Source organism: Micromonospora sp. NPDC050187 (assembly GCF_044459745.1).
Lineage (GTDB): Bacteria > Actinomycetota > Actinomycetes > Mycobacteriales > Micromonosporaceae > Micromonospora.
This window is the reverse complement of sequence record NZ_JBITJH010000027.1, coordinates 1-57,671: the sequence shown is the minus strand read 5'-3', so window position 1 is coordinate 57,671 and position 57,671 is coordinate 1. Positions and strand designations below refer to the sequence as shown.

Here is a 57,671-nt window from a genome sequence, read left to right as displayed (position 1 = left end):
GCCGTGCTCGACCACGGGCGGATCGTCGAGTCCGGTAGCCACGACGGCCTGCTGGAGCGCGCTGGTCGCTACGCCGCCCTCGCCGCCTGACGACGCGACGGACGTGGACATGCAACGATCAGCCATGGCCACCATCGAAGTCGTGCTCGGCGACATCACTCGCCAGGACGTCGACGCCATCGTGACCGCCGCGAACGAATCACTGCTCGGCGGAGGTGGGGTCGACGGCGCGATACACCGAGCGGCCGGGCCCCGGCTGGCGCAGGCGGGCTCGGCGATCGCGCCATGCGATCCGGGCGACGCGAAGGCGACTCAGGCCTTCGATCTCGACCCGCCGGTACGGCACGTCATCCACACCGTCGGTCCGGTCTGGGAGGGCGGCGCCTACGGCGAGGCGGAGGTCCTGGCCTCCTGCTACCGACGCAGCCTGCAGGTGGCCGACGAGCTCAGGGCACGGACGGTCGCTTTCCCGGCCATCGCCACCGGTGTCTACGGTTTCCCGCCCGGTGAAGCCGCCCGCATCGCCGTCAGTACGGTCCGCCGCACCCCTACGGCCGTCACCACGATTCGTCTGGTCGCCTTCGACGAAGCCACCCACGAGCTGTACACCGCCGCCCTGCACGACGAAATCGGAGGTGATGGGCCCTGCTGATGAGAGGTTGTGCGCGATAACACTCGACTGCCCCGACCCGCTGGCTCTGGCGGCGTTCTGCCAGCAGGCCACCGGTCTCCCGGTCAACCCGAAGTCCGACGCCGACGTCGCCGGTCTGGACGGCGCGGACAGTCTCTTCATCGGCTTCCAACGGGTCGACGACTACCGCGCCCCCTGCTGGCCCGACCAGACCGTGCCCCAGCAGTTCCACCTCGACCTCGCGGTCGAGAACCTGGACGAGGCCGAGGCCCGGCTCCTGGAGCTTGGCGCGGGCAGACCGGCCCACCAGCCGAACGAGGACAGGTGGCGCGTCCTCACAGATCCGGCCGGGCACCCCTTCTGCCTGGTCGTCAAAGGCTGACCGCGTCGGCGCGGGCAGCGGCCGGGTGCCCCCGGAGCGTCAGCTCCGCCCGTGAGGACTCCGCACGCCGATCGCGCTGCGGAGTGAACTGCCTCACGCGCTGTCACAACGGTCGGTCGCACGGTGTCTTGAGGTCGAACCCTCGAACGAAGGAGACACCATGGCGAGGAACACCGACGTGGTCGTGGTTGGCGGCGGATACGCCGGCGTGATGGCGGCCAATCGCCTGACGCGGCGCGACGACGTGACCGTGACTCTGATCAACCCGCGTCCGAGCTTCGTCGAACGGATCCGCCTGCACGAACTGGTGGGCGGGTCCGACGACGCGGTGGTCGACTACGGAGATGTCCTGGGCGAGGGCATCCGTCTGGTGGTCGACACCGTGACCCGGGTCGACGCGGCAGAGCGCAGCGTGACGTTGGCGACCGGCGGCCAACTCGGCTACGACTACCTCATCTACGCGGTGGGCAGTGGCAGCGCCGATCCGCGGGTGCCCGGAGCGGCCGAGTTCGCCTATCCGATCGCCAGCCTGGAGGAGGCACAGCGGCTGCGGCAGGTCGCCGACGCCGCGCCCGCAAGAGCCGCGCTGACGGTTGTCGGAGCCGGACCGACCGGCATCGAGACCGCCTCGGAGCTGGCGGAGTTGGGCCGCACCGTGACCCTGGTCTGCGGCGAGGTGCTCGGCCCGTACCTGCACCCTCGGGGGCGACGCGCGGTGTCCAAGCGGCTCGCCGAACTCGGCGTGACCGTGATCGAAGGCCCCGGCGCGACGGTGACGGCGGTGACTCGCGATGCCGTGCGGCTCGGCGACGGCCGCGAGCTGCCGAGCAGGGTGACCATCTGGACCGCCGGGTTCGGCGTGCCGGATCTGGCCCGCCGCAGCGGGCTGAGCACCGATGCCCTGGGCCGCCTGCGCACGGACGAGACCTTGACGAGCGTGGACGACGCGCGCATCGTCGCGGCCGGGGATTCGGCGGCACCGTCGGATCTGCCGTTCCGGATGAGCTGCCAGTCCGCAGTACAGCTGGGTCCGCAGGCCGCCGAGACGGTGCTCAGCCGGATCGCGGGTGAGCAGCCCGCGCCTGTCGACGTGGGGTTCGCCGGCCAGTGCATCAGCCTGGGACGCCGGGCCGGCATCTTCCAGTTCGCCCACAGGAACGACACGGCGACGAGGCTCCACCTCGGTGGCCGTCCGGGCGCGAAGCTCAAGGAGTTCGTGGTCAGGCACACCATCAAGCAGTTGGCGTACGAGGCACGCAAGCCCGGTTCCCGCAACTGGTGGATCAAGGATGACCAGCGCCAACAGCTGTTGCGGGCCAAGCGCGGCGAGGCCCTGACGACCGTTGAACGGTAGGCCTGGCCCGACATCCGTGGCCGGTCCGGCCGACCGTCTGTGCCACCGGTGTCGCGGTAGCAGAGACGGGGCAGCTCGACAGCGTACGGATCGCACCGCATGTCGTGCGGCGACGCCCTCGTCGCGGGACGCCGCCGCACGCATGCGTTCGTCCGGAACCAGGGGTAGGCGGCCACGACGGAGAGGGCCGGGACATGAGCGAGCACGAAGGAGGGGGCTCGGGACATGAGCGACCACGCCACTGACACGGCGACCGAGGTCTTCGTCGCCCACCGCAACCTGCTCTTCACCGTCGCGTACGAGCTGCTCGGGTCGGCGGCCGACGCCGAGGATGTCCTTCAGGAAACCTGGCTGCGGTGGATCAGGGTCGACCTGGGGCAGGTGCGCGACCAGCGCGGCTATCTGGTCCGGATCACGACCCGGCAGTCGCTCAACCGGCTGCGCGCCATGAGACGCCGCAAGGAGGCGTACGTCGGCCCCTGGCTGCCCGAGCCGCTGCTCACCGCGCCGGACGTGGCGGAGGAGGTCGAGTTCGCCGAGAGTGTGTCGATGGCGCTGATGCTCGTCCTCGAGACGCTGTCGCCGACCGAGCGCGTCGTGTTCGTGCTGCGTGAGGTCTTCGACGTCAGCTACGACGAGATCGCGGCGGCTGTCGGCAGGAGCCCCGCAGCCGTCCGCCAGATCGCGTACCGCGCCCGCCAGCACGTCGATGCCCGCCGCCCGCGCGGCGTGGTGTCCCCGACCGAGACCCGGGCGGCTCTGGAGTCGTTCCGGCGTGCGGTCGAAAGCAGGGACCTACGGGGTCTCCTCGAGGTGCTTGCCCCTGAGGTCGTCCTGGTCGGCGACGGCGGCGGTGTCAAGCACGCCCCGCTGCGGCCGGTCGTCGGCGCCGACAAGGTGGCCCGCCTCATCGCCGCTGGTCTTGACCGGAACGAAGGCACGCTCACCGCTGCTCCCACCGTGGCCAACGGCAGCCCGGCACTCGTCGTACGCCTGAACGGCGAGATCGACGGCGTCATGGCGGTCCGTGTCGAGGACGCCCGCATCACCGGCCTCTACTACATCCGCAACCCCGAGAAGCTGACCCGCGTCGGAACCGAGACCCCGCTCGTCCGACGATGAACGCGGGGGAGGTGCCGACCCTTCACAAAGCGCGGGATCTCCGACAGGATGAGAGAGCGCTCTCTCGGAGGATCGATCCACCGAGTGCACCCACCGCCTCGTCGATAGGACGAACCCCATGACGATCCCGCCCACCCGCCTGCGGGTACGGCTCGGCCGGACGCTCACGCTCGGGCTCGCGCTGGCCCTCGCCGCCTCCACGGCGGGCAGTCCCGCCACTGCCGGCCCGCCCCGACCCGACGCCCCGAACCTCGGATCGAATGTCACGGTCTTCGACCCGAGCATGCCGGTCAGCGAGATCCAGGCGAAGCTCGACGCGACGCACGCCGCGCAGGTCGACGACGAGATGGGCACCCGGCGGTTCGCCTACCTGTTCAGGCCGGGCGTCTACGGCACCGCCGAGCAGCCACTGCAGATCAAGGTCGGCTACTACACCGAGATCTCCGGCCTGGGCGCCTCGCCCACCGACGTCGTCATCAACGGCAAGATCGAGGCGTACAACCGCTGCCTCACCGAGGGCGGCACCGCCAACTGCATCGCGTTGGTCAACTTCTGGCGCACCGTGTCCAACCTGTCACTCCGCATCAACGCGACGGGCCAGGACGGCTGCCGCTCCACGGCGAACTTCTGGGCGGTGTCCCAGGCGGTGTCGATGCGGCGGCTCGACATCAGTGGCGGCGGACTGTCGCTGATGGACTACTGCACCGCCGGCCCGCAGTTCGCCAGCGGCGGCTTCATCGCCGACTCGCGGCTGCCCGCCACCACGAACGGGTCGCAGCAGCAGTGGCTGACCCGCAACAGCGAGGTCGAGAGCTGGTCCAACGGGGTGTGGAACCAGGTCTTCGCGGGTGTCGTCGGTGCGCCGGACGACGCCGGTTTCCCCGACCCGCCCTACACCACGCTCGACACCACCCCGCTGAGCCGCGAGAAGCCGTACCTGTTCGTCGACGGGAAGGGCCGGTACCAGGTCCGCGTGCCCGCCGCACGGCGCGACACCCGTGGCGTCACCTGGGCGGACGGCCTAACCCCCGGCCGGACCATCCCGATCGGCGACTTCTTCGTCGCCCGACCGTCCGACCCGGTCCACGTGATCAACCGTGAGTTGGCCCGTGGCCGGCACCTGCTGCTCACCCCGGGCGTGTACGACATCGCCCGCAGCATCCAGGTCCGGCGGCCCGACACGGTGGTCCTCGGCATCGGGCACGCCACGCTGACCGCCGTGGACGGCGCGATCCCCCTGGACGTCGCCGGCGTTCCCGGCGTGGTCGTGGCCGGCGTGACGATCGACGCCGGGCTCACCGAGTCGCCGGTCCTGCTGCGGGTGGGCCGCAAGCACGGATCCGACCGCAGCACCCCGCGTAACCCGACGACGCTCTCCGACGTCTACTTCCGCGTCGGCGGCCCGCACATCGGCAAGACGCACATCGCGTTGGAGGTCAACAGCGACCACGTCCTCATCGACCACACCTGGGTGTGGCGCGGTGACCACGGTGTCGAGGGGTTCACCGAGGGCGTGAACGGCGACACCGACCGGTGGCGGACCAACACCGGCCGGTACGGGGCCGTCATCAACGGCGACCACGTGACCGCCACCGGTCTGTTCGTCGAGCACTTCCAGCGGTACAACACCGTCTGGAACGGCGAGCACGGCACCACGGTGCTCTACCAGAACGAGCTGCCGTACGACCCGCCGACGCAGGCCGACTGGATGAACGGCGACGTCCAGGGCTGGGCGGGCTACAAGGTCGGGGACCGGGTACGCCACCACACGCTCCACGGCGGCGGCGTCTACGTCTTCAACCAGAACAATCCCTCGATCCACACGGAGAACGGCTTCGAGGTCCCGGTGACGCCCGGCGTCCGGCTGCACCACGTGATGACCGTGAACCTCAGCGCCGGCACGATCGACCACGTGGTCAACGGCGTGGGCGAACCGGCCGACACGACCCGGACCGGCGCACCGGTCTACCTTCCCCGGTATCCGGTGAACTGACGGAGGTTCACGACGAGGGCCGGCCCCTGACCCACCGGGACATCGCGGGAACGCAGGGGGCCGGCCCGGATCGGCCGGGCGAACCAACTGCCGCCCGCCGGGGTCAGCGGCGGCTCCCCGTCCTGTCCGGACATGCGCGTCCGGGCTCCCCAACGCCGGACGCGGCGGTACGACCGGCCCCGCTGGAGCTGGCCGCAGTGCGGGGCAGGTCGCCGCCGCACGCGTGGCGACGCCGCGTCAGCTGCTCTCCCGCAGGTCGACGAGGGGCCCGTCGTGGCGGCTGAGGGCCAGGAGCAGTTGTCGGGCGTGTCGCAGGTCCTCGGGATCGTTGCCGCCCTCGTACAGGCCGGCAATGGCCACGCCGTCCGCGGCACGGACGATGAGCAGGGCTCGTTGGGGATGCAGCCCGTCGGCATCGAACGCCTCCCGCCACCGTTGCTTGTCGCGTTGCAGCACCTCGGCGACGCCCGGGACGGTGGACAGGGTGGCGGCCAGCACGGCCTGCTCGGGGACGGTGGATCCGTCGAGCAGGTCGTCGAAGGTGGCGTTGACGTAGCCGCGCACCAGGCGTCCGGGAGCGTGGTCGCGGGGATCGACCGCCGCGTACACGGCGGCGGTGAACTGCTCGGCGAGATCCTCGGCCAGGGTGAGCAGCAACTGGTCACGGGAACGGAAGTGGTGCAGCAGACCGCTCTTCGACACCCCGGCCTGCCGAGCGATCGCGTCCACGCTGGCGCCCGAGCCGTGTGTGCCGACCACCTTCGCGGCGGCGTCCAGCACCACCCGGCGGGTTCTCGCCGTATCGCGTTCCCGACCCTGCATCACAGCCTCCGGCTCGTTCCGCGCGGCGAGACTGGCTTCACCGCTGCGTCGATCCTAAGAGCCGACCATATGGTTTGCACAGCCGACCGTATGGTCGGTAGCTTGGGGGAATGACGTCCGCGATGCCCTCCCCGTCGGCCGGTGCCACGCCCGACACACCCCACCGCCCGGTCCGGGCCGGAGCCCGGCAGTGGGCCGCGTTGGGGGCGCTCACTCTGGCGGTGACCCTGTTGGCCGTGGACGGCACCGTGCTGGCGTTGGCGATGCCGGCCCTGACCGCCGATCTCGGGGCCACCTCCACCGAGGTGCTGTGGATCGGTGACGCCTACTCCTTCGCCCTGGCCGGGCTGCTGATCAGCATGGGAACGCTGGCCGACCGCATCGGCCGCAAGCGGCTGCTGCTGATCGGCGTCGCCGGGTTCGGTTTCGCCTCGCTGGTGGCGGCCTTCGCACCGACCGCCGACTGGCTGATCGCCGCCCGGGTCCTGCTGGGCGTAGCCGGGGCGACGTTGATGCCCTCGACGCTGTCGATCGTGCGCAACGTGTTCACCGATCCGGCCCAACGCACCCGCGCCATCGCGGTGTGGTCGGCCGGCGCCTCCGGCGGCGCGGCGCTGGGGCCGCTGGTCGGCGGTGCCCTGCTCGAGCACTACTGGTGGGGATCGGTCTTCGTCATCAACCTCCCGATCATGCTGCTGGTGCTGATCAGCGTCGCGCTGCTGGTGCCCGAGTCGCGCAACCCCGCTGCCGCCCGCTTCGACCTGGTCAGCGCCGTGCTGTCGGTGGCCGCGGTCGTGCCGCTGGTGTGGGCGGTCAAGCACACCGTCAAGACCGGCGTCGACCCGGCCGGCCTGCTGGCCGCCGCGCTCAGCGTGGGTGCCGCGCTGGTGTTCGTGCGCCGTCAGCGCACGCTGCGGACGCCCCTGGTGGACATCACCCTCTTCGCCCGCCCGGCGTTCACCGGCACCATCCTCGTCTCGCTGATCACCATCTTCGCCTTCAGCGGGCTGTTGTTCTTCTTCTCCCAGTACCTGCAGTTGGTCCGTGGTCACTCGCCGCTGGAAGCCGGCCTGCGGGAGCTGCCCGCCACCCTGGCGTCCATCGCCGTGGTCGTCGTCGCCGTCCGGGTCATCGTCCGGCTCGGTGTCGGCCGGGCCCTGGCCGCGGCGCTGCTGGTGGCCGCGGCGGGGCTGGGCGTGCTGGCGTTGGCCGAGGGCGCCACCGGGTACGCCGGTCTGGCCGCCGGCCTGATCCTGGTCGGGCTGGGGATCGGGATGGCGTTCACCGCCTCCACCGACGCGATCCTGAGTACGGTGCCCCGCGAACGGGCCGGAGCCGCCTCGGCGATCTCCGAGATGTCCTACGAGCTGGGCGTCGCACTGGGCATCGCCCTGCTCGGAACCCTGCACATGGCGCTGTACCGCGCTGGTCTGCCCGACCTGTCCGGCCTGACCGGCCCCGCCCGCGACGCGGTCACCGACTCGCTGGCCGCCGGCACCCAGGCCCTGGCCGGCACCGGCGAGCAGGGCTCCCAGATCCTGGCCGCCGCCCGCGACGCGTTCGCCCACGGCATGCAGGTCACCTCGGTCATCGCCGCGGTCCTGCTGGTGGTGTCCGCGCTGATCGCGTGGAAGGTCATTCCCTCCGTCCGGCGCTCCTGACCTCGCTCACTCGGACTCCCTGATCCGGGCACTGCGGCCCGACGAGACCGAGCGCGCACGCCTGTTCGATCTGGCGGCGGTGCCGGACGCCGGCCGGTCGGGGCACCCGGGCGAATGAACCGACGCCGCCGGGGAAGCCGGCACTCCAGAAGCCGATTGATGGGAATGGCGGCATGAACATCCTGAACAAGCAGCCGACTGTCAAGGCGCCGGCGGAGACGTTCACCGGCGACGCCTGGTACGACGTGATCGTGAAAGGTGAGACACCGTCGCGCATGCGGGTCAACGTGGTCCGCTTCGCTCCTGGCGCCCGCAACGCGTGGCACCGGCACGCGGTCGGCCAGACCCTGCACGTGACCGAGGGGCGCGGGCTCGTACAGTCCCGGGGCGGCAGGGTCGTCGAGATCGGTCCGGGCGACACGATCTGGACACCGCCGGGGGAGTGGCACTGGCACGGTGCCGCCGCGGACCACTTCATGACTCAGCTGGCCGTGTGGGAGACCCCCGAGGAGGGGAGCGGCCAGGAGACCGAATGGGGCGACCTGGTCACCGACGAGGAATACGGCAGCCGCTGAACCGTCCCGGCCACCTCCAAGGTGAATCTTGGACACCTTCCGTCACCAGGGAACGGAGAGTGTCCAGGATTGCGCGACGGTGACGGCAGTCCGGCCCGCTGCGGGGTGATCTTCGCCTGACGACCTCGCCCCCGTGACGGTACGCGCGCCCGCCCTGCGCGGGTCACGCGCCGGCGTGGAGGAACGCCGCCCAGAGGTAGGGGTTGGCGACCCGGTCGTATCGGCCCGGGAGGTCGGTGCCGTCGCGCAGACCGCGCACGGCGTGGTGGAGGGACACCGCGCTCCGGTCAATGTCCAGCTCACCGGAGCCAGTACGAAGGCCCGCGTAGAACGCGTCGGCCAGGATTACCGCCACCCGGTCGTCGATCTCCCACAGGGAGCCCACCACCTGGGGATAGCCGGCGATCTGGAAGGCGGTCGCCAGGTGGATGGCCTCGTCGGCCAGAGCGCCGACCGGGCCGGACGCGGTGCGGCAGGCCGACAGGTACGCCAGCCGGTTGCCGTCCAGGGCGACGGGTACCAGGTCGGCGACGGTCAGCGGGGTCCGGGTGTGGTCCTGGAGCAGGAGCCGGCTCAGGGACGGGTCGGTGTCGTCAGCGACGCCGTGGCAGGCGAAGTGCGCCACCGCCGTGGTGGACAGCCGCGCCAGGACCTCCGCCCGGGTGGGCGGACCGGCGGCGGCCGGCGCGGCCCCGGACGCGCACAGCACCGTCGTGTCCCGGAAGTGCCGCCGGACGCGTTCCACCTCACCCAGGGCGTGGTGCAGCGGGGCGCCGCCGGGCAGGTCCGGTGTGGTGGGCATGGCCACCAGCAGCGCCTCCGCCGCATGCGGAGTGGCACCGGCGGCTCGGGCCTGCTCACGGGCGTGCCGCAGGGCGCGCACGCTCGGCGTGTAGGAGCTGACCACGCGATCCATCACGGTGCGGCGACCGGGGTCGGTGGCGGGGTCGGTGTGGTAGCCGGCGGCGTGCAGGGGAAGCGCGTTCAAAGCCCCGCCCGGCATCCACCACAGGCGGGGCCAGGGTTGGTCATCCTCGTGCTGGCGGTGGTGACCGAGGGCGGTGAGCACCGGCTCGGCGACACCGTCCCAGAGCCATCGGAGGGTGGCGGTCAGGACGTCCTGGGCAGCCAGCCTGTCGTCCAGGTCGTCCGCGGTCGCGGCCTGCAGAGCGGCCCGGAACGCGTGCACCTGGTCGGTGACCGCCTGCCGGGTCAGGGCCGGCAGCTCGACGGCGACGACGCCGTCGGCGGTCAACAGGAGAGCGTCGCTGCCCAGGGGGGTGACGTTGAGCGCCACGATGGCGCCCTCCTGCGCCTGCGCGCGCATCTCGGTCGCGGTCGGTGGCGTCCCGAAGGCGATGCTGCGCGTCCGGACCTGCTCGGTGAGTTCGGACAGCTCGGCGCTGCGCCGGCGTTGTGCCCGCGCGGCACGTTCCCGCTGGTTGGCGCCGGCGGCGACCTCGTCCGTACCGGTCGGCGGTAGCCCGTCGCCCTTCTCGTCCTCCACCTGGCGGCGTATGGCGAGGAACCGGCGGACCAGCTCCGGTTCGGTGCGCGCCAGTTCGGACAGGTCGCCGCGAACCCCCAGGGCATGCCCGAGGAACACCGCCCGTCCGTTCTCCAGCACCTGCAGGGCCCGTGCCGCCCGCTGGGCCGGGGTGCCGGCGTTGGCGCGGGTCACCAGCCGGGCTCCGATGCCGGCCGAGCCCGCGAGGCTGGACAACATGTGCAGCCGGTCCGCCCGGTACGGGTACGACGAGGCGATCCGGGGCAGCTCGCGGACGGCCGCCTCGGCGAGGTCGGCGGCGCGGTCGGGATCGCGGGACGCCAACATCCGGGCGGTGACGAGCGCGGCGACGACCCTCGTGTCGCTGTCCGCGGTCAATGTCTCCCACGCCTCGACGCCCCGGCTCACAGCCTCCTCCCGGTCGGCCTCCGAATCGGTGAGAAGTGACCGTTCCTGCAGGATGGCGGCCAGGGACGACGCGGCGCTGCCCCGGAACGGGTGTGCCGGGGGGAGACCGTCGAGTGCGGTGCGCAGACAGTCGACGGCCCGGTCGAGGTCGGCCATGGTGGTGTCGTCGAGGCGGGCGACGGCGCGCGCGGAGAGCGTGATCGCCAGGTTCGCGAGCGCTTGCCGGTGCGACAGGCTGTTCGGCGTGGAGCCGGTCACCACGGCCTCGAACTGCTCCACGGCGGCGTCCAGGTCGGCCGGGTCACGGCGCGCGTCGTACCGGCGGCGTAACGCGATGCCCAGGGAGCTGCGGTGCGCGGAGGATCCCGGAGCGGCCGCCACCGCGCTGGCGACGAGTTCCAGCCCGGCGTCGAGGTATTCCACCCGGTGGGTCCGGTCGTGGTAGATCCGCAGTGCGTTCCCCAGCTCGGCGGCGCGGGCCGGCCATGACGGGTGGGAGGTGGGGGTCAGCGTGAAGGCGGTGTAGTGGTGACCGCATGCCGCTTCCAGGTCGGGTGTCTCCGCAGTGCGGCCGAACCGGTACAGGAGCGCTTCGGCGAGCTCGGCGAGGAACGAGCCGTGCTGGGCGTCGGCGTCCTGATGATGGTGTGCGGCCTCGGCGAGGCGATCGATCGCAGCGTTGAGGTCCGCGAGCTCACCGTTGGATTCGTAGCGGGTCAGCAGCGCGGCGCCGAGGGCGTTCAGTCGAGCGGGGTGTGTGGGATCTCCGACGGGTGTGGCGGCGACCGCCCGTCCGAGACGCGTCACGGCCTCCTCGGCCGTGCCGTCGTCGAAGCGTCGCGCCCACAGATCCAACAGCGTCCCCAGGTGCGCCTCTTCGTCGGGGTCGTCGGGATCCGCGTCGAGGGCCTGCCGGGCGCGGTCGATCGCCGCCGCCAGGTCGGCCTGCTCGTTCCGGGCGTTGTACCTGCGGTGCAGCACCCTGGTCAACAGGGAAAACCGTCCGGCGCGGCCGGGGTCGTCGGGGGCGGTGGCTCTCACCAGCTCGGTCAGGAGGTCGACCGCCCGGTCGAGGTCGTCGCGCCGCTCGCCACCGTGGTCGTCGACGGGGGACGGCGTCCCGCCGGGCTCCGGGGCCACCGCCGTGGCGGTCCTGCCCGCTGCGTGGTCTGCGGCACCGTTTCCCGGGCGGCCCACGCCTCGCGCGCTCAACGCCGCCCCGAGTAGACCGAGGACGTCCGCGCGGCGGGGATGGTCGGGCCCGGCCGACCCGAGCGCCGCTTCGTAGTAGGCGATGGCCAGGTCGAGGTCGGCGTCGTTGCCGCTGGCCGCGGCGCGAAGCCGGAGCAGGCCACCGATGCCCGTCAGCATTCCCAACGGGTCCCCGTCCTGTCCCGGCACCGGTCCGGGGACGGGTGGGACCCGATCCAACATGGTCGTCAGGATCTCGCTGTTGCTCCGTACCTGTTCTTTCGCCCGTATGGCCTCGTCCCGGTGGGCCAGCAGGTTGGCGCGGCTGGGATGGCCCTCCGGGGTGAAGGCGAGCGCCCGGTCGAACTCCGCCAGCGCCGCGTCGACGTCGGCGACGTCGTTCGTCCACCGCGCGCGCAGGCGGAGACAGGCGGCCAGACCGGCATGGATCCTGTCGGGTTCGGGATAGTTCTCGTCGGCCTGCCGCGCCGCCGTCCGCAGGCAGTCCAGCGCGTCGTTGAGGTCGGCCGGGTTGTCGGTGTGCGCGGCTCGTTCGCGCAGGGCGTGACCCAGCTGCGTGAGCCCGCGTACGGAGTCGGAGGGAGTGGACGCGACGGCCAGGCCGGTCCGGATGTGCGTGACAGCGGAGTCGAGGTCGCCTGGGTCCTGACGCTGCCGGAAGCGGGTGGCGTGGGCCAGCGCCAGGTTCAACCAGCTGGCGCAGCCAGGCTCCGGGGTCTTGTTGAGCACGGTCGTCATCAGGTCGATTGCGATGTCGACGTCGCCGCGGTCGCCGCCCCGGTCGGAACGCTCGTGCAGGGCCCCGGCGAGATTCGCCATCCGCGAGAGCCGGTGCGGATGGTCGTCCGGTGTGTCCGACAGGATCCGGCGGCACAGCCGGACGCTCCACTCCAGAAGGTTGTCGTCGGTCGACCGCAGCGCCCGGTGGAGCTGCTGGGCGGCGATCGGTTCGGCTCCGTTGGCGAGCAGGGGCAGCAGCGGCTCCGGCAGCCTCTCGACACCGTCCTCGTAACAGATGACGAGGAACTCGAGTGCGCGGATGATCTCCGCCTCCCGCTCGTCCGCTTCGAGGGCGTCCGCCCGGTACCAGTGCGTCAGCCCGAGGAGGTAGTGCACCTGGAGGTCGCGGGTCCCGTCCTCGGCCAGCCAGGACTCCAGCGCCCGCATCGCCGCGACGGCACGCGGACGCAGCAGCAGCGACAGGTCGCCGGCCGCGGCGACGGCGTCCAGCTCGGAGACCAGTGTGGACAGAAGTTCGTCGCGCACGTCATCCTCCTTCTGCCGGGGCCGGCGAGGAAGCGGGAGAGCGGCGGGGGCCTTCCGACCGACGAGTTGTCGTCATCATGCACGATCGGCAGCACACGGGCTTGGAGGTCAGGTGTCTGATTCCACTCAGGACGATGCCGTCGCGGCACGGTCCCGCGCCGGCGCGGCCGCCGTCTGCGCGTTCGGTGACACGTACCGGGCCACCCTGCTGTCCCGGTACGGCGATGCCGACGCGGTGGACCGGGCGGTCGAGGCGCTACGGTCGGCGGACGACCCGACCGTCGCCCTCGACGAGCTGGACGCCGTACTCCAGGCCCTGGGTGACCCGCGCGGCCTCTACGGGGCGTTACGGGCGGCGCCGGGAACCACGCACGGGGCCGGCCTGGCTCCCACGTCCCCCGGCGAGTCGGTGTATCTCTGCCCCACCGCGCGCTGCTCGCGGTACTGGCTGCCGGAGACCGGGACGACCGTGCCCCGCTGCGCCGTCTCCGACGTGGCACTGCGGCGGACGAGGCTGTAGCCGTGGTCGCGACGTTCGTCTCCGAACTCGGCAAGAAGCTGGCCGAGCGGTGGGTGACCCTGCTCGTGCTTCCCGGGGCCCTCTATCTGGCGGTGTTGACCACGGCCCGGGTCCTCGGTCACGGACACGCCCTGGATCTCACCCGCCTGGCGCCCTGGCTGACCGCCACCGCGGCGTCGCCCGCCGTCGGAAGTGTCGGGGGACAGGTCGTCCTCGCCGCAGGTGTCCTGGGCGCCGCCGCCGCGCTCGGCGTCGTGGCCCAGGCAACCGGCACCGCGCTGGAGCGGATGGCCCTGGCCGTGGGCTGGCAGGATCTGCCTACGCCCTTGCGGCGGCCGGTGCACCGGTGGGTCGGGTCACGGCGGGACCGGTGGCGGGCGGTGGCGGCGCAGTGGGACCGCCTGCGGAGCCAGGACGTCGCCGCCGCCGCGGCGGGGAACCGGAACGACCCTGCTCCGCGCCGGGACGCGTTGCGCGCGATGCGGCGGGTGGCGGTGGAGCGCCCGGAACGACCCACGTGGAGCGGTGACCGGCTCCACGGGGTCGCCGTCCGGCTCGAACGGGACCTCGGCGTCGACGTCGCACGGTGCTGGCCGCCGCTGTGGCTGCTGCTGCCGGAGGACGTCCGCGCCGAGCTGACGGCCGCGCGGGCGAACCTCGCCCGCGCGGCCGCACTCGGCGGGTGGGCGGTGCTGTACGCGCCGCTGGCGTACTGGTGGTGGCCGGCGCTCCCGGTGGCCGTGGTGATGGCGCTCGTGTCGTGGCGGCGCATCCGGGCGGCGACGGAGATCTGGGCCCAGATGCTGGAGGCGGCCTGCCGACTGCACCTGCGGGAGCTGGCCGAGCGCCTCGGTGTCGACACCTCCGGACCGCCGGTCGGGATCGGCCAGGAGGTCACCCGACTGCTGGAGGGCACCCCACCCCGCCCGCCCTTCTGACGCGCGGTACGCACCCCGGCACCGCGCCTTCGTCTTCTCCTCGTCCGCCTCCAGTCGGATCGCCTCCAGCACCCGGCGCGACGCCGGTTTCGCCATGGGCCTCGGCGGCCTGCCCTCCGCCTGGGTGCACCGGCCGGGGACCGTCTGCGACCGCACGACGGGCACCCGACGCCGGTCGTGGCCGCCGCTGGAGGCCGGTTGTGTCGGTCACTACTGTTAGCCTGCGCTGCGTCGTCGATCATGGCGATTCATTGCGAAATCTGGCTGTTTCGCCACTGCGGAGGGTATTCCTGATGGGCTGGATACCGGTGGGAGACTCGTACGAGATCTCTCTCGTGGACGGGAAGGTGGCGGCCCGGTCCTCGGGCCCACGAGCCACCAGCCGTCCACTGAAGACCCTGCCGAAGGTGCTGCGGGACAGCCCCGAGGTGGACCGGTTGCGCCAGCTCGCGCAGTGGCTGGACCGGCACTCCGCCGAATGCCTGGCCCGGGTCGACGCCTGGGTGGTGTCCTCGCTGCCGGTGCCGACCGGGCTGCTGGCCCGGGTCTGGCCGGACCCGGCCTGGCGGGACGCGTTACGCGACCTGGTGGTGCTCGGGGACGACCCGGCCGAGCCGGGCTTCCTGCGGGACGTCACCGACACCGGTGACCTGCGCGTGGTCAACCTCGACGGGGAGACCATCCGGTTCTCGCCGGCCAGCGCCACGCTTCCCCACCCGGTGCGTCTGCCCGAGCTGGCCGACCTGCGCGAGTTCGCCGACGAGATCGACGCCACCCAGCGGATCGAGCAACTGCACCGGGGCACCTGGGACAGGCCCGCCGACCTGAAGGACCGGGACACCACGATCACCGACTTCCGGGGCACCGCGGTCCCCAACCGGCTGGCCGCCCGGGCCGCCACGCTCGGCTTCCGGGTCTCCGGCTCACAGGTCCGGTGCCGGGTCTGGGAGGCCGGCCGCACGGTCGAGGCGGCCATCTGGTTCGAGGAGGACTACTGGGGCTCCGAGGCGACCCTCGGCACCCTCTCCTGGTCGGTCGTGGACGGGCCGACGCTGCGGTTGACCGAGGTCGGGCCGGTGGCCTGGTCGGAAGGAATGCGGATGGCGACGGTCCTGTCCGGCGCCGTGACCGGAACGGGGACGAAGGCGTGACCGGGATGACGACCATGTCGGGCGAGGGTTCGGCCGAGAGCCTGTTGACCGCCGGCGCGGTGCTGCCGACCGGCACCGCCGGGGCGGGCGACCGGGCGGTGCCCCTCACCGCCCGCACCTACCGGCATCCGGCCCTCGGCGACCGGCCGGTGGTCCGCCTGGTCGACGCCGCCCTCGGCGAGGGCGAGGACATCGCCGTCGGGTTCCTCGGCCTGGCACCGGGTGCCGAGCCGGCCGTCGTCGGACTGGGTCCCCGTCGCCCGTTGGCCTTCCCCGAGTGGGTGCTGGTGCACCACCCCGCGGACGGCCGGCACGCGTTGGCGGTGGTGCCGGAGTTGCAGAAGCTGGCCAAGCAGGTCCGGTCGCGGCCGAAGGCCGCCCTGGACGGGCACCAGGGGATCGCCGACCGGTTCGCCCGTACGCTGCCGCACCTCCTGCCGACGTTCTTCGAGCAGGCGGCGCGGGTGTTCCTGGCCGCCGGGCAGGACACCTATGCGACGCAGCTGTTCAACAAGGCGCGCAAGGCGGAGGCGCAGCACGGCCTGCCGGTCGACCTGAACCGGCTGGACGAGGTCTACGTGGAGTTCGCGTCGGCCAAGGTGGTGTCCGCGACCGCGTTGGCCGGTTACGCGAAGGAACTGTCCGCCCAGTTGCCGGCCGACGAGGCGCTGGACCGGTTCTGCCGGCTGGCGCTGCGGGCCGCGGCGGCCGGCGTCGCGCCGTCCACGCAGTCGGCCAACGCGGTGAACCGGCTGGTCCGGACCGCCGCCAAGGCCGCCGGCAGGTCCGGCGCCGCCGCCGCGGCCGACCGTGAGGCGGCCTACCTGACCGAGCTGCTCCGGCTGCCGGTGACCGCCGAGGCGCCGGCCGGCTGGTGGAAGGCGCACCGGCCGGTGGTGACGGCCCTGGCCGGAGGCGACCCGGCGATCCGGGGCAGCCTGCTCGACCTGATGCCCACCGACCGGGACAACCTGGTCCCGTGGCTGACCCTGTTGACCGACACCGGTGCGCTCGCCGGACTGTCCGACCCGGACGTGCCCGACGCGGCCCGCCCGCAGGACGGCTCGGTCGGCTGGCTGCGCCGCTTCGTGAGTCTGGCCAACTCCGGCTACCGTCGCCGCCGGCTGCCGGCGCTGTACCCGCTCGTCGAACGGATGGCCGACCGGCTGCGCGCCGAACTGACCACCAGCGGCGAGACCCTCTCCGCCGACGGCGACCTGGACCTGCTCGACCTGCTGCTCGCCCTCGACCTGCCGGTGGCCCCGCCGAAGGAGCGCGAGACCCTGGACCTGGCGCAGTGGGTGACCGTCGACGGGGAGCGGGACCTGCTCGCCGTGGCCGGCGACGACCGGTTCACCGGAGCCCTGCGCCGGGGCCTCGACCAGCTCGACGACAAGCCGAACGCCCTGCGCCGGATGGTCGGGACGCCGGGCGTCCGGCCGCTGCTCACCGACTGGCTGCGGGCCCGGATCCGGGACCGGTTCACCACCGGACTGCCGTACCTGCCGGAGTCGGTGGACTGGCTGGGCCGGCTCCCGGTCGAGGCGCTGCGCCTGGTCTTCGACGGCCTCGACCGGACCGGTGACCCCGCCGGGGCCGGCGACCTCGGGTCGGCCCTCGGCGTCGACCTCGCCGAGCACGTCGCCCGCAGCCTGCGCGGCGGAATCCTCGACGAGCTGGGCTGGCCGGACTGGGAACTGGCCTGGCAGGAGGTGACCGGCGGCGACCGCCGGGTCGAGGTCACCCAGCAGGAAGCCTGGCCGTACCTGATCATGGGCGGGCCGACCACGGTGCGCGTGCTCGGCGCCGAGGGCATCCTGCTCCGCCACGACCTGCGCATCCCGGCCGGTGACATGTGGGGCCAGGCCGGCTACCACTACGTCGACGGCCAGCTGTTGGTCTACTGGCGTTCCGAGTCGCTCGGCTACGACCTGCGCGGCTACTGGCACTCGTCGCCCGGCGAGCCGCAGCCGATCCTCGGTGACTCCCACGGCAGCCAGCCGCGCACGAACCGGATCACCCTGCCGCTGCCCGGTGGCGGCCGGACCACCGGCGACGGCGTGCTGCACGCCGGTGACACCGCTGTCCCGTCGGAGCGGCCGGTCATCACCGACGGCACCTCCCACTGGGTCTACCGTCGCAACACGGACGACGGCGACCGCGGCTGGCACGAGTACGACCCGGCCAGCGGCACCCACGGCCGGCGCAGCCTGCCCGGGTTCCTGGCCGACCTTCCGGTCGCCGGGAGCCGCCTCCAGGAGTCGGGCAGCTGGCTGCGTCCGGCCCTGTCCGACCGGGCCACCCCGGCCGCCGTGCCGGTGGACGGTCTGCTCGGCTGGCGGGTGGTCACCCTGCCGGACGGCTCGGTACGCGGCGAGGACCTGGCGGGTCGTACCGTCACCGTGGCCCCGGGACAGCAGCCGGTCGCGGCGTTGGTGTTGCCCGGCGACGACCGGCCGCGAGCCGTCCTCAGAGGTCTCGTCCTGGTCGACCCGGACGGGGTGGTGTCGTCCGCCGCCGGACCGCCGTCCAGCCGGGACTACACCCCCGACTCCCTTCCGCTGCCGGGGCCGGAGTTCCTCGGCAATCTGCTGCCGCGCGACCCGGCCGGCTCCGCCGCCCTGCGTCGGATCGACCGGGACACCGCCGCCGCGCTGTTCGCCGTCGCCCTCGACGAACGCCGCGCCGCCCTGGCCGAAGCGGCCGCGCGGGCCGCAGCCCAGGCGGCGACCCGCCCCGCCCCACCCCGGGCCACGCCGGCCGTCGCCGGCCGGGCCGCGGCTGTTCCGGCGTCCACGGTCGGCGTACCGGCCGGCGCCCCCGGTGGGTCGACCACCGGCGACGACGACCGGGACCCGCTGGTCGAGCTGGTCCGCTCGACGGTGCCGACGGTCAGCCACGACGCGGTGCTGGCCGGGGTGGCCGGGGTGCTGCGGCTGGCCGCCCGGGTGCGCACCGACCTGGACGCGGTGACCGAACGGCTCACCCGGTCGCTGTCCGCCCCGACGGCGGTGACGCCGGTGCCCACCGTGACCGGACCCACCGACGAGCAGCTCAACCAGGCACTGGACGGTCTGCGTGGCTCGGCCTACGGGGCGAACCGGGCGGTCCACGCCTTCGCCCAGCTCCAGGCGTTCGCCGTCCAGCGGTCCACTCCCACCGGGGGCGACCCCGGCGTACGGCTGCACCTCGACGGACCGTCGCTGCCGGTGGCCCTGGACTGGTGGCCGGTGCTCGGCGGGGTCGCCGCCGTCGCCTACCGGGCCGCCGTGGCGGTCACCCCGGACGACCACCGGGAGACGCTGCGTGCCCTGCTCGCCGAGCTGGACCGGCTCGGCCTGAGCGTGGCGGTCGGCTCGACCCGGTGGCGCCGGGTCACCCTGCACCTGCTGGACGACGACCTGAACGACTCCGACGGCAACCGTCGGCCCCGCCGGCCGGGCATCCTGCCGTTGCCCGACGGAGCCTTCATCGCCGTCCGCAGGTCCAGCGGCACGGCCACCGGCTATTCCTTCGACGCGCTGCACCACGACCCGGCCGGTGGCTTCGCCGTGCCGGAGCCGTACACCACGCAGTCCTCGACGCCGGTGGGTGACGAACGGCCGGACGGCTGGCTGGCCGGCTTTCTCACCGAGTGGGCCGCGCGGGGTCCGCTGCCCTGGCAGCCGGAGGCGGCCGAGCGGTTCGCCGAGCTGACCGGCGTCACCCCCACCGCCGCGAAGCTGGTGCTGGCCGGCCTGCCGTACGTGGACTCGGTGGGCACCGTGCCGACCGAGCTGCGCAGGGCGCTCGGGATCAGGCAGGTCGGCGAGGTCAAGCTGGCCTTCGGGGTGCTGCACGAGGCCAGCTCCCAGGTCCGGCGGGCCGTGGTCTCGGCGCTGCTGCCGGACGACCCGGCCCGGCTGTGGACCGACGGTCCGGACGTGGCCGCCGCCGCGGCGGTCTGGAACGCCGCCCTGGGCCGGCGGGTGGTGGTGCCCGAGCAGCTGCTCGCCGAGGCGGTGCGCGCGATCCGATCCGGCTGGGGTCCCGCGAAGGCGTTGCCGGCACTGCTGGACCCCGCCCGTTCGGTCGAGCTGAGCACCGACCTGGCCTTCGAGATCAGGGGCGACCGGGCCCGGCAGGCCGACAGCGGGGCGACGGGCTTCACCGGTGAGGTGCTGTGTTCCACGGTCGCCCTGGCGGCCTGGGTCGCCCACCACACGCCGGCCGGTGACCCGTGCCGGGCCGCGCTGCCGGCCGCGCTGGCCGTGATCCGGGACCGGTTGGCCAACCCGCGCCTGCTGCTCGACGTCGACAAGTACGTCTCCCTGCCGGCGTTCCGCCAGGTGGCGGGCACCCCGTCGGAGACCGGTGCGGGCTGGGAACGGTACGGGGCCATCGTCCTGTCCACGTACGACGGCCAGCCGTCGCCCGCGCTGCGGCCGGACCTGCTCGACGCCGAGGGGACCGACCCGTACCTGCCGGCGCTGCGGCAGGACGCAGCCAAGCCGTACCCGATGGAGATGGCGCTGCGCCTGGTCCGTGACGCGCGGTTCGCGGCGCTGCTCGGCGACCCGGGGGAGCCGGCCGGCGGCGCGCGGGCGGCGGACGGGACCTGGTGGCCGCAGGATCCGACCCGGTCGGTGCCCGACCTGGTCGCCGAGGTGGCCGGGGAACACGGCCTGGGCGCCGACGCGGCGGCGGTGTACCTGATGCTGCTGGCCATGCCCGACCCGACCGACCGCAACACGGCGAAGTGGACCGGCTGGAGGCCGGCCCGGCTGAAGATGGCCCGCGCCGAACTCGCCGGCACCGACCTGGTCGTCGAGGCCAGCCGGTCCCGGGCCGGCCGGTCGCTGTTCCTGCCCGGCCCGTGGCTGGAGCGCGGCAGCGGGCAGGCGCCGATCGAGGGCTGGAAGGTCACCCTGTTCGACCTGGCGCCCGACGGCACGGCCGGGCTCGGCGTGACGGTGCCCTTCGCACCGGCCGCCGACCTCTACCGGCGGGCCTGGCGACGCCTCCGCGACGGCGACCGGCCCCGGTTCGACAACCTGCCCACCCGTGGCGCCCACCGCTGACCCCGACCCGAACACCCCATCCGAACCAGAGAGATCGAGGAACACCCGTGACCGTGACGGAACACGTCCGCCCCGCCGCGCCGCCGGAGACCGCCGCCCAGGTTCTCTCCGCCGAACAGCGGTACGCCGACGAGCTGGCCTTCCTGGCCGCGTACGACGACGGGGCCCGGCCGCCGGGCTGGGCGCTGACCCCGCGCGCCGTGGTCACCTTCATCCAGGGCAGCGACGGGGAGGCGTTGAAGCTGCCCGCCGACCGGCGCACCGGTCCGGACGGCACCGGACTGCCGGCCAGCATGACCATTCCGCCGAAGTTCGTCGGTGAGCGGAGCCTGGTCGAGCGGTGTGTGGTCACCCTGGCCGGTGAGCGGGGCCTGCTGCTGGTCGGCGAGCCCGGCACCGCCAAGTCGATGCTGTCCGAGCTGCTGGCCGCCGCGGTCTGCGGCACCAGCGCGCTGACCGTGCAGGGCACCGCCGGCACCACCGAGGACGCCTTCCGGTACGGCTGGAACTACGCCCTGCTGCTCGCCCAGGGCCCCACCCCGCAGGCGCTGGTCGACTCGCCGGTGCTGACCGCGATGCGCACCGGTCGGGTGGTCCGGATCGAGGAGGTCACCCGCTGCCTGCCCGAGGTGCAGGACGCGCTGGTGTCCATCCTGTCCGACCGCCGGATGAACGTGCCGGAGCTGTCCGGCACCGGGGACGGCCTGATCCGCGCGATGCCCGGCTTCACCGTGATCGCCACCGCCAACCTGCGGGACCGGGGCGTGTCGGAGATGTCCTCGGCCCTCAAGCGCCGGTTCAACTTCGAGACGATCCACCCGATCTCCGACGCGGACACCGAGACCGACCTGGTCCGCCGGCAGGCCACCGCCGCCGTGCAGCGCGCCGGGGCGGCCTACACCGTGGACGACGCGGTGCTGGACGCCCTGGTCACCGTGTTCCGTGACCTGCGTTCCGGCCGGTCGGGCGAGGGCTGGGACGTGGAACGGCCCGGCACCGTGATGTCCACCGCAGAGGCGGTGCAGGTGGCGGCGTCGCTTGGCCTGGCCGCCGCGTACCTGCCCGGTGGGGACGCGCTCGACCTGGTCCCCGGACACCTGCTCGGCGTGGTCCGCAAGGACGACCAGAACGACCACGCCCGGCTGCTGGGTTACTGGGACGGCCCGGTCCGCCGCCGGGCCGAGGACGGCTCGGCGATGTGGCGCCGGCTCTGGGACCTGCGGGAGAACCTGCGTTGACCATTCTCTCCAGCACGTCGACCGGTGCGGCCCCGCCGCCCGGCGACCCGTCGACGGCCGACCCGCGCGCCGTGGTCGACACGCTCGCCGGCTCGGTCCGGCCGTACCTGATCGGCGTGCGGCACCACAGCCCGGCCCTGGCAGCGGCGGTCCCGGCCCTGCTGGACGCCGCCGGGGCCGAGGTGGTCTGTGTCGAGCTGCCGGCCGACTTCCAGCACTGGCTGCCGTACCTGTCCGATCCGGCCGCCCGGGCCCCGCTGGCCCTGGTCGGCAGCCACGGCGCGGACGGGCCGGTGGGCTTCTACCCGTTCGCCGACTTCTCCCCGGAACTGGCCGCGATCCGTTGGGCCCGGGAGCGCGGCGTCGAGGTGGTCTGCTGCGACCTGCCGCTGGCCGATCCCGGCTGGACCGCCGAAGCCACCGACCCGGAACCGACCGCTGCGGCCGAGCCGGCCACCGGTGGCGATCCCGCCCCGGACGCCGGTGAGCCGGTGCCCGGCCTGCGCCGGTCCGGCTACGCCGCCGCGCTCAGCGCCAGCGGCACCGGCCGGGACGGTGACGACCTGTGGGACCGGGTGGTCGAGGTGCGGGCCCCGGGCTGCCCGCCCGAGGCGGTCCGCCGGGCCGCGCTCGGCGTCGGCTGGGCGATGCGTACCGACAGTGCCGGCGGCGACGGCGTACCGGCCAGGGACCTGGCCCGCGAGCGGCACATGCGCCGGGTGCTGGCCGAGGCCGGCGCCGACGGCCGGCGCGTCGCCGCCGTCATCGGCTCCTTCCACGCCCCGGCCCTGCTCGCCGCCCCGTCGACCGACGAGGTCACCGCCGCGTCCACCCGGCCCGGCCTGGCCCCGGCCGGTCCGCTCCGGTCCGTGACGGCTCCGGCCGGTCCGGCCACCAAGCGCGGCGGCGGCACGGCGGTCACCTCGCTGGTGCCCTACGCGTTCGACCTGCTCGACTCCCGGTCCGGTTACCCGGCCGGGATCCGTGACCCGCGCTGGCAGCAGTCCGTCTTCACCGCCGCCGGTGACCCGGAACGGATCCGGGCCGCCGCCGCCCGGGCGGTGACCGACCTGTGCCGGGAGCTCCGCTCCGCCGGTCACACCGCCGGTACCGGCGAGGCCGCCGAGACGGTACGCCTCGCCGGCGACCTGGCCCGGCTGCGGGACCTGCCCGCCCCCGGACGGGGCGAGGTGCTGGAGGCGGTGACCACCGTGCTCGGCCAGGGTGAACTGCTCGGCCGGGGCCGAGCGCTGGCCAGGGCCCTGGAGACCGTGCTGGTCGGCGCCGAGCGGGGCCGGATCGCCCCCGGTACGCCCCGGTCCGGGCTCGGCCCCTCGGTCGAGGCGGAACTCACCGCGCTCCGGCTGCCCGGTCCGGACAGCCCGAAGTCCCGTGAGGTCCGGCTGGACCCGCTGCGCACCGAGCTGGACGGGCGGCGGGAGATCCTGCTGCAACGCCTCCAGGTCTGCGGCGTCGGCTACGGAGAGCCGATCGCGGTGTCCGGCACCGGCGACGGTGCCGCCCTGACCACCCGCTGGCAACTGGCCTGGACGCCGTCCGTGGCGGCCCGACTGGACCTGGTCGGCGTACGCGGGGTGACTGCGGCGCTGGCCGCGGCCGGCACCCTGCGGGAGCGGTTCCGCCGGGAGGTCGCCGACGGCGGCCCCACCGCCGCGCAACTGCTCACCGGGCTGCGCGACACCGCCCGGTGCGACCTGCCCGAGCTGGTCACCGACCGGCTCGACCTGGCCGCCACGGTGCTGCCGGGCACCGGCACCCTGCCCGAGCTGCTGGCCGCCCTGGACCTGCTGGAGGCACTGCGGCGGGAACACCTGCCCGGCACCACCGCCGACGGCCGGGCGCGGGCGGCCGAGCTGGCCGTCGTGCTGCTGGACGCGGCGGTCCGTGGGCTGCCCGGCCTGGCCGGCAGCGACGCCGCCGCCGACGCCGCCGCGCTGGTCGACCTCGCGGTCCGGGCCGGCGAGGAACGGATCGGACTGCGCCTGGACGAGGCCCTCGGCTACCTGGCCCGGTCGGGTTCGGCGCTGATCCAGGGTGCCGCCCTGGCCGCCCGGGTCCTGCTCGACCTGACCGATCTGGGGACCCTGGGCACCCGGGTGGCGGGTTGGATCGACGCGGCGACCGGACCGGACACCCGGCGGCACCTGCACCGGCTGCTCGGTGGTCTGCTCACGGCGGCGCACCCGCTGTTGCAGTCCGCCCCGGCCGCGCTGGACCCGCTGCTGGAGCGGATCGAGCGGCTCACCGACACCGAGTTCCTGGACCGGCTGCCGGCGCTGCGCGGCGGGTTCGACGTGCTCACCCCGGCGGCCCGGGAGCGGCTGCTGCACACCGTCACCGAACGACTGGGCGACCGGCTCGACCTGGCCCTGTCCGCCCCGCCCGAGTTGCTGGCCCGCTGGGCCGCCGCCGACGCGGCCGGCCGCGCCGTTCTGGTCGCCCGCCACCTCCCGATCCCCGGCACGCCGACCGCCTCCGCCGACGCTCCCGCCGGTGCCGCACCCGGGCGGGACACGCCGGCCGCCGGGCTCACCCCCTCGGACCGGTGGCGGCTGCTGCTCGGCCGCCAACCCGACCGGTTGCCGGCCGACGCCCGCCGCTACGCCCGTGCCCTGGACGAGCTGTACGGGGCCGGTCAGGGCGAGGGCGCCACCGACCTCGGCCAGGCGGCCGGCGGCGGCCAGGAAACCTCCTTCCCGACCGCCCGCGAGTGGGCCGACGAACTCGAGGCGCTGTTCGGCACCGCGGTACGCGAGGAGGTCATCGCCCGAGCGGCCGAGAGCGGCCGTACCGACGTGCTCACCGAACTCGACCCGGCGGCGGTACGCCCCTCGATGGAGCTGCTGACCTCGGTGCTGTCCCTGGCCGGTGGGCTGCCCGAGGCGCAGTTGGCCAAGCTGCGGCCACTGGTCCGGCGGCTGGTCGAGGAGCTGACCAGGCAGTTGGCCACGCAGATGCGTCCGGCGTTGACCGGACTGAGCAACCCGCGTCCGTCCCGCCGTCCCGGCGGCCGGATCAACCTCGCCCGTACGCTGCGGGCGAACCTGGCGCACACCCAGCGGCTCGACGACGGCCGGACGGTGGTGGTGCCGGAACGGCCGGTCTTCAACACCCGGACCCGCAAGGAGGCCGACTGGCGGCTGGTGCTGGTGGTCGACGTGTCCGGCTCGATGGAGGCGTCGGTGGTGTGGTCGGCGTTGACCGCCGCCGTCCTGGCCGGGGTACCCACCCTGTCCACCCACTTCCTCGCCTTCTCCACCGAGGTGGTCGACCTGACCGACCGGGTCGACGACCCGCTGTCGCTGCTGCTGGAGGTGCGCGTCGGCGGCGGTACCCACATCGCCGCCGGACTGGCGCACGCCCGCTCGCTGGTGACCGTGCCGAGCCGCACCATCGTCGCGGTGGTCAGCGACTTCGAGGAGGGCTACCCGCTGGCCGGGCTGCTCGGCGAGGTCCGCACACTGGCCGGTTCCGGCGTGCACCTGCTCGGCTGCGCCGCGCTGAACGACAGGGGAGTGCCCTGCTACTCGGTGCCGGTCGCCGAGCAGCTCGTCGCGGCCGGGATGCCGGTCGCCGCTCTCAGCCCGCTCGAACTCGCCCGCTGGGTGGGCGACCGCGTACGCGGAGGATCACGTTGACGGACCGCACATCCACCGCCGTGGACACCGACCGGCTGCCGCCGGTGCTACCGGGAGTCGCCGCCGCAGCGGTGGTGGCGCTGCCGCCCCGACTGCACGGAAGACTGGACGCGACCGTCGAACGGGTGGCCGGTGTACCGGTCGGCCGGGTCGACGGTGGTGTATCGGTCGACTGCGGTCCCGAGGCCCTGGTGACCCTGACGCCCGGACCGGCCGGGGCGGTCACCGACCCGCACCAGGCGCGGTGCAGTTGTCTGCTGGCGCCCCGCTGCCTGCACCGGACCGCGGTCCTGGTCGCCTGCCCGGTCGCCGACCAGGCCATCCACCCGGCGTCCACCACCGCCGTACCGTCGGACAAAGCCGGGGCGGCCACCGGGCGCACCGGGAGAGCCGGGCGTACCGGGGAACCGGCTGGCGCGGACGACCCGGCCGCCGATCGTACCGGCCGGGGCACCGCACCGACGAAGGCGCAACGGGCCGCCGCCGGCGCGCTCTGGCGGGCTGCCGCCGCCGTGCTCGCGGCCGGCGTGCCGGCCGCCGGCGCGGTCCTCCAGGCGGACCTCCTACGGGCCGCGCACAGCGCCCGACTGGCCGGCCTGCCGCGCGCCGAGAGCGCCGCGTTGCGCACGGTACGCGGCCTGCGCGCCCATCGGGGACGACAGACCGGCCACCGGCTGTCCGAGCTGGTCGAGGTGCTGCACGACCTGCTGTACGTGGCCGGCCGGCTGGCTGCCGGTGATCCCGACCCGGCGCTGGTCGGTGTCCTCCGGCGGGCCTACCAGCCGGACGGCACGTTGGAGGTGTACGGCATCTGCCGGGAACCGGTTATCAGCGCGACCGGGTACGCCGGGGTGGTCACCCATCTGGTCGCCGCGGACGGGCGCAGGCTCTCCTTCGGCGACGTGAAACCGGGCGGCCCGGACCGGGCACGGGACTGCGCCCGGGCGGTCACCGAGATGGGCGCGGTCGCGGTCAACCACGCGGTGCTGGCCCGGGGCGGCCTGCGGATCACCGGCACCACCGTCTCCCCGGACGGCCGACTCGGTGCCGGCAAAGGGGTCCGGGCCACCCCGCTGACCGGGACCGACTGGTCCACCGGACCGCTGGCGGCCCTGTTCGCCCGCCCGCTCGCCGAGGTGGTGACCGCTCAACTCGCCGCCGACGACCCGGACGACCCGGCCCGGGCCGGGACCGCGCTGGTCGGCGGTGACCTGGTGATCGTCGGTGCCGTCGGTGACCAGGTGCTGGCCCGCGAGCTGGTCCCGGCCGGCGCGGCCGGAGGGGACCGCGTGCCGGTGCCGGACGGCCCGGTGATCCGGCTGGTGGCGGTCAACTCCCACCCGGCGCTGGCCCACGTGGCCAACCTGCGGCGGCTCGCCTCCCGGCCCGGCCTGCGGATCCGGGTGGTCGGTCGGCTGGACCCGGACCGGGCCAGCACGCTGCGCCCACTCGCGGTCGGCGCGGTGCCCGGCGCCACCGCGACGCTGCGACTGCCGGACGACTGGCACGGCCGGGCGGACCTCGGCTACGACCAGATCCAGGGCGGCCACCTACCGCCGCGTGACCCGGCCGCGATGACCGAACCGGTTCTCGCCGTCGGCGCCGACGCGGTGGCGGAGTCCCCGCTGTGGCGGGTCCGCCGGCTGGTGGAGCTGGCCGTCTCCGGCGGTCGCCGCGCCGTCGGCGAGGCGGCGCGCGGCGAGGGTGCCGGGCTGTCCGGTCCGCTGCGCCGCGCCGGCTTCACCACCGCCGCTGCCGTGGCCGCCGGGCTCGCCGACGAGTCCGACCGGCGCGGTCGGGACGCGTTCGGCCGCCTGACCGATCCGGATCCGGACCGGTACGCCTGGTCCTGGCTCGCCGCGACCGCCCATCTCGCCGCCACCGAGCGGGAGCTGATCCGGTCCTCCTGGACCGTCCCACCCGCCGGCTGACCTGCCGGCGCCGGGCTGTCGAGGGCCTGGCGCGGTGGGTGGCGGGCCACCACGGCCGGTACCGCCCCGGTCGGTGTCAGGGTCCGCGCGGGCATGTCCCGCACGGGCCCTGACACCCTCCCTGTCCGGCGGAGAGCGGTCCCGTGGTCATCTCCTCCCTGGCGCGGGGACGTCCCGGTCACGTGAGGACCTCGGCCGTCGCTCGGCACCGGTTGCGTCTGGACGAACCCGGTCGGCCGGGACGTGCCGGACATGAAGATCCTCAATTAATCCTCAAATCCGGTGCACCGGACCCCTTACCTCTACGGCTGCCCATACGCTCACCTCGGATCCAGCCGGTTCTATCGCTGCGGACCCACTAACCGAAGTGGCGATCGGGGGACAGGTCCAAGGACGTCCGTTGCGACAGAATCGGGCAGCCGTCCTGGTGCCGGGAGACCGGCGCCGGAACCTCCGGTCGAACGTGCACGACCGACAGCACATCCCCGACGCACTCCGCGCCGTGCACGGGTTCCCGACGACCGTTCTCAGTGGATGTGTGCGCCTTTTACCAGAGCACCGACCGCATGGCACAAGCAGAAGGAGGGAAGAGTGCGACGATCTCGACTGCCCATCACGCTACTCGCGCTGACCGCCCTGGTGGGGAGCAGCCTCGTGGCGACGGCACCCGCCGGGGCGGAGCCGACCGCCCGGACGGGCTCGGAACACGCCCATGACCATCCACACTCGGCAGGCTCCGTACGCATCCAGATGACCGGCGCCGACATGCTGGACAAGGTGGTCGCCGCCGGGTTCGACATCGACCACGGCCTCCGGCGCGTGCCGAACGGCATCGAGGGCGAAGCGGTGGTCACCACCGAGCAGGTCGCCGAGCTCAAGGCGCTGGGCGTCGAGATCCTCGACGACGACGAGGGCTTCGAATGGAGCGAGGAGGCCGACGGCGGCCTCCGGGCCCTCGGCGCGCGGGCCGTCCCGTCGTTCAGCCACGAGAAGACGGTACGGGTCGTCCGCGCCGACTGGTTCACCACGAAGGGCCAGGGCTTCCTCTACGTCGAGGCGCGCACCACCGAGGGGCAGCAGACGAGCCCGATCGTCGCGATGCAGATCGAGAACGACTCGGGCCGGGGCACGCCGTTCGGCTTCGCCCGGACGATGAGCCGGTTCGTCGACTCCGGGCAGTACATGTTCCACCGGAACCTGTTCAAGCTCGACGCTCGCCCGAGTCAGATCCGGGTCACCAGCTCGACCGGTGGGGTGACCACCGGCAACGTGTCCAACTGGCTGGAGGACGCCCCGCCGCCGCTGACGGCGAGGCCGGGTTACCAGTCGGACTTCGTCGACGGCTACAAGCACCCGCAGCAGCTCTTCAGCCGTGCCAAGGAGATCGCCCGGCAGCACCCGGACATCGCCGAGATCATCTACCTGCCGAACCGGACGAACGGCTACCAGCGCAAGGCGCAGGCCACCATCGGCGGCACCGGGCAGGAGGCGGTCGTCGTCAGCTCGGCGGCCTGGGGCCACGAGGGCGGCAACGACATCACCGTCGAGTTCGTGGATCGGCCGGGAGCGAACCTCCCACTCACCGTCGAGGTGACGGGCAAGGCAGTTCGCGTCCTGCTCGCGAAGGACGCCTCCGGCGCGCCCGCGAGCACCGCCGCCCAGGTGGCCGCGGCACTGGAGACCCAGTCCCAGGGTCTCATCGACCGGGCGCACCCGTACCGCACCAACACGGGTACGGGCATCGTCGTGCCGACGGCGGGCCCGATCGCGCTCTCCGATTTCCTTGACGAGAAGCGGGTCGGCGCGCCGGAGGGCGAGGTGCCACGTGGCCCGGCCGCCATCCCGGTCCTGCGGATCGGTAAGCACCGTGACGGCCGGAACCCCGGTGTCCTGATCCAGGCGCAGGACCACGCCCGCGAGTGGGTGCCGGCGACGACCACGTTGGAGACGGCCGAGCGTCTGGTGCACAACTACAAGACCGACCAGGAGACGAAGAAGATCGTCCAGGACACGGACATCTTCCTCATCCTGTCCAACAACCCCGACGGGGCGAACTACAGCTTCTACAACTACGCCTCTCAGCGGAAGAACCTGACGAACCACTGCGAGGACGCGAACGCCGATCCGGCCCGGCGCAACTCCTGGGGCGTCGACCTGAACCGGAACTACCGGGTCGGGTCGGGCCACGACGGCTACGCGGGCGGGTCGACCACCTGCACCAGCGGCACCTACCAGGGGCCGGAGAAGCTGTCCGAGCCGGAGTCGAAGAACGTCGTCTGGCTGGTCGAGAAGTACTCGAACATCAAGTTCATGATGTCGGTGCACTCCAACGGCGGCCAGCTGTTCTGGCAGCCCGGCGCGTACATCGCGGACGGACGGATCACCACGCCGCGTCCGCCGCTCGGCGACGAGGCGTTCTACTGGCAGGCGGCCGGCCGGATCCTGTCGCAGGTCAAGGAGTACCGGGAGACCGTCGTCACGCCGGAGAACGTGGGCGGCTCGTCGGACGTCCTCTACTCCTCGGCGGGCAACGTGCGCGAGGACCTGTACCACACCTACGGGATCTACTCCTTCGGCTGGGAGGTCGGCGGCTCGGTCTACAACCCGGCCACCGGCAACTGGCAGGGCGGCTCGTTCCAGCCGCCGTGGGAGGGCGACCCGGCGCTCGTCAGCGGCCACGCCGAGACGATGGAGTACGCCAACGGGATCATGGAGATGTTCCGGGTCGCGGCGGAGTGGGGCAAGGACAAGAAGAAGCCGTCGTCCGAACTCGTCCCCGGTGGCGGTAACTACAGTGGGCCCGTCGACGTGCGTTTCGAGACGAGCGAGCCGGCCACCGTCTACTACACGACGGACGGCAGCCGGCCGACCCTCGAGTCGCCGCGCTACGAGGCGACCGAGTTCCGGGAGCCGGGACAGGTGTTCCACGTGACCGAGACGACGACGTTCCGTTGGTTCTCGGTGGACACCGCAGGCAACATCGAGCGGAACTACGACCCGACGAAGAACGATCGGCGCAACAACTACCGCACCGCGACGATCACCATCGGCGGGTAGCCGGCGCCGAGCCGGGAGTGAATGCCGATCACCACGACACCGACCGGCTGGGGCCGGGCCCCAGCCGGTCGGTCCGTCACCGTCGTCACCCGGTGACGGACGCCTCCAGGCGGAACGGGTTGCTGCCCAGCGGGCTGGTACGCCGGAACTCGACCACGAACTCCCACACCCCGGGCTCGCCACCGAGTGGTGCACGGTGCCGTTACGGGGCGCCGTTCCATCGGCCGAGCAGGTCGAGTCAGGGCCGCCTGAGCCTGTGGTCAGGCGGTGCCGCAGACATTCCGCAGGGTCTGGGCGTCCCGGTCGGTCCTGGCCTGCGCTGCGGCGTAGTCTCCCGACACCATGCCCGACAGGATGAAGCGCATGGTCGAGAAGTCCTGCGACAGCGCCACCGTCACCGTATGGACGGCCCCTACGGCGGCCAGGCTCGCGCGCATCATCCCCTGGTACGCCTCCGTCGCGGCGGCCTGCCGGCTCAGCTCGGTCGAGCCTGCGGTCCGGTAGTACCGGTCGACGACCGCGAGTGCCTCCTGGCAGCCGGCGGGGAGTATCGGCTCCAGCGACAACGGGGGCCTGGTGCCGGGCGTTCGGGGTGGCGGCCTGACTGGTCCAGGGGTGGTCGCACGCGGTCCGGGCATCGTCGTCGATGGTGCCGCCGGGCTCGGTGTGGCGTCGACGGAGACGCCCGGCTCGGTCTCCCGGGATGACGCCGTTCCCGGGTCCGGAACCGGTGGTGCCGGGGGAGGGGTCCGCGGCCACGCGTAGGTGAGCAAGGCGACGACGGCCGCGACGACAGCACCGAGCGCCCCCAACGCAGCCCAGTCCAACCTGAACCCCGTGGAGTCTCTCCCGGCCCGGGCGTCTCTCATTCGTCGATTGTCGATCCGTCAACCCTAACGACCTCGTGCACAGTGGACGGGCCAGGAGATCGGCGCTCCCGAGCGGGCGTCGGTGGGTCAGGGCCGGTGGTGCCGACGGGGGCCTGCCTCGCGCCGGGCCGCTGCTGCCCCGACGTGGCGTACACCACGGCCGTGAGCAGCGGTTTTCCGTCGACCAGGCGGTCGAAAAGCCGGTGCGTCGCGCCCTCGGCGGCGGTACGGTACGGCTTATGGATCTTGAGGTGTACTCGCTGGCACAGCGACCGGAGCTCGTCCCGCTGCTCGACGACTTCGCCGGTGCCTGGCCGGAGTTCATGGCCTGGGACCCGATCGCGTCGCTGTACTACGCCGTCGCCGACGAGGTCTATCCCGAGTTCGTGCTGGTGGCCATCGACCCCGCCAGTCCCGGCCGGGCCCTCGCCCGCGCCTACAGCGTTCCTCTGGCCTGGCCGGACGACCAACCGCTGCCGCCCGGCGGCTGGGACCGCGTCGTGCAACGCGCCACCATCAACCGGCTCGCCGGTCTGAAGACCACCGTCGTCTCCGCACTGGAGATCTGCGTACAACCCGACCAGCGGGGCCGTGGACTGTCCGCGCGGATGCTGGCGGCGCTGCGGGACAACACCGCCCGACTGGGTTACCGGACCCTCGTCGCCCCGGTACGGCCGAGCGGCAAGCACGCCCGGCCCGACGAGGCCATGACGACGTACGTCGCACGCACCCGGTCCGACGGACTGCCCGAGGACCCGTGGCTACGCACCCACGTACGTGCCGGCGGTCGGATCGAGGCGGTCGCCCCCCGCTCCATGACCATCCCCGGCACCCTCGCGGAATGGCGCAGCTGGACCGGTCTGCCCTTCGACACCACCGGACCGGTGCACGTTCCCGGCGCACTCGCTCCCGTGCACTGCGACACCACCCACGATCACGCCGTGTACGTCGAACCCAACGTGTGGATCCGCCACGGGTTGTGACGCCGCAGCCTCAGCCTCCGCACGTGCGGTGGTCGGCGCTCCTCCGGCACACCGACAGCGGCCGGCCGTCGGGGCCGGTCACCGAAGTCGGCGGGCGTAGCAGACCGACAACGCCTCACCCTCGTACGGGCCGTAGTTGTCGATGCGGTCGTAGCCCTCCCGCTCGTAGAAGCGCATCGCCTCCGGTTGGGCGGTGCCGGTCTCCAGCAGCAGGTTCACCACGCCCCGGTCGCGCGCCTCGTGTTCCAGGGCACGCAGGATCCCCACCGCCACGCCGGTACCACGGACCGCCGGCTCGACGTACATCCGCTTGATCTCCGCCGAGTCGGGCCCCAGCGGCCGCAGCCCTCCGCATCCCACCGCCACGCCGTGCGCGTCGCGGGCGACGAGGAACACGTCGATGTCGCCGGCGGTGGGGGCGGCCCCCGGCTCGTGGTCGTCGTTGCCGTACCGGGCGTCCAGCTCGGCGCGTTGCGCGGCGCGCAGCCGCACCCCGTCGACACCGTCCCAGGGCTCCGACTCCACCGTGACCTGCACAGCCACACCCTCTCCAATCCGTAACAAGCGTTCCGGTAACGGATGCTACGCTATCGCGCGGGGCGACGGCGAAGGAGCGGGGATGGCCAGGCGACGTGACCTCCAGGGCCACCAGGAGCGGTTGTCGACCGCCACCTGGTCGGTGCTCGCCGAACACGGTCTGGCCGGGTTGACCCTCCGGGCGGTGGCCGAGCGGGCCGGATGCAGCACGGGACTGGTGCTGCACACGTTCCCCGACAAGCAGGCCCTGCTGGTCCACGCCCGCACGGTGCTGCACGAGCGCACCGCGGCCCGCGCCGACGCGGCCCAGGAGTCCGGCCACGAACCCCTGGACGCACTGCGCGCCGTGCTGATGCAGGTGGCGTCCGGCAGCGACGACAAACGCGAGGAGGCCCGGGTGTGGGTGGGTTTCCTGGCCGCCGCGCTCGCCGATCCCGAACTCGCCCGGTTGCACCAGGCCCACAACCGCGCGTTCCTGCGCCGGATCCAGCAGCTCGTGGCAGCCTGCCGCCCCGACTGGCGCCAGGAGCAGACCGCGCGCAGCGCCACCACCCTGGTCGCGCTCGTGGAAGGGCTCAACGCCCTGGCGGCCGTCGACCTGGACACCTACTCCGCCGCCGCGCAGCAGGCAGCCATCGAGGCCGCACTGCACCAGATCCGTGCCGAACTGCCGTCACCACCGCACGGCGACACCGCCGCCTCGACGGTCGACTCCACGATCCCCGGTTGATCCTCAGCCCTTCTCGGGTGCTCCCTGCTGCGGGTCGAGGACGCGGTCGGGCAGATCGAGGTGTTCGCGGAACGCCCGGCGGCCCTCGGCGGTGACGGCGACCGCCCGGCCGGTGCCGATCCGGACGACCCAGCCGGCGTCCAGGGCGTGCCGGCAGAGCGCCGCACCGACCGCGCCGGCGAGGTGGGGCCGCCGCTCGGTCCAGTCCAGGCAGGAGCGGACCGGTGCGCGGCGGGTCGGCGGTGTCGGCTCCGGCGCGATGCCGAGCCCGGCCAGCCACGCCGCGCCCCGGTCGGTCAGGCTGAGCCCGCGCTCCCAGCTCAGGAAGCCGTGCCCGGTCATCGCGTCGGTGACCGCCACGCCGAGGGCTCCGGCGAGGTGGTCGTAACAGGTACGGGCGTGCGCCAGCGCCCGGCGTCGGGTGGCCGCCGACAGCGACCGCACCGGCGCGGGCTCGACCGGTACGACGCCGGTCACCGTCTCGATCAGCTCGGCGATGCCGGCATCTGCCAGCCGCAGGTAACGATGGCGGCCCTGCCGTTCCTCGGTCAGCAGCCCGCCGGCGACGAGTCGGTGCAGGTGGGCCGTCGCGGTCGACGGTGCCACCCCGGCGTGCCGGGCCAGCTCGGTCGCCGTCCACGCCCGCCCGTCCAGCAGCGCCAGGCAGAACGCCGCTCGGGTGTGGTCGGCGAGCAGGCCGGCCAGGGTGGCCAACCCCACCGTGGCCTCGTGCACCCGCGAGCCACGGGGCTCGTTGCGGCGGCCGTGCCCGGACCGGCGGCCGGAGTCGAGCCGGCCAGGCTGGCCGGAGGCGGTGTTCTGGCTGTTCATCGTGGCGATCCTGCCCGGGAAACGCTTCGGTCGGCAACGAAACGTCCGGTGGTTACGGTCCCACGATGACCAACGCCACCTGCGGGAACGTGATCCCCGACCCCGACCCCGTCTCCGACCGACCGGACGGGCACCTGACCATCCAGCCCCGGATCCTGTACTTCGGCACCCCGGTCGTGCTGCTCAGCACCGAGAACGAGGACGGGTCCGCCAACCTCGCCCCCATCTCCTCGGCGTGGGCGCTCGGCTGGGTGGTCGTGCTCGGGCTCGGAGCGGAGGGGCAGACGGCGCGGAACCTCCGCGATCGACCCGATGTGGTGATCAACCTGCCGGCGCCGCACCAGTGGACCGCCGTCGAGCGCCTGGCCCCGTTGACCGGACGCGACCCGGTGCCCGCACCCAAGCGGGCCGCGTTCCGGTACGAGCCGGCGAAGTTCGCGGCGGCGGGACTCCGGCCGGAGCCGTCCCAGGTGGTTCGGCCACCGCGGGTCGCCGACTGCCCGATCCAGTTGGAGGCGCGGGCCACCCGGGTCCACCCGGCCGCAGCCGGCGGCTTCGTCATCGTCGAGGCCGAGGTCTGCCGGGTGCACGCGGACCGGCGGATCGTGGTCCCCGGCACCCAGCACATCGATCCGGCCGCCTGGAGTCCGTTGATCTACAACTTCCGACATTACTTCGGGTTGGGGGCGGAACTGGGACAGAGCTTCCGGTCCGAAACCCCTGGTCGGGGCGTTGACCGGGCGTAGGGTCCCCGGCCGGGCAGTCAGATACCCGCCAGTTGATAGAAAGTTATCTACTTCCGCATGTCAGCCGTCTAACATCTCCTCACCTGATCGACATGCGTCGATCATGCCTCACGGTGATGGAAGGACATGCTCAGATGGCTCTCAAGCCCTCCGCCAGGCAACCCTGGCGCCTCGGCGTCGTGACCACTGCGGTGGCCGCCGCGGTGGCCTTCGCCGCCCCGGCCGCCGCGGCACCCGCCGAAGGTGCCATCCTCCAGGCCGGCGGCGACACCGCCGTCGCCGACTCGTACGTCGTGGTGCTCAGGGAGACATCCGTCGCCCGCACCGGGGTCGACGCCTCCGCCCGGAGTCTCGCCCGGGAGTACGGCGGCGCGGTCGCCCGCACCTACCAGCACGCGCTGCGCGGCTTCGAGGTCACGCTCTCCGCGACGGCGGCCCGCCGGCTCGCCGCCCACCCCTCGGTGAAGTACGTCCAGCAGAACCACCGGGTCAGCATCGCGGCCACCCAGTCGCCCACCCCCTCCTGGGGGCTGGACCGCGTCGACCAGCGCAACCTGCCGCTGAACAACTCGTACACCTACCCGAACAACGGCTCGGGCGTGCGGGCGTACGTCATCGACACCGGCATCCGGTTCAGCCACGGCGACTTCGGCACCCGCGCGGTGAGCGGCTTCGACGCCATCGACGGCGGCTCGGCCGACGACTGCAACGGGCACGGTACGCACGTCGCCGGGACCGTCGGCGGCACGGCGTACGGGGTGGCCAAGGGCGTCACGCTGGTCGGCGTCCGGGTGCTGGACTGCGGTGGCAGCGGCACCTACGCCCAGGTCGTCGCGGGCATCGACTGGGTGACCGGCGACCACGACCCGGGTGAGCGCGCGGTGGCCAACATGAGCCTCGGCGGCGGCTTCGACCAGGCCACCAACGACGCGGTGACCGCGTCGATCGCCGACGGCGTCAGCTACGCGGTCGCGGCGGGCAACGAGTACAGCGCCAACGCCTGCAACGTCTCGCCGGCCAGCACGCCGAACGCCATCACCGTCGGGGCGACCGAGTCCACCGACGCCCGGGCCAGCTACTCCAACATCGGCACCTGCCTGGACATCTTCGCCCCGGGCAGCGCGATCACCTCGGCCTGGCACACCGGCGACACCGCCACCAACACCATCAGCGGCACGTCGATGGCCAGCCCGCACGTGGCCGGCGCAGCCGCCCTGGTGCTGGCGGCCAACCCGTCGTACACGCCGCAGCAGGTGCGCGACAAGCTGGTCAACGACGCCACCGCCAATGTGGTGACCAACCCCGGCGCCGGCTCGCCGAACAAGCTGCTCTACACCGGCAACGTCGTCCCGCCGACCCAGGACTTCAGCGTCGCGGTGACCCCGGCCGCCGGCTCGGTCAACCCGGGCGGCTCGCTGACCGCCACGGTGTCCACCACGACCACCGTCGGCAGCCCGCAGACGGTCGGCCTCACCGCCAGCGGTCTTCCGACCGGCGCGACCGCCACCTTCAGCCCGGCGTCGATCAGCACCGGCGCCTCGGCCACCCTGACCATCGCCACCACCGGCAGCGCCGCGCCGGGCACCTACCAGGTGACCATCACCGCCACCGGGCCGGTGACCACCCAGAGCACGTCGTACGCGCTGACCGTCAACGGCCCGCCGGGCTGCGCGCAGACCAACAACACCGACGCCACGATCGCCGACAACAGCACCGTGGAGAGCGCGGTCACCATCTCGGGCTGCGCCGGCACCGCCTCGGCGACCAGCACCGTGCAGGTGGCGATCGTGCACACCTACATCGGTGACCTCGTGGTCACCCTCGTCGCTCCGGACACCAGCACGTACGTGCTGCACAACCGCACCGGCGGTTCGGCCGACAACATCAACCAGACCTACTCCGTGAACCTGTCCTCGGAGACGTCGAACGGCACCTGGCGGCTGCGGATCCAGGATGCGGCGAGCGGGGACGTCGGCTACCTCAACACCTGGACGCTCAACCTGGGCGCCCCGGTCGTACCGAGCTGCGGCGGCACCAACGGCACCGACGTGACCATCGCCGACAACACCACGGTCACCAGCACCATCGCGGTCGCCGGCTGCACCGGTAACGCGTCGTCCACCAGCAGCGTGCAGGTGGCGATCGTGCACACCTACATCGGTGACCTCGTGGTCACCCTGGTCGCTCCGGACGCGAGCACGTACGTGCTGCACAACCGCACCGGCGGTTCGGCCGACAACATCAACCAGACCTACTCCGTGAACCTGTCCTCGGAGACCCGAAACGGCACCTGGACTCTCCGGGTGCAGGACGCCGCCTCCGGCGACGTCGGCTACCTCAACACCTGGACGCTCAGCCTGTAACCCTGCTCGGCGCCGGTGACCCGTCCCCGGCCGGTCCGGCCCTTCGCGCGACGCGGAGGTCCGGCCGGCCGGGGAACCGCCGCTGGGTCACCTTTCCGAGCCGACCTCGAACGACCCCACCCGCTCGACGAGCCAGGTCACGTCGGCGCCGCTGGCGACCTCGACCGGCTCGGCCCCCCGGCGGAAGATCCGCCCGCCCGTGGCCACGCCGTCGAGCCGCATCACGCCGTCGGTCACGCGCAGCCAGGTGCCCTCGCGCATGGCGAGCACCGGGACGTCGTTCTCCTCGAGGAACTGGGTGAGCCGCTCCTCCCGGGTCTCACCCTGGTGCGTCGAGGCCGGGTCCGGGTCGAGGTAGTGGGGGTTGATCTGGAACGGTACGAGACCGAAGGTCTCGAAGGACGGCGGTTGGACGATGGGCATGTCGTTCGTCGTCCGCAGGCTCGGCGTCGCGACGTTGGTGCCGGCGCTCGACCCGAGGTACGGCATCCCCTCGGCCACCCGGGCGCGCACGACGCCGATCAGGTCGAGTTCGTGGATCGCCTTGACGAGACGGAAGGTGTTGCCGCCGCCGACGAAGACCGCCTCGGCGTCGGCGACCAGGTCGCGCGGCGTGCCCTCGTGCGCTCCCCGGACGGTGATGCCGAGTGGCTCCATGGCCCGGCGGACGGTGTCGGTGTAAGCGTCGTGGTCGGCCAGCGCGAAGGGGACGAACACGAGTGAGCGCCGGCCGTCGAGTGCCTGGAGGATCACGTCGTGCGCGTGCTCCAGGTAGGCCCGCCCCGGGGCTGCCGAGTTGGACAGGAGCAGGAGGTTCGGATGGCCCTGGGTCATGGTGTCTCCTCGGTGCGGCCGGTTCGGCTCGTCGGTGCGGCGGTCAGTGGGCTCGGGTCACCCTGGTCTGCCGGGCTACGGCGGCCGAGCTCGCCCGGTTGTCGAGCAGGGCGGAGAGCTGCTCCGCCGCGGCCTGGAGCGCGGGCAGGTGGTCCCGGACGTCGTCCGGGCGCGCCGGGTACTTGCTCTCGCCCAGGCTGAGCGAGCCGACCGGCCGCCCCCGGAGGATGATCGGGACGGCGAGCGCCCGGGTGGCGTAGTCGTACTCGCCCTCCGAGTAGGCGTAGCCCTGCGCGACGGTCTCGACGAAGAGCCGTTCGAGCTCCTGCTCGTCGACCTTCGTCAGGCCGGTGAAGGTGGCGAAGACCCGGCCGGAGATCAGGGCGCGGCGCTCGTTGCTGTCGAGGAAGGCGAAGTAGCCGCGGGAGGTGGCTCCCGCGTTGGCCGGGTACAGCTCGCCGACGAGCGGATGACTCCGCAGCGGTCCGCCGCCGTCGACGGCGGCGACGCAGCGGACGTGGAGCCCGTCCGGGACGGCGAAGATCGCGGTGCGGTCGGTCTGGAAGGCGAGTGGCTCGAGCACCCGCTGCGCCAGGGCGGCCAGCCCTCCCGCGCGTTCCCAGACGGCGGCCATCCGCCACATGGTCGGGCCGAGACTGTAGCGCCGGGTGACCGGGTCGGCGCTGAGGAAGCCGCGTGCGGCGAGCGCGGCGAGGATCCGCTGCGCGGTCGACTTGTCGATGGCGAACGCCTCGGCGAGCTCCATGACGCCCCAGTCGCGACGTCGTTCGGTGAACGACAGGAGGACCTCCAGGGCGCGGTCCACGGTCTGGAGCGGCGAGCGGGGGCGGGCGACGCCGTTGTCTGGCATGGGTCCTCCGGGCTGGGCGGGACGTGTCAGAACCTACCGCACCCTGATCCAGTTCGGGATGCCCTCTCAGATAGAGAGAAAGTATTGCACGGGGGTGCCGTGCGGGCGAACCCTTGGTGGCGCAAAGCCCAGGTCAGGCCCAACAACGCGCAGATTGGAGGTGGCCGTGAACCACGTGGTGCGACGGGTGCTCGCGATGATCCCGGCACTGTTCGGTGTCGTGCTCTGTATCTTCCTGCTCACCCGCGTCCTGCCCGGTGACCCGGCCCGGACGCTCGCGGGGGAGCAGGCCGACCCGGCGACCGTCGAGAAGATCCGCGTCGAGATGGGCCTCGACCAGCCGCTGGCCGCGCAGTTCGTCTCCTACGTGCGCGACCTCTTCGCGGGGGACCTCGGGTTCGCCTGGCACACCGGGCAGCCCGTCCTCACCGACTTCGCCTCCCGGCTGCCGGCGACGGTGGAACTCGCCGTCGTGGCGATCCTCATCTCGCTGCTCGTCGGGGTGCCGATCGGGGTCGTCAGCGCGACGCGGCGCGACCGACCCATCGACCACGCCAGCCGCATCTTCTCGCTGGTCGGGGCGTCGATGCCGCTCTTCTGGCTCGCCCTCCTCGTGATCTTCGTCTTCTACAACAAGCTCGGCTGGGAGCCGGCCCCGCTGGGCCGCATCGCCCAGGACGTGAACCCCCCGACCTCGATCACTGGGCTCTACGTGTTCGACTCGCTCCTGACCGGTGACGTCGTCGCGCTGAAGTCGTCGCTGGCCCACATCATCTGGCCGGCCATGTGCCTCGCCACCGGGAGCACGGCGATCATCGCCCGGATGACCCGGTCCGAGATGCTCGAGGTGATCAACCAGGACTACGTACGCACCGCCCGGTCCAAGGGCCTGCCGCCGGCCAAGGTCATCCTCAAGCACGCGCTGAAGAACGGCGCCCCGGTCATCGTGACCGTCGTCGGCCTCCAGTTCGGCCAACTCCTCGGCGGCGCGGTCATCACCGAGACGGTCTTCAGCTGGCCGGGCATCGGCCAGTACGTCGTCCAGTCCGTGCTCGCCACCGACTACGCGCCGGTCCAGGCCTTTACCCTGCTCGCCGCGGTCGTCTACCTGACGGTCAACCTCTGCGTCGACCTGATCAACGCCCGCCTGGACCCGAGGATCGAGAATGCCTGACACCACCGTGACCGCGACCGCGGGGGGCCACCGGGTCGCGTCGGCCGACCGGGCGGGATCGCGACCCACGACCGCCTGGCGTCTGCTGGCCCGCAACCGTCTGGCGATGGTCGGCCTCGTCTTCATCGCGATCTGGACCATCGGGGCTCTCGTGTCGGGCCTGCTGCCGTACTCGCCCACCGAGACCGGAGCGGGCGGGCTCCTCGAACCGCCCTCCAGCGCGCACCCCTTCGGCACGGACAACTTCGGCCGCGACATCCTCGCCCGGGTGCTCGCCGGCGGGCGGATCTCGCTCTGGACCGGACTCATCGCCGTCGGGATCTCGCTCCTGATCGGCGTCCCGATCGGTGCCATCTCCGGCTTCGTCGGCGGCGCGGTGAGCGCGGTGCTCATGCGGGTGATGGACGTGCTCCTCGCCTTCCCGTCGCTCGTGCTGGCCATGGCGATCGCCGCCGCCCTCGGGCCCGGCCTGGCCAGCGCGATGGTCGCCGTGGGCGTCGTCGGCATCCCCGAGTTCGCCCGCATCGTCTACAGCCAGACCCGTTCGCTGCGGGAGCGTGACTTCGTCGAGGCGGGACGTGCCATCGGGCTACGGGACCGGACGATCCTCATCCGCCACATCGTCCCGAACACCGTCGCCCCGATCCTCGTCCGGTCGACCCTCGGCATGGGCTACGCGATCCTCACGGCCGCCTCGCTCAGCTTCATCGGCCTCGGCGCGCAGCCGCCGACGGCGGAGTGGGGCGTGATGATCTCGGACGGCCGTGGCTACATCATCAGCGGCGAGTGGTGGATGACCTTCTTTCCCGGCATCGCCATCGCCACCTCGATTCTCGGCTTCAACCTGATCGGCGACGGCCTTCGCGACGTCCTCGACCCGCGCCTGCGGACGAGCCGATGACCCGGTGCGGACCTGCCACGGACGCCAGCCCATCCGCCCATCCATCCCCCCACCCTGACCCGAAGGAGAACAGCGTGAAGCGCAGCGCCACCCTGGCCGCCGCGGTCGCCGCCACCTTCCTCGCCGCCGCCTGTGGAGCCAACGCCAACCAGGGCGGCTCCTCGCAGGCCGACGGGGCCGGCAAGGACACCCTCGTCGTCGCCTATTCCGAGGGCGGCAAGACCCTCAACCCCGCCGAGGCGAACGACGTCACCTCCGACACGTTCGTCGTCGCGGCCTACGACCAGCTGGTCACGTACGACCGCACGACGGTCGACGGCAAGCCGACCGCCAAGACGGACACGATCGTGCCGATGCTGGCGGAGAAGTGGGAGGTGAGCCCCGACTCGAAGAGCTACACGTTCACGATGCGGCAGGGCGTGACCTTCGAGGACGGCTCGCCCCTGGACTCCGACGACGTCGTGAAGACGTTCGACTTCATCAAGAAGTCGAGCTCGGCGAGCTTCCTCTACGGCATGGCCGGCATCGGCACCGTGACCGCGGTCGACCCGCAGACCGTGAAGATCGACCTCACCGCGCCGAACCACCTCTTCCTCCAGATCCTGCCGATGTACTCGTTCTCGATCATCAACATCGACAAGGTCAACGCCGAGGGCGGCGCCAAGTGGCTCGACACGAACACCGCCGGGTCCGGCCCGTACCGGCTGAAGAAGTGGGACCCGGCGACCGAGGCCGTGCTCGAGCGTAAGGACACGTACTGGGGCGAGAAGCCCGCCCTGCGCACCGTCAACACGAAGTTCATCGGCGAGGCGAGCAACCGCGTCCAGCTGCTCAGCAAGGGCGAGGTCGACGTCGCGCTCGAGGTGCCGGCGAAGGACGTCGACGCCCTGTCGAAGCAGTCCGGCGTCACCATCGACTCCCGGGCCAGCAACAAGATCCTCTTCTTCGGGATGAACAACGCGATCAAGCCGTTCGACGACCCGAAGGTCCGGCAGGCCATCTCGTACGCGATCCCGTACGACAAGCTCCTCAACGACGTCATGAAGGGCCAGGCGTCGCCGATGCGCTCGTCGGTGGCCAGCTCGACCCCGGGCTTCAGCGACGCCGGCAACGGCTACTCGTACGACCTCGACAAGGCCAAGGCGCTGCTCGCCGAGGCCGGCCACCCCAACGGCTTCAGCTTCGACTTCACCCTCGGCAGCGGCTTCCAGGACTGGTCGGACTCGGCCGTGCTCATCCAGGCCGAGCTGGCGAAGATCGGCGTGACGATGAACATCAAGAACATGGCGCGTCCGCAGTTCCTCGAGGCGCTCGCGACGAAGAAGGTGCAGAGCTACATCACCCGCTGGACGTCCTTCGTCAACGACCCGGGCTACCACCTCGGCCTGCTGCTGACCAGCGACGGCACGAGCAACTACGCCAACTTCCACAACACCGAGGTCGACAACCTCTGGAAGCGGGCCGCGACCGAGCCGGACCAGAAGGTCCGCAACGACCTGTACGGCAAGGCGCAGGAGATCATCAACACCCAGGCGCCGTGGGCGTACCTCTACGAGTACAACATCGTCGTCGCGCAGCGCGAGGGCGTGCAGGGGTACACCTCGTACCCCGACGGGATCATCCGCTTCTTCCAGATGAGCAACAAGGGCTGACGCCGAGGCAGGCGTGCCGCCGGGCCGTCGTCCCGACGCGCCCGGCAGCCGCCGCCACCAGGCCACCGCGAACCCACCCCTCCCGCAACGACACCTGGAGCCCGACGTGACCACCACACCTCCCGACTGGGAGACCCGGGTCCTCGACGAGATCGAGCGAACCCGGGACGAACTGCTGACGCTCGCCGGGGACCTCATCCGGATCCCGAGCGAGAACCCTCCGGGGGACTGCACGGACGTCGGCAACTTCATCGCCGACCACCTGCGCGCCGCAGGCCTCGACCCCGAGGTCCACGACGCCGGTGATGGTCGCCTCAGCATCGTCGTCCACCGTGCCGCGAGCAACGCCGCGGTGGACGGCGATCCCACGTCGGCGCGCCACCTGGTGCTCGCCGGCCACACCGACGTCGTCCCCGTCGGTGACCTGAACCGCTGGACGTTTCCCCCCTTCGCGGGCGACATCGTCGACGGCTACCTCCGTGGTCGCGGGGCGAGCGACATGAAGGCCGGTCTCGCCGGTGTCATCCACACCCTCGTCGTCCTGCACCGCCTCGGTGTCCCGCTCGCCGGAAAGCTGTCGCTCGCGGCGGTCCCCGACGAGGAGCAGGGCGGCTCGCGCGGGGCGGACTGGCTCCTCGACCAGGGGGTTCTCGACGGCGCGACCGGCGCGATCATCGCCGAGCCGGCCGAACGCACGCACCCGACGATCGGCCAGAAGGGCAGCAACTGGTTCCGGATGACGATCGACGGCAGGCCGGGGCACGGCAGCCTCCAGCCGCTGCACGGCGTCAACGCGAACCTCCTCGCGGCCAAGGCCGTCATCGCCCTACAGCAGCTCTGGGACATGAAGCCGTCGCCGCCCGAGGACGTGGTCGACCTCATCGAGCGGTCGAAGACGTTCGCCGAGGAGCGCGAGGGCTACGGTCCCGGCATCGGTGCCGTCTTCGAGCACGTCACCGTCAACATCGGCACGATCCACGGCGGCACGTCCTCCAACGTCGTCGCGGACCGGTGCGTCGTCGACGTCGACACCCGCGTGCCGATCGGGCTGTCGCGCGCCGAGGTCCTCGCCCGGGTCGACGAACTGCTCGCCGAGGCGGGCGTCGAGGCGACGATCGAGCCGACCGGCTTCCGCAGCGAGCCGAACTGGACGCTGCCGAGCGACCCCGTCGTCACCGAGCTCGTCGCGGCCCTGCGCGACCTGACCGGGGACCCCACCGCGGAGGGTGTGCTCCAGTGGGCGTCCTCCGACGCCCGCACCTTCCGCAGCCACGGCATCCCGGTGCTCCAGTACGGGCCGGCCGAGCTGGCCACCATCCACGGCTTCGACGAGAGGGCACCCGTCGCCGACGTCGTCCTCGCCGCGAAGACCTACGCCCTGACCACCCTCCGGTACCTCGGCGTCGCCGAGACCGCTGCCGAAAGCGAATGATCGTGCTGTCCCACGTCCTCACCGCCCTCGACCTCCTCGACCGTCCCGACGCCTCGGGCAAACTCGTCGCCGAGCACCTGCGCGCCCTCGGCGACGACGCCTGCTCGATCACCGTCGAGACGGTGGCCGGCGACCAGGGTTCGACCGACTTCATCCAGGTCACCGTCCCCGGCAGCCGTGGCAAGACCGCCGGCGGCGACGCCCCGACGCTCGGGGTCGTCGGCCGCCTCGGCGGTCTCGGCGCCCGGCCGGAGCTCATCGGCTACGTCTCCGACGGTGACGGGGCGACCGCCGCCATCGCCACGGCCGCCAAGCTGCTCGCCATGCACGCCCGGGGCGACATCCTGCCCGGCGACGTCGTCATCTCGACGCACATCTGCCCCGACGCGCCGACCCGGCCCCACGACCCGGTGCCCTTCATGGACTCGCCCGTCGACATCACCGCGATGAACGAGCACGAGGTCACCTCGGAGATGGACGCCGTCCTGTCCATCGACACCACGAAGGGCAACCGCATCGTCAACCACCGGGGCATCGCCATCTCCCCGACGGTCCGCGCCGGCTACATCCTCCCCGCGAGCGCCGACCTGGTCAGCGTCCTGGAGACCGTGTCGGGTGAGCCGGCCGTCGTCTTCGCGCTGTCGACGCAGGACATCACGCCGTACGGCAACGGTCTCCACCACCTCAACTCGATCCTCCAGCCGGCCGTCGCGACGGCCGCGCCGGTCGTCGGGGTCGCCATCACGACGGTGACGCCGGTCGCCGGCTGCGCGACCGGCGCGAGTCACGAGGTCGACATCGCCCTGGCCGCCCGCTTCTCCGTCGAGGTCGCCAAGGGCTTCACCGCGGGCACGGTGTCCTTCCACGACGAGGCCCAGGCGGCGCTCCTCGAGAGCCTCTACGGCCCGGCCACCCACCTGCAGACGACCGGAACGGGCCCCGCGCACACCTGATCGGGCGCGACCGAGCCCAGCGGCCTACGGAACAAGGAGCACGGACATGGCTGAGCCCCTGCTGTCGATCGAGAACCTCTCGATCCGTATCGACACGTCCCGTGGCCCGATCCATCCGGTCCGGAACCTCGACCTGTCCATCGCGCGTGGCGAGATGGTCGGGCTGGTCGGCGAGTCGGGCTCTGGCAAGAGCGTCACCGCCATGTCGATCACGGGATTGCTGCCGGCGCGGCAGGCGCGCATCACCGGTGGGCACATCCGCTTCGACGGGCGCGACCTCGCCGCGCTGTCGGACCGGCAGATGCGCCGCATCCGTGGCAAGGACATCGCCACGATCTTCCAGGAGCCGATGACCGCGCTCAACCCGGTCTTCACGATCCGCGACCAGCTCACCGAGCCGTTGCGCCAGCACATGCGCCTCGGCCGGCGGCAGGCGGCGGACCGGGCGGGCCACCTGCTCGACATGGTGGGGATCCGCGACACCGCGCGCGTCCTGGCCGGGTACCCGCACGAGCTGTCCGGCGGCATGCGTCAACGGGTCATGATCGCCATGGCCATGGCCTGCGAGCCGAAGCTGCTCATCGCCGACGAGCCGACGACCGCGCTCGACGTGACGACCCAGCTGCAGATCCTCGACCTCATCATGGACCTGCAGGAGCAGCACGGGACGGCGGTCCTGCTCATCACGCACGACCTCGGGGTCGTCGCGCAGACCTGCCAGCGGGTCGCCGTCATGTACGGCGGCGAGCTGCAGGAGACGGCCCCGACGGAGCAGCTCTTCGCCGCGCCGCAGGCCGACTACACGAAGCGGCTGCTCAGCTTCATCCCCTCGGCCAACGAACACGTCGTCGAGGCGGTCGAGGCGCTCGCCGAGGGGGCCACCGAGGGGGCCACGGTGCGCCATGGCTCCCCGGTGCACGCCGAGGCACGTACCGAAGCGGCCGACGACGACGCGCCGGTGCTGCTCGAGGTCACCGACCTGACGAAGGTCTTCGCCGGGCGACGTCGCCGGCTGGGACGTCCCGCCGACACCGTCAGGGCCGTCGACGGGGTCTCCTTCCGGGTACGCCGTGGCCGCACGCTCGCCATCGTGGGGGAGTCCGGGTCGGGCAAGTCGACGACCGGTCGGGCCCTGCTGCGGCTGCACGAGCCGACGTCGGGGGCGGTGACCTTCAACGGGACCGACCTCCTCGCGGCCGGTGACGACGAGATGCGCCGGCTCCGCGCCGAGATGCAGATCGTCTTCCAGGACACGTACGCCTCGCTCGACCCGCGGTGGACGATCCACCGGGCCCTCGCCGAGCCGCTGCGGCTGCACACCGACCTCGACGACACGGCGATCCGCGCCCGCATCGTCGAGGTCCTCGAGACGGTCGGCCTGCGGGGGGAGGACATGGACCGCTTCCCGCACGAGTTCTCGGGAGGTCAGCGCCAGCGGATCGGCATCGCGCGGGCCCTCATCCTCAACCCGAGCCTCGTCGTCTGCGACGAACCCGTGTCGGCCCTCGACGTGTCGGTGCAGGCCCAGGTGCTCGACCTCATGAAGCAGTTGCAGCGGGACCTCGGACTCACCTACGTCTTCATCTCGCACGACCTGTCCGTCGTCGAGATGATGGCCGACGAGATCGTCGTGATGAGCCAGGGCCGGGTGGTCGAACAGGGCAGCGTCGAGCAGATCTTCACCGCGCCGCAGCACCCGTACACCAAGGCACTCCTCGCGGCGATCCCGGTCGCCGACCCCACCGCGCGGGTCGACCGGGCCGTGCGGCGCCGCATCGTCGAGCGTGGCGTCGCCGCTGCCGACCTGCCGGAGAAGGAGGCGGCGTGATGTCCGTGGCGGATGGGGGAGGACTGGCCCACGTGCGGCCGAAGCTGGGCCTCGTCACGATCGGCCAGGCACCCCGGGTCGACCTCGTCCCCGACGTCGAGGAGGCCCTCTCCGGCGTCGACTGGGTCGAACACGGCGCGCTGGACCTCCTCGACACCCACGGCATCGCCCGGCTCGAACCGCGCGGCGGGGAGCGTACCCTGGTGTCCCGCCTGCGCGACGGTTCGCGCGCCCGGCTCGGGGCGACGAGCATCGCCCCGGCCCTCGACGACGCCATCCGACGGTGCGTGACCGACCAGTGCGCGGCCGTCCTCGTCCTGTGCACCGGCCGTGTCGAGCACGGCCCGGCGGCGGTGCCGGTGCTCCACGCGGAGGACCTCGCCCACGACCTCGTGGCGCGGCTCGTCGGCGAGGGCCGGCTGGGCGTGCTCTGCCCCGTGCCCGAGCAGCTGGCGGACATCCGGGAACGGTGGGGAGAACGCCTGGGCCGGTCGGTCGTCGCGGCGGCCGTGGACCCGTACACGGCGGGACCCGACGAGGTGGCGGCCGCCGGACGGGCGGTCGCCGCGGACGGAGCGGACCTGGTCTTCCTCGACTGCATCGGCTACACCGGCCAGCAGCGGGGCATGCTCACGGCCGAGGGCATCCGCGCCGAGACCGCCCGTCACCTCGCGGTGACGGGTGCGGTGGCTGACCTGCTCTCCACCTCGCGCGCCGACCACCGGCGTGCGCCGGATCGCTGAGCATCTCGACGACCGGCGGTGACAAATGAGTCTTGTGAGCAGTTCCGAGGGCGGTGTACGGTGACAGCCAACCTCGATGATCTCGTAATCTCGCGTCCATATGGACGGCGGCCGAGGTGTGCTGCTGCGCAGCTCCGGCTGACCGTCGAACCGCTCGTTCCCATCTGCTGATCCGCGCTCTCCGCGGCTGGTCGCTACTCGGGACGATTAGTTTGTGGTTCCTGTTCCCATACCACTGTCAGTATCAGAACTCATTGTCATGGTGAAATCCCTGCTATCGCGTGCGAGTGCGCTGCCGTTCGTCCGTTGAACCAGGACTGTTCGCAACCTGGCTACCGGACGGGCCGAGCCGTGTGAGGCCTGGTTCAGCGGATTGGCCCCGAGGTGCTGCCCGATTTCCAAACACGGCGTAGCGACGGCCGGAAAACCATCGGCAGAATCAGTGTGAAGCCCTGGGCGCGCAGTTCGAAAGGAGGAGCGGGTGCGGATCCGTAGGGGTGCCGTGCCTGGACCGAAAATGACGACAACGAATGAACAGATACTGACTCCCCTGCCGCTGCTGCAGCTGAGCACCGGATTCTCGAGCTTCAAGACCTTCGCCGCCGCAGTGGAGTTGGGGCTGTTCACCCGGCTCGCCGACGGCAGGACGATGGGCGTGACGGAGGTGTCTGCCGAGTTTGGACTGCCGCATCGTCCGGCGGATCTGCTGCTCGCTGCCTGCGCTTCGCTGGGCTTGCTGGAGAAACGGGGTGACGCGTACGGAAACACCGCGCTCGCCGAGAAGTTCCTGGTCGAGGGGCGTCCCTACTACTTCGGTGGGTTCGTGCGATTCTACGACAAGCGTGAGTACCCGGCATGGGACCGTGTCCTCGAGGCGCTTCGGACGGACAAGCCGACCGCCTGGGACCCGGAGGTCCAGGACTCCCCGTTCACGGCCGAGGACTCGCAGATGCTGCAGTTGTTCTGGGACGCGATGCACTGCATTTCGACCTTCACCGCCCGAGCGCTCGGTGAGGTCTACGACTTCGGCGGGCACACCCGACTGCTGGACGTGGGCGGCGGCTCCGGGGCGTTCCCGATCGAGCTGTGTCGCCATTACCCGAATCTGTCGGCGACGGTGTACGACCTGCCTCACGTATGCTCGATCGCTGATTCGAAGATCGCCGATGCTGGACTGAGTGGGCGGATCACCACGGTGGCCGGTGACTTCCTGCGCGAGGCCGGGCTGCCGGCGGGCCACGACGTGATCCTGTACAGCATGATCATGCACGACTGGGGTGAGGACACCGACCGGGAACTGCTGGCACGCGCCTACGAGGCGCTGACACCCGGTGGTGTGGTCATCATCAGCGAACTGATGCTCAATGCCGAACGCACCGGCCCTGCCGAGGCTGCCCTGATGGGTATGAACATGCTCATCGAAACCACAGCCGGCAAGAACTATTCCGAGACCGAGTACACGGCGTGGTTGCGGGATGCCGGATTCTCCGACATCCGTACCCTGCCGTTCGTCGCGGCCGGAGCGAACGGGGTCGTCCTCGGCGTCAAGGACTGACCGGACCGTGGCGGCGATCGGGGAAGGTCCGGGAGCTTCGTCCCCCGTCCGCCCCGGCCGCCTCTCGGGTGTCGGCCGACGCCGATCCCTCCCAGCCCGGTGGCCGTCGCGGCGGGACGGCTCCCACGCCGTTGGTCCTGGACGATGCCGTCTCGTGGGCCCGGACCGCCGGCGCTGACGCGACACCCGGTTCCGCCGCGCGGCATTCCTGTCCGGCAGGATCAGCCCAGCCGCTCGCCATCCACGCCCGTCGCCGGGATCCCGGTCCGCTGGCCCGGCAGAGCCCGAAAAGCTGGACGAGCTGACTACTCGCGGCACCGTACGCATCACTCCTTGCTATCGCCGGCACCCATTGGTAGCGTGACGACCGGCAGAGTGAAGAATTGCCATACGTGGATGTCTGGGTCCTGGCGTGACCCGGGTCTGCCCCTGTCGCACCTTCAGACACCGGCCGATCGTGGCTGGGCGGAGCCGTGGCCCAGGCACGCCGCCGACAGCGATGGAGCGGTCATGACCACGTTGATCATCGGCAACAGTCGGACGTCGGAGATGGTCGGTGATCTCGCGGCGCTGACCCCCGTCCAGCTGCGCGGCGGTGGCTGCGTCGCACAGCGCATGCTCTGGTTCGCCCGGGACGGCGACGTGCTGGTGCTGCCCTTCGCCCCACCACCGGAGTACCTGAGCTACGTCACCGGCATGACCGGCACCGACGCCGCCTCGCTCACCGTCGTGGTCCCCGCGCCCGGCAGCCTCGGCACGGACGTCCTCAGCCCGGACCGGCTCAGCGATCCCGGATTCCTGGACCAGCTCCGCCATGCCCTCGGCAACCGGCCGCCGGACGAGATCCTCGCCGTCTACAAGGACATCCCCGTCACCGGACTCGCCCGCGCGTTGGCCGCCGAGGCGGCCCTACCCGGGTATCCGTTCAGCGCCCAGGCCGGCGACGCGCTGGTCAACAGCAAGGCCGGGTTCCGGGCGCTGGCCGCCGGAGCCGGCGTACCGATCGCCCCGGGCACCGTGGTCACCCGGCCGGAGGAGGCGCTGGACGCCATCACCGACCTCTTCGACCGGGGCCACGACGTGATGGTGAAGTTGGAGTTCAACGGCGGCGGCTTCGGCAACGAGATCCTCAGCCTTACCGGGGGTGTCGCGCCGGCCGGTGCACCACGGGTGGTGGTGCTGCCGGACCGTGCCGCCGTGTCGGCCTATCTGGAGCAGCGCTGGGAATGGCTCACCGCCGGCCGCGCGAACCGGCTGGTGGTGGAGCGGTTCTTTCCCGGGTCCACCACCGTCTACGCGGAGTTTCTCATCGGCGACGAGGGCGCCCGGCTGATCGGTGTGGGCGAGCTGCTGATGGAGCCGGTGGCGATCGGCGCGGTGCTGCCGGCCCAGACGATCGACCCGCAGACCAGAGCGGAGTTGCTCGACGCCGCCCGGCGGCTGGTCGAGTCCCTGCGCGTCCTCGGCTACCGGGGGGTGGTCAGCGCCGACGCCATCCACACCCCGGACGGACAGGTGCTCTTCACCGAGACGAACTGCCGGCTGACCGGCTCCACCCACGTGCACCTGGTGCTCGACGGCCGCGTGGTGGACGCCGGCCACCGGGAGAAACGGGTCTTCCTGGAACGCGGCGGCTGGGCCGTGCCGTCGTTCACGGCGGCCGTCGGACGGCTCGCCGCAGCCGGCCTGGACTACGACCCGACCAGCCGGACCGGGATCGTGGTCACCTCGAACGAGGTCGACGCCGACGGCACCGTCGCCTGCTGCGCGATCGCCGAGGACCTGGCTGCGGCGGAGGAGATGCATCGCGGGCTGGGCGGGCTCTTCGCGGACGGTCCGCCGTGACCCGCGCCGCGCCGTCGGACCGGATCCGCCACCGTAGCGGGGGACCGGGCCACACCGGATCGGACGGCGTCGGCTCCCGGAGGACACGATGAGCCGGCGGATGCGGGCGGTGGTCCTGCGTCACCCCGGGGGCCCGGAGGCGCTGCGCGTCGAACGGGTGCCCGAACCACTGCCCGGCCCGGGGGAGAGCCTGATCGACGTGACCCTGACCGGGGTGAACTTCGACGACCTGGACCAGCGTGCGGGTGCCTACCCGGAACTGGCGGTTCCCGCGGTACTCGGACTGGAGGCGGTCGGCCGACGCCGCTCCGACGGTCGACGGGTGGTCGCGCTGCTGCGCCAGGGCGGCGGGTACGCCGAGGTGGTGGCGGCGCGGGACGCGTACACCGTGGAGATCCCGGCGGGCATCGACGACGCGCAGGCGCTCGGCCTGTTCGAGCAGGGCACCACCGCGTACGGGGCGCTGCTGCTGGCCGGTCGGCTGCGGCCCGGGGAGAGCGTGGCGGTCTCCGCGGCGGCCGGCGGAGTGGGCCACCTCGCGGTGCAGCTCGCCGTGGCCCTCGACGCCTCCCCGGTGATCGGGCTCGCGTCCACCCCGGCCAAGCGGCAGTTCGTCGAGGGGCTCGGCGCGGACGTGGCGCTGGACCCGGCCGACCCGGAACTGGCCGCCCGCCTGCGCGAGGCGACCGACGGCGCCGGGGTCGACCTCTTCGTCGACTCGGTGGGCGGCGCGGTGGCCCGGGCCGGACTGGCCGGCCTGGCGCCGTTCGGGCGGCTGGTCTGCCTGGGCTGGCGCCCCGGAGCCGCCGGGGACGACCGGACCGTCGACGGCCCCCGAGCCGCCACCGACCCCGGATCCGCCCACGACGACGACCCGTGGACCGTGGTCGACCCCACGGGTGCGGGCCACGCGACGGGCAGCGCCGACGCGGGCGTCGTCACGCTGACCACGGCACAGCTCGCGCGGAGCTCCATCGGCTGCGCCGGGTTCTGGATGCGGCACGTGGTCGACCACCGCGAGCTGTTGCGAGGCATCGCCGACCGGCTCTTCGAACTGGCGGCCCGGGGCCGGCTCGCGGTGCACGTCGACCGGACGGTGGCGCTGCACGAGGTCGGCGCGGCGCACGCGGCGGTCGCCGCCCGGTCCACCACGGGCAAGGTCCTCGTCGACGTACGCCGGGAGGTGTGATGTTCACCCGGTACTGCCGATCCATGCTCTGCACCCCGGCGACCGCGTCCGACCGGTACGCCAACTGCCACCGCTCCGGCGCCGACATCTGCCTGGTCGACCTGGAGGATTCGGTGCCGGCGCCGGCCAAGGCCGACGCCCGGCTCCGGGCGACGGCGTTCTTCACCGGTCAGAGCGCGGCCGGTCGCCGGTGCGCCGTCCGGGTCAACGTGATCACCGAGCCGGACGGCATGCGCGACCTGCTCGCCCTGCGCGAGTATCCGGTCCCGCCGGCCATCGTGCTGGTGCCCAAGGTGGAGTCGCCCCGGGACGTCGAGATCGTGGCGCGGGTGCTCCGGCCGGTCCGCCCGGACCTGGAACTGTTCGCGGTCATCGAGACACCGCGTGGGGTGGAGAACGCCGCGGCGATCGCGGCGACGTCCCCCCGGCCGCGCGCGTTGATCTTCGGATCCGCGGACTACGCGTCCGCCCTCGGCATCCGGCTGCGCTGGGAGCCGCTCCTGCACGCTCGCACCCGTGTGGTGAACGCCGCCCGGGCGTCCGAGGTGGAGGCGATCGACTCACCGACCTTCCAACTGCAGGACCTGACCGTGCTGCGGCGGGAGGCCACCCTGGCCCAGGACCTCGGGTTCAGCGGCAAGATCGCCCTGCATCCCCGCCAGGTGGCCGTCATCAACCAGGTCTTCTCGCCCGACGCGGAGTCGCTGGAGACGGCCCGACGGGTGGTGGCCGCCGGACAGCACAGCGGACAGGGCATCACCACCGTCGACGGGGCGATGGTGGGCCGACCCTTCTACGAGGCGTCCCGGCGGCTGCTCGACGAGTTCGACCCGTCCGGCTGACCGTCACCGGGACACCAGCCGTCAGACCCATCGGCAGGGAGAGGGACATGACGAGCACAGACGAACACCAGAGCATCATCGGGCCGCACCGGTACCGCAACGCGGAGACGATGATCCGGACCGCCGACCCGGTGTGGCAGGCGGCGGCCGACCACGGCCTGACCGGAATCCGGGTCGACACGCCCTCGGGTGACGCGAACAACCGGCTCGTGGACCGGGAGACCGGCCACGAGTTCGTCAACATGTGTTCCTGCGCGTACCTCGGACTCAACCACCATCCGGCGGTCATCGACGGTGCCGTGGCGGCGCTGCGCGAGTCCGGCGCCACCTGGCTGGTCACCTCCACCACCCGCATCCGGCACCAGTTGCTGGCCCGCCTGGAGGAGGAGTTGGGCGACCTGTTCGGCGCCCGGGTGCTGCCCGGCACCTCGTGCAGCGCACTCACCGCCGGCATCCTGCCCCTGGTCGCCTCCGGGCACCTCGCCCCGGGCGGCCCCCGGGTGATGGTCTTCGACCGGTTCTGCCACTTCTGCATGTCGTACGTGAAGCCCGTCTGCGCCGAGGAGAGCCTGGTCCTCACCTGCGGCCACAACGATCTGGACTACCTGGAGGACGTCTGTCGGCGGTATCCCCGCGTGGCGTACGTCGCCGACGGCGCGTACTCGATGGGGGGCACCGCCGCGCTGGACGGCCTGCTGGAACTCCAGGACCGGTACGGGCTGTTCCTGTTCATCGACGACTCGCACTCGCTGTCGATCGTGGGCGAGCGGGGCGAGGGGTTCGTCCGCTCCCGGCTGACCATGAACCCTCTCACCATCGTCGTCACCAGCCTCGGCAAGGGCTTCGGCACCGGCGGCGGCGTGGCCATGCTCGGCGACCCGGAGACGTACGGCTTCCTGACCCGTCACGCCGGGCCGGTGGGCTGGTCACAGAACATGGCCCTGCCCCTGGTCGGCGCCTCGTTGGCGAGCGCCGCCATCCACCGCTCACCCGAGCTGGGCGAGTTGCAGCGCCGGCTGCGCGACAACGTGACGTACTTCGACGAACTCCTGCCCACCGAGTTCGCGGGCAACGGCATGCCGGTCCGCCGGATCACCGTGGGCGACGCCGACCGGGCGGTCCGGCTTTCCGCGGAGCTGTACCGGCGGGGCTTCTACAGCTCGGCCGTGTTCTTCCCGATCGTGCCGCAGGGACAGGCCGGGCTGCGGATCATGATCCGCGCGGATCTCGACCAGGAGACCCTGGCCACCTTCGCCGACCACGTGCGGGAGCTCACCGATGCCGGCTGAGCAGGGCGGGAACCCGATCCCGGACCGGTCCCGGCCGACCGGGTACCGCGAGGTGGGGGAGAACCGCTACCGCGAACAGGTCGGCTTCCACTACGACGAGATCGTCGTCGGCACGGTGATCGAGCACCGCCCCGGCCGCACCGTGACCGAGATGGACAACGTGCTGATGAGCATGTTGAGCATGAACGCGGCACCGCTGCACATCGACGGCGCGTACGCCGCCCGGAGCCGGTGGGGCAGGCCGCTCGTCTCCAGCCTGGTGACGCTGAGCATCGTCGGCGGGATGACCGCCCGCAGCACCAGCGGCCGGGCCATCGCCAACCTCGGCTGGGACCGGATCCGCCTGTCCCACCCGGTGTTCGTCGGCGACACCCTGTACGCGGAGAGCGAGGTGATCGCCAAGCGGCTCTCCGCCACCCGACCGGGCGAGGGCATCGTGAGCTGCCGCACCACCGGGATCAAGGCCACCGGCGAGGTGGTGCTCACCTACGAGCGCAGCTTCCTGGTGCCGACGCACGAGTCCAGCACCGACGACCGGACAGGATACTGATCGTGACCGCAGACCAGATCGTCACCACGCCTGCCCCGTCCACCCCCGACCGCTCCGGTCTGCCGGCGGTGAACTCCTGGGACGAGTTCACCGCCCTCCGCGAGATCGTCGTCGGGGACGCCACCCACATCCGCCTCCCCGAACAGGACGACCCGTCGGCGTGGCTGAGCTGCTTCCCCAAGCTGACCCGGGCGGAGCTGGGCAAGCTCGAGGTGGGTGAGGTGCCGGCGCAGATCGTCGAGGAGACGAACGAGGACCTGGCCGTACTCTGCGACAGCCTGCGCGGGCTGGGCGTCACCGTGCACCGGCCCGCGGTCGTCGACCACAGCGTCGAGTTCGGTACGCCCCAGTGGCGCACCGCCGGATTCAAGTCGTACTGCCCGCGCGACCTCACCCTGGTGGTCGGCTCCGCCATCATCGAGACCCCCAGCCCGACCCGGTCCCGCTACTTCGAGCTGTTCGGGCTGCGCCCGCTCTTCCAGGACTACCTGCTGCGCGGCGCCACCTGGCTGGCCGCGCCCCGGCCGCAACTGCCCGACGAGCTGTACCTGATCGACCCGGACGGCCTGCCCGACCTGGGGGAGACCGAGCCGGTCTTCGACGCCGCCAACGTGCTCCGGCTCGGCCGCGACCTCTTCTACCAGGTGTCCCGCAGCGGCAACGAACTCGGCCTGCGCTGGCTGGAGTCGACCGTCCGGCTCCTCGGGGACATCCGGATCCACCCGCTGCGCGGCGTCTACGGTTACACGCACATCGACAGCACCATCACCTTTCTCCGCCCCGGACTGGTGCTGCTCAACCCGGGTCGGATCAGGCCGGACGCGGTACCGGAACCGCTGCGCGGCTGGGACGTGCTGTGGTGCCCGCCGCTGCGCCAGCCCGTGATCGGGCCGCCCACCCTGAGCGAACACTGGATCAGCATGAACCTGCTGATGGTCGACGAGGAGCACGCCATCGTCGACGCCGACCAGCCGGAGCTGATCGCCGCCCTGGAGGAGCGCGGCATCACCGTACTGCCGCACCGGTTGCGCCACGCCCAGGTGCTGGGCGGCGGCTTCCACTGCGTCACGTTGGACACCGTCCGCACCGGCGGACCGGAGAACTACCTGGACTGAGCAGCCCGCGTCCGGCGTCCCGACAAGGAGACTGATGACCACCTCCGTCGACATGGTGGTGGCCGGGTCGACCGTGCGGGTCCTGGTGGACCCGACACGCACCACGGCCCCCGGCGTCCCCACCCTCGGCCCCAGCATCGGCGAGTACCCGTGCTACGACACCGTGTCGTACGCGCGGATGACCGACGACGAGGAGCGCAACCGGCGGTTCCGCGCCGCGCTGGCCCGGTTGGCCGCCGGCCGGGTGGTGCTCGACATCGGCACCGGCGCGGACCTGCTCTGGGCCCGGGAGAGCGTGCGGTACGGCGCGCGCCGGGTCGTCGCGGTGGAGGCGATGGAGGAGTCGTTCCACCGGGCCGGGACATGGCTGGCGGAGCCGGGCGCCGGTGAGCGGATCACCCTCCTGCGGGGGGTCTCCACCGAACTCGACATCGCCCCGAGGGCGGAGGTCTGCGTCGCCGAGATCATCGGATCGCTGGCCGGGGCCGAGGGCGTCGCCGCGGTGCTCGCCGACGCCCGGCGCCGGCATCTCGCCCCGGACGCCGTGGTCGTGCCGCACCGGTGCGTCACCCTCGCCGCGCCGGTCGCCTTCCGGCGGCTGCTCGGCGGCGCTCCGGTGGCCTTCGCGGCGGACTCGCTCGGCTACCTGAGGACCATCTTCGAGTGGCACGGGTCGCCGTTCGACGTACGCCTACGCGTCAAGGATCCGGCCCGCGACGCGCTGCTCGGCGGCGGCCAGGTGGTGGAGGTCCTCGACCTCAACGGGCACCTGCCGCTGGAACAGCGGCGGTCGGTCCGCCTCACCATCGACCGTCCTGGCGTGGTGGACGGAGTGCTGACCTGGCTGCGGCTCTGGTGCCTGCCGGACGGGGAACCACTGGACGCGTTGCGGGTGGCGAGTAACTGGGCGTCCGTCTACTTTCCCCTGTTCGACTCGGAACATCCGGTCGAGGCGGGCGACACCCTCGATCTGACCGTCACCTCGACCCTGGGCGAGGACGGGACGCACCCGGACTACCACCTCGACGCGGTGCTGCGTACCTCGACCGGTACCCGTTCAGCCAGCCACAGCTCGCCGTACCGGGGCGGTGGATTCCGCCACCATCCCGTCCACCGGCACCTCTTCCCGTAGTACGGGCCCTCGCGGAGCGCCCCGTCGACGCCGTGCGCGGGGTCAGGTCGCGGTGCCGGTGTGCGCTCGACGGGCGAGAGCCCCTTCCCGGGTCGGGAAGGGGCTCTCGTGTGTGTTCTGCGGGTGTCACTTGGTCCAGAGTTCGGCGACCAGGTCGGCGGCCTGCTTCTCCCACTGGGCGTAGTGGTCCGGGTACGCCGACACCTGCACCGTCTGGGCG

The 57,671-nt window shown here is 72.4% G+C and carries 42 protein-coding genes (1 of these 42 running past the window's edge); 35 read left to right on the top strand and 7 right to left on the bottom strand.

Annotated features, from left to right (window positions below):
- The 6 genes from ACIBJE_RS28260 to ACIBJE_RS28235 form a co-directional block, all read left to right on the top strand.
- Positions 1 to 90, top strand: the 3' end of a protein-coding gene (locus tag ACIBJE_RS28260; RefSeq protein ID WP_396753314.1) for an ABC transporter ATP-binding protein. The gene continues 1,704 nt to the left of window position 1, outside the view; the window shows 90 of its 1,794 coding nt (coding positions 1,705-1,794); the start codon falls outside the window, past its left edge; the stop codon is at positions 88 to 90.
- Positions 91 to 124: 34 nt separating this feature from the next.
- The gene (locus ACIBJE_RS28255; protein WP_396753313.1) at positions 125 to 652 is read left to right on the top strand and encodes an O-acetyl-ADP-ribose deacetylase; all 528 of its coding nucleotides are present in this window, start codon (positions 125 to 127) and stop codon (positions 650 to 652) included.
- 7 nt (positions 653 to 659) lie between these two features.
- Positions 660 to 1,013, top strand: a complete 354-nt coding sequence (locus tag ACIBJE_RS28250; RefSeq protein ID WP_396753312.1) for a VOC family protein — start codon at positions 660 to 662, stop codon at positions 1,011 to 1,013.
- A 160-nt stretch (positions 1,014 to 1,173) separates the two neighbouring features.
- Positions 1,174 to 2,367, top strand: a complete 1,194-nt coding sequence (locus ACIBJE_RS28245) for an NAD(P)/FAD-dependent oxidoreductase (RefSeq protein WP_396753311.1) — start codon at positions 1,174 to 1,176, stop codon at positions 2,365 to 2,367.
- A gap of 225 nt (positions 2,368 to 2,592) precedes the next feature.
- A complete protein-coding gene (locus ACIBJE_RS28240; RefSeq protein WP_396753310.1) occupies positions 2,593 to 3,489 on the top strand; it encodes an RNA polymerase sigma-70 factor in 897 nt (298 codons plus the stop codon).
- Between the two features lie 118 nt (positions 3,490 to 3,607).
- Positions 3,608 to 5,482 (top strand): adenylyl cyclase, encoded by a 1,875-nt coding sequence (locus ACIBJE_RS28235; RefSeq protein WP_396753309.1) that lies wholly within the window; start codon positions 3,608 to 3,610, stop codon positions 5,480 to 5,482.
- 237 nt (positions 5,483 to 5,719) lie between these two features.
- Here ACIBJE_RS28235 and ACIBJE_RS28230 read toward each other — a convergent pair whose 3' ends face one another.
- The gene (locus ACIBJE_RS28230; protein WP_396753308.1) at positions 5,720 to 6,265 is read right to left on the bottom strand and encodes a TetR/AcrR family transcriptional regulator; all 546 of its coding nucleotides are present in this window, start codon (positions 6,263 to 6,265) and stop codon (positions 5,720 to 5,722) included.
- 149 nt (positions 6,266 to 6,414) lie between these two features.
- On the opposite strand from ACIBJE_RS28230, the gene ACIBJE_RS28225 reads away from it, so the two are divergent.
- Both ACIBJE_RS28225 and ACIBJE_RS28220 read left to right on the top strand, forming a co-directional pair.
- Positions 6,415 to 7,965 carry an MFS transporter gene (locus ACIBJE_RS28225; protein ID WP_396753307.1) on the top strand — a complete coding sequence of 517 codons (1,551 nt, stop codon included), beginning with the start codon at positions 6,415 to 6,417 and terminating at the stop codon, positions 7,963 to 7,965.
- A gap of 173 nt (positions 7,966 to 8,138) precedes the next feature.
- Positions 8,139 to 8,540: a cupin domain-containing protein gene (locus ACIBJE_RS28220; RefSeq protein WP_396753306.1), complete on the top strand. Its 402-nt coding sequence runs from the start codon at positions 8,139 to 8,141 to the stop codon at positions 8,538 to 8,540.
- A gap of 163 nt (positions 8,541 to 8,703) precedes the next feature.
- Here the strand turns inward: ACIBJE_RS28220 and ACIBJE_RS28215 are convergent, their stop codons facing one another.
- Positions 8,704 to 12,933: a CHAT domain-containing protein gene (locus tag ACIBJE_RS28215; protein ID WP_396753305.1), complete on the bottom strand. Its 4,230-nt coding sequence runs from the start codon at positions 12,931 to 12,933 to the stop codon at positions 8,704 to 8,706.
- Between the two features lie 112 nt (positions 12,934 to 13,045).
- Here ACIBJE_RS28215 and ACIBJE_RS28210 point away from each other — a divergent pair, with 112 nt between their 5' ends.
- The 8 genes from ACIBJE_RS28210 to ACIBJE_RS28175 all read left to right on the top strand — a co-directional run bounded on the left by ACIBJE_RS28210 (position 13,046) and on the right by ACIBJE_RS28175 (position 30,487).
- A complete protein-coding gene (locus ACIBJE_RS28210; protein WP_396753304.1) occupies positions 13,046 to 13,453 on the top strand; it encodes a hypothetical protein in 408 nt (135 codons plus the stop codon).
- 2 nt (positions 13,454 to 13,455) lie between these two features.
- A complete protein-coding gene (locus tag ACIBJE_RS28205; protein ID WP_396753303.1) occupies positions 13,456 to 14,391 on the top strand; it encodes a hypothetical protein in 936 nt (311 codons plus the stop codon).
- A gap of 293 nt (positions 14,392 to 14,684) precedes the next feature.
- Positions 14,685 to 15,542 (top strand): DUF4132 domain-containing protein, encoded by an 858-nt coding sequence (locus tag ACIBJE_RS28200; protein WP_396753302.1) that lies wholly within the window; start codon positions 14,685 to 14,687, stop codon positions 15,540 to 15,542.
- A 5-nt stretch (positions 15,543 to 15,547) separates the two neighbouring features.
- Positions 15,548 to 20,602 carry a hypothetical protein gene (locus ACIBJE_RS28195; protein ID WP_396753301.1) on the top strand — a complete coding sequence of 1,685 codons (5,055 nt, stop codon included), beginning with the start codon at positions 15,548 to 15,550 and terminating at the stop codon, positions 20,600 to 20,602.
- Positions 20,603 to 20,649: 47 nt separating this feature from the next.
- Positions 20,650 to 21,840 (top strand): AAA family ATPase, encoded by a 1,191-nt coding sequence (locus ACIBJE_RS28190; protein WP_396753300.1) that lies wholly within the window; start codon positions 20,650 to 20,652, stop codon positions 21,838 to 21,840.
- Entirely contained in the window at positions 21,837 to 25,499 is a 3,663-nt protein-coding gene (locus ACIBJE_RS28185; protein WP_396753299.1) for a DUF5682 family protein, read from the top strand. Before ACIBJE_RS28190 ends, ACIBJE_RS28185 begins: the two co-directional genes overlap by 4 nt.
- Entirely contained in the window at positions 25,496 to 27,430 is a 1,935-nt protein-coding gene (locus ACIBJE_RS28180; RefSeq protein ID WP_396753298.1) for a hypothetical protein, read from the top strand. The genes ACIBJE_RS28185 and ACIBJE_RS28180 overlap by 4 nt, the downstream gene beginning before the upstream one ends.
- A 591-nt stretch (positions 27,431 to 28,021) precedes the next feature.
- Positions 28,022 to 30,487, top strand: a complete 2,466-nt coding sequence (locus ACIBJE_RS28175) for a M14 family metallopeptidase (RefSeq protein ID WP_396753297.1) — start codon at positions 28,022 to 28,024, stop codon at positions 30,485 to 30,487.
- 260 nt (positions 30,488 to 30,747) lie between these two features.
- On the opposite strand, the gene ACIBJE_RS28170 is transcribed toward ACIBJE_RS28175, so the two are convergent.
- Positions 30,748 to 31,053: a hypothetical protein gene (locus tag ACIBJE_RS28170; protein ID WP_396753296.1), complete on the bottom strand. Its 306-nt coding sequence runs from the start codon at positions 31,051 to 31,053 to the stop codon at positions 30,748 to 30,750.
- A gap of 542 nt (positions 31,054 to 31,595) precedes the next feature.
- Between ACIBJE_RS28170 and ACIBJE_RS28165 the strand changes: the two genes are divergently transcribed.
- Positions 31,596 to 32,339 (top strand): N-acetyltransferase, encoded by a 744-nt coding sequence (locus ACIBJE_RS28165; RefSeq protein ID WP_396753295.1) that lies wholly within the window; start codon positions 31,596 to 31,598, stop codon positions 32,337 to 32,339.
- Positions 32,340 to 32,417: 78 nt separating this feature from the next.
- Here ACIBJE_RS28165 and ACIBJE_RS28160 read toward each other — a convergent pair whose 3' ends face one another.
- A complete protein-coding gene (locus ACIBJE_RS28160; RefSeq protein ID WP_396753329.1) occupies positions 32,418 to 32,876 on the bottom strand; it encodes a GNAT family N-acetyltransferase in 459 nt (152 codons plus the stop codon).
- Positions 32,877 to 32,958: 82 nt separating this feature from the next.
- Between ACIBJE_RS28160 and ACIBJE_RS28155 the strand changes: the two genes are divergently transcribed.
- Positions 32,959 to 33,606, top strand: a complete 648-nt coding sequence (locus ACIBJE_RS28155; protein ID WP_396753294.1) for a TetR/AcrR family transcriptional regulator — start codon at positions 32,959 to 32,961, stop codon at positions 33,604 to 33,606.
- Positions 33,607 to 33,609: 3 nt separating this feature from the next.
- Here the strand turns inward: ACIBJE_RS28155 and ACIBJE_RS28150 are convergent, their stop codons facing one another.
- Positions 33,610 to 34,437 (bottom strand): ArsR/SmtB family transcription factor, encoded by an 828-nt coding sequence (locus tag ACIBJE_RS28150; RefSeq protein ID WP_396753293.1) that lies wholly within the window; start codon positions 34,435 to 34,437, stop codon positions 33,610 to 33,612.
- 65 nt (positions 34,438 to 34,502) lie between these two features.
- Here ACIBJE_RS28150 and ACIBJE_RS28145 point away from each other — a divergent pair, with 65 nt between their 5' ends.
- Together ACIBJE_RS28145 and ACIBJE_RS28140 are read left to right on the top strand one after the other, a co-directional pair.
- Complete coding sequence (locus ACIBJE_RS28145; protein ID WP_396753292.1) at positions 34,503 to 35,183, top strand: flavin reductase family protein; 681 nt, start codon at positions 34,503 to 34,505, stop codon at positions 35,181 to 35,183.
- Between the two features lie 134 nt (positions 35,184 to 35,317).
- The gene (locus ACIBJE_RS28140; protein ID WP_396753291.1) at positions 35,318 to 37,546 is read left to right on the top strand and encodes a proprotein convertase P-domain-containing protein; all 2,229 of its coding nucleotides are present in this window, start codon (positions 35,318 to 35,320) and stop codon (positions 37,544 to 37,546) included.
- Positions 37,547 to 37,633: 87 nt separating this feature from the next.
- Here the strand turns inward: ACIBJE_RS28140 and pepE are convergent, their stop codons facing one another.
- On the bottom strand, positions 37,634 to 38,380 hold the full coding sequence (pepE, locus tag ACIBJE_RS28135) for a dipeptidase PepE (protein WP_396753290.1): 747 nt from the start codon (positions 38,378 to 38,380) through the stop codon (positions 37,634 to 37,636).
- Between the two features lie 43 nt (positions 38,381 to 38,423).
- Positions 38,424 to 39,251 carry an IclR family transcriptional regulator gene (locus ACIBJE_RS28130; RefSeq protein WP_396753289.1) on the bottom strand — a complete coding sequence of 276 codons (828 nt, stop codon included), beginning with the start codon at positions 39,249 to 39,251 and terminating at the stop codon, positions 38,424 to 38,426.
- Between the two features lie 166 nt (positions 39,252 to 39,417).
- Here ACIBJE_RS28130 and ACIBJE_RS28125 point away from each other — a divergent pair, with 166 nt between their 5' ends.
- From ACIBJE_RS28125 to ACIBJE_RS28055, 15 genes are all read left to right on the top strand, one after another.
- Positions 39,418 to 40,425, top strand: coding sequence for an ABC transporter permease (locus ACIBJE_RS28125; RefSeq protein WP_222433175.1), 1,008 nt, complete (start codon positions 39,418 to 39,420; stop codon positions 40,423 to 40,425).
- Positions 40,418 to 41,326: an ABC transporter permease gene (locus tag ACIBJE_RS28120; protein ID WP_088983575.1), complete on the top strand. Its 909-nt coding sequence runs from the start codon at positions 40,418 to 40,420 to the stop codon at positions 41,324 to 41,326. The genes ACIBJE_RS28125 and ACIBJE_RS28120 overlap by 8 nt, the downstream gene beginning before the upstream one ends.
- Before the next feature lie 74 nt (positions 41,327 to 41,400).
- Positions 41,401 to 42,978 (top strand): ABC transporter substrate-binding protein, encoded by a 1,578-nt coding sequence (locus tag ACIBJE_RS28115; RefSeq protein WP_197701610.1) that lies wholly within the window; start codon positions 41,401 to 41,403, stop codon positions 42,976 to 42,978.
- A gap of 106 nt (positions 42,979 to 43,084) precedes the next feature.
- Positions 43,085 to 44,410, top strand: coding sequence for a M20 family metallopeptidase (locus tag ACIBJE_RS28110; RefSeq protein ID WP_396753288.1), 1,326 nt, complete (start codon positions 43,085 to 43,087; stop codon positions 44,408 to 44,410).
- On the top strand, positions 44,407 to 45,363 hold the full coding sequence (locus ACIBJE_RS28105) for a DUF1177 domain-containing protein (protein WP_396753287.1): 957 nt from the start codon (positions 44,407 to 44,409) through the stop codon (positions 45,361 to 45,363). Before ACIBJE_RS28110 ends, ACIBJE_RS28105 begins: the two co-directional genes overlap by 4 nt.
- A gap of 46 nt (positions 45,364 to 45,409) precedes the next feature.
- A complete protein-coding gene (locus ACIBJE_RS28100) occupies positions 45,410 to 47,191 on the top strand; it encodes an ABC transporter ATP-binding protein (RefSeq protein ID WP_396753286.1) in 1,782 nt (593 codons plus the stop codon).
- On the top strand, positions 47,191 to 47,934 hold the full coding sequence (locus ACIBJE_RS28095) for an AroM family protein (protein ID WP_396753285.1): 744 nt from the start codon (positions 47,191 to 47,193) through the stop codon (positions 47,932 to 47,934). The genes ACIBJE_RS28100 and ACIBJE_RS28095 overlap by 1 nt, the downstream gene beginning before the upstream one ends.
- Before the next feature lie 538 nt (positions 47,935 to 48,472).
- Positions 48,473 to 49,489: a methyltransferase gene (locus ACIBJE_RS28090; protein ID WP_396753328.1), complete on the top strand. Its 1,017-nt coding sequence runs from the start codon at positions 48,473 to 48,475 to the stop codon at positions 49,487 to 49,489.
- A 510-nt stretch (positions 49,490 to 49,999) separates the two neighbouring features.
- Positions 50,000 to 51,334 carry a peptide ligase PGM1-related protein gene (locus ACIBJE_RS28085; protein ID WP_396753284.1) on the top strand — a complete coding sequence of 445 codons (1,335 nt, stop codon included), beginning with the start codon at positions 50,000 to 50,002 and terminating at the stop codon, positions 51,332 to 51,334.
- A 100-nt stretch (positions 51,335 to 51,434) separates the two neighbouring features.
- The gene (locus tag ACIBJE_RS28080; RefSeq protein WP_396753327.1) at positions 51,435 to 52,523 is read left to right on the top strand and encodes a zinc-binding alcohol dehydrogenase family protein; all 1,089 of its coding nucleotides are present in this window, start codon (positions 51,435 to 51,437) and stop codon (positions 52,521 to 52,523) included.
- On the top strand, positions 52,523 to 53,365 hold the full coding sequence (locus ACIBJE_RS28075) for an HpcH/HpaI aldolase/citrate lyase family protein (protein WP_396753283.1): 843 nt from the start codon (positions 52,523 to 52,525) through the stop codon (positions 53,363 to 53,365). The genes ACIBJE_RS28080 and ACIBJE_RS28075 overlap by 1 nt, the downstream gene beginning before the upstream one ends.
- 47 nt (positions 53,366 to 53,412) lie before the next feature.
- The gene (locus tag ACIBJE_RS28070) at positions 53,413 to 54,654 is read left to right on the top strand and encodes an aminotransferase class I/II-fold pyridoxal phosphate-dependent enzyme (RefSeq protein WP_396753282.1); all 1,242 of its coding nucleotides are present in this window, start codon (positions 53,413 to 53,415) and stop codon (positions 54,652 to 54,654) included.
- Positions 54,644 to 55,204 carry a MaoC family dehydratase gene (locus tag ACIBJE_RS28065; protein WP_396753281.1) on the top strand — a complete coding sequence of 187 codons (561 nt, stop codon included), beginning with the start codon at positions 54,644 to 54,646 and terminating at the stop codon, positions 55,202 to 55,204. Before ACIBJE_RS28070 ends, ACIBJE_RS28065 begins: the two co-directional genes overlap by 11 nt.
- A 2-nt stretch (positions 55,205 to 55,206) precedes the next feature.
- The gene (locus ACIBJE_RS28060) at positions 55,207 to 56,319 is read left to right on the top strand and encodes a scyllo-inosamine-4-phosphate amidinotransferase (RefSeq protein WP_396753280.1); all 1,113 of its coding nucleotides are present in this window, start codon (positions 55,207 to 55,209) and stop codon (positions 56,317 to 56,319) included.
- A 34-nt stretch (positions 56,320 to 56,353) separates the two neighbouring features.
- Positions 56,354 to 57,451, top strand: a complete 1,098-nt coding sequence (locus ACIBJE_RS28055) for a hypothetical protein (RefSeq protein ID WP_396753279.1) — start codon at positions 56,354 to 56,356, stop codon at positions 57,449 to 57,451.
- Positions 57,452 to 57,671 lie beyond the last annotated feature (220 nt).

Coding starts and splice junctions, on each gene's coding strand:
- ACIBJE_RS28255 (WP_396753313.1), top strand. CDS start 125: ATGGCCACCATCGAAGTCGTGCTCGGCGACATCACTCGCCAGGACGTC.
- ACIBJE_RS28245 (WP_396753311.1), top strand. CDS start 1,174: ATGGCGAGGAACACCGACGTGGTCGTGGTTGGCGGCGGATACGCCGGC.
- ACIBJE_RS28240 (WP_396753310.1), top strand. CDS start 2,593: ATGAGCGACCACGCCACTGACACGGCGACCGAGGTCTTCGTCGCCCAC.
- ACIBJE_RS28235 (WP_396753309.1), top strand. CDS start 3,608: ATGACGATCCCGCCCACCCGCCTGCGGGTACGGCTCGGCCGGACGCTC.
- ACIBJE_RS28225 (WP_396753307.1), top strand. CDS start 6,415: ATGACGTCCGCGATGCCCTCCCCGTCGGCCGGTGCCACGCCCGACACA.
- ACIBJE_RS28220 (WP_396753306.1), top strand. CDS start 8,139: ATGAACATCCTGAACAAGCAGCCGACTGTCAAGGCGCCGGCGGAGACG.
- ACIBJE_RS28200 (WP_396753302.1), top strand. CDS start 14,685: ATGGGCTGGATACCGGTGGGAGACTCGTACGAGATCTCTCTCGTGGAC.
- ACIBJE_RS28195 (WP_396753301.1), top strand. CDS start 15,548: ATGACGACCATGTCGGGCGAGGGTTCGGCCGAGAGCCTGTTGACCGCC.
- ACIBJE_RS28165 (WP_396753295.1), top strand. CDS start 31,596: ATGGATCTTGAGGTGTACTCGCTGGCACAGCGACCGGAGCTCGTCCCG.
- ACIBJE_RS28155 (WP_396753294.1), top strand. CDS start 32,959: ATGGCCAGGCGACGTGACCTCCAGGGCCACCAGGAGCGGTTGTCGACC.
- ACIBJE_RS28150 (WP_396753293.1), bottom strand. CDS start 34,437: ATGAACAGCCAGAACACCGCCTCCGGCCAGCCTGGCCGGCTCGACTCC.
- ACIBJE_RS28145 (WP_396753292.1), top strand. CDS start 34,503: ATGACCAACGCCACCTGCGGGAACGTGATCCCCGACCCCGACCCCGTC.
- ACIBJE_RS28140 (WP_396753291.1), top strand. CDS start 35,318: ATGGCTCTCAAGCCCTCCGCCAGGCAACCCTGGCGCCTCGGCGTCGTG.
- pepE (WP_396753290.1), bottom strand. CDS start 38,380: ATGACCCAGGGCCATCCGAACCTCCTGCTCCTGTCCAACTCGGCAGCC.
- ACIBJE_RS28130 (WP_396753289.1), bottom strand. CDS start 39,251: ATGCCAGACAACGGCGTCGCCCGCCCCCGCTCGCCGCTCCAGACCGTG.
- ACIBJE_RS28120 (WP_088983575.1), top strand. CDS start 40,418: ATGCCTGACACCACCGTGACCGCGACCGCGGGGGGCCACCGGGTCGCG.
- ACIBJE_RS28105 (WP_396753287.1), top strand. CDS start 44,407: ATGATCGTGCTGTCCCACGTCCTCACCGCCCTCGACCTCCTCGACCGT.
- ACIBJE_RS28100 (WP_396753286.1), top strand. CDS start 45,410: ATGGCTGAGCCCCTGCTGTCGATCGAGAACCTCTCGATCCGTATCGAC.
- ACIBJE_RS28095 (WP_396753285.1), top strand. CDS start 47,191: ATGTCCGTGGCGGATGGGGGAGGACTGGCCCACGTGCGGCCGAAGCTG.
- ACIBJE_RS28085 (WP_396753284.1), top strand. CDS start 50,000: ATGACCACGTTGATCATCGGCAACAGTCGGACGTCGGAGATGGTCGGT.
- ACIBJE_RS28080 (WP_396753327.1), top strand. CDS start 51,435: ATGCGGGCGGTGGTCCTGCGTCACCCCGGGGGCCCGGAGGCGCTGCGC.
- ACIBJE_RS28075 (WP_396753283.1), top strand. CDS start 52,523: ATGTTCACCCGGTACTGCCGATCCATGCTCTGCACCCCGGCGACCGCG.
- ACIBJE_RS28070 (WP_396753282.1), top strand. CDS start 53,413: ATGACGAGCACAGACGAACACCAGAGCATCATCGGGCCGCACCGGTAC.
- ACIBJE_RS28065 (WP_396753281.1), top strand. CDS start 54,644: ATGCCGGCTGAGCAGGGCGGGAACCCGATCCCGGACCGGTCCCGGCCG.
- ACIBJE_RS28055 (WP_396753279.1), top strand. CDS start 56,354: ATGACCACCTCCGTCGACATGGTGGTGGCCGGGTCGACCGTGCGGGTC.